Consider the following 46,606-nt stretch of genomic DNA (forward strand, 5'->3'; position numbering starts at 1 on the left):
TGCTGACCAGCTCCGCCAGAACAGGGAGAATCTCCTCCACTGTCACGCTTTTGCCGTCCTGCGGTACAGGCAGGGCGGACACCGCCTCGCTGACCATAGCGCCGATATCTGGCAATTCAGGAGCCTCAGGAACCGGAAGAGATACCACTGCATCGGCCAGCAGCGTGGTAAAGTCAGGTGCCGGAGTATCCTTCAGTGCCATGACCTCCAGTGAGAGCTGTTTAAGCTGCTCTTCCGTTGTTCGCTGATAGTCACTGAGGCTTTTTATGAAAGACTCGCGAAGTTCGCCAAGCGCAAGAGAAAATTCCTCTCCAAGAGCCCTGATAAGGGAAAGTTCACGTTCATTCATTTGGTTAACAATCCTCTCAGCATGGCTTTTGCCGCTGTCAGTTCAGTTTCAGACATAGATTTCCCTTCCGCATCGTCAGGCGTGGTATGGCTGCCGGTACCGGATTTGGCAAACGGATCATCAGAAGCGTCACGCCGCGCCAGTGCCTCAAGACTGAAGTTCTGCTGCTGAAGATACAGCGCATCGCCTCCGGGTAAGGGAGGAAGGTTTTCACTCCGTCGCGCCTCATTTGGCGTCAGGATGGTATTTTTCACACCCTCGCCGAGTGATTTGATACGGCGTTCGCTGTCCATACGCAGCAGCGCATTCACATCAAATTCAGTACCTGAATCCCCCTCAAGCCCGAAAGCCTCATCCAGAAGTAGTTCTATCGACTCAATGAGCGACTGAAGGCACTGCGAGTAATACTGCTGGTCCTGCGCTTCGATATTGTCATGAGTGGGTAATTCACCAATGCCAACCTTATAGGCCGGGACATGAAAGACAGAACAGATGATCTGCGCCGTCATGCTTAACTGCTCAACAGTCTGCGCATCAACGGCTGATACCGTTGTCGGGTTATACTTCGCGCCATTGCTCAGAATGGCGGTCTTACCTGAATTCTCACCGGAATAACCGGAATCCCAGTTATCCTTAATTTTTCTGGCGTTCTCTTCAGTCAGGGTACCAGGCACTTCAATCACACCGCTCGGCTTGCCACCGTTGCGGAAAAAATAGGCCGAGTTCTCCTGAATGTGATGCCCCTGCATCGCCGCCAGACCAGCAGCATAAATGGGAGACAAACCGATGAGCGGATGGAAAAGGCAGTTGAAGCGATCGTGTATCACCTCGCGCGCCGGGACGGTAACTTCCGATTCAATTCCGGTCATATTGTCAGGGTTTATCTGGTAGAAGACAGAACCATCATCCGCCACCAGCGGGGTAACCTTGTTCCAGTCCAGCAGCCTGAGTTCGGTAATTTTCCCTGCGTTATTACGTATTTTTAACGCCACCGTATTTCCGTGGCATAACTTCGAGCTCATCCAGTGCTCAAAGAACTGGATCCGGTTCTGAAAGGCATTTGGCCTTTTGTACAGTGCCGGAATATCCCCTGTTTTTACTTCCTGCATGACCCCTTTTGTGTCACGGCGCATCAGCCGTGGCGTCATCTTGGCGATATCACTCGCAATCAGTGATATGCAGGCGAACACAGCATAATAAGAAAGAACGGTGTCCTGATTAATTTCAAGGTTACGCTGCCATGCCCCGGCGAATGGTTCATGCATAAAGCCGAATAATGGCGACCAGCCTCCGCGGCTGACAGGCTGCTGTAGGGCTTTTTCTTTTCCCTGTTTTCTCCGGAAAGGATTCCACATTAGCCGTTCTCCGCTTTTCGCTTGTTCTTTTTGCCACCAGTACGCGCGCCGGTGAAATATTCAGCCTTGCCAAGCAGCACCAGCACCCTTGCGCACCGATCGTCTACGGATTTTACGTCTCCCGGAACCGAATCATGGGTACGTTGCAGATATCTGATTTTTGCCATGCATTACGGCGGGGTTTCCCCCGCCCTCCTTCCGCCGTTTAGCTGCCCTGGTTGGAGCTGTAGTTCACTCCAGAAATAACCGCCACCGCTGCCGTGCGACGGCGCTTCCAGTTGATCCAGCGCTCAGCACGGATAGCCACGCTGTTGGTCTGGAACATGGAAACCAGCTCAGTTCCGGTTGGGGTGATGCTGTCGCCGGTTGGTTCGCTTTCCATTTCCAGAGAGGCTTCACGCGACATGTCCACCGCCACGCCGCCATCATCAGCCAGATAGATATCCGGTGCGTTAAGCAGCGTCAGGTTGGTGCCCGCGAACTGGGAAACGATAGCTGGAAGTCCCTGGAAGGTGCCGCCAAGCAGGGTCATTTCCGGATACATTTTCTGACCGAGAGCGTTTTTCTTCATGGACAGTGCCAGTGCGTTAGTACTGGACATGATCCATACGCCGCCCGTCGGTTGCAGGTTATTCGAAACGAACTGGGCGAAGGCCGCTTCAGCATCAGCATCCGGGTCACCGGTAGACGGAACGGCCACAATACCGTTGGTTACTGAGGCCGGAGAGACGTTAGCAACTTCAGCTTTCGCCGGGTTGATAAAGTCTGTATCCAGACGGGCAATGACCGCTTCAGCCAGGGCGTTACGCACCAGCGCATCGGCTGCCGGGTTGGAGAAGCGGATCAGTTCATCGGTCAGTACCGCGATAGCCGCCACCTTGGCAAAACTGAACGTGATCGACTCAAAGTCGAATTTGGTCAGCGGTTTGGCCTTGCCCTGCCCCACCCAGTTCGCTGAGCCGCCGGAAGTCTGCGCCGGGATACGGATGTTGAACGGAACCTGACGCAGGGCCGGGATACCACCCTGCCCGAAACGCCCGATAATGGTTTGCGGGCGGAGGAATTCAACAAAATCCAGCGCATATTCCTGATATTCAACCAGCGCACCAGCCCACTGAGGGTCGGTGGTAGTACCGGCGCCCACGGCAGCTTTCAGTACATGATGCAGTTTGGCGTCGTCAGGATACTGTTTGCGGGCGATCTCCAGCGCTTCGGAACGACTGCCGTTAGCGGCGGCCAGCGCCTTCGCAAAGCGGGCAAAGGCAATACCTTTTTCCAGCTTCTGTTCGACGCGGATGATGCCTGGCGCACCAGCCTTAACGGTAGTGACTTCGCCGTTAGCGGCTTTTGCTACCGGTTTAGCGGTCGATGCCATATTGCTTTCCATATCGCGCAGGCGTTTCAGATGCTCATCAACCGCCTTAATTTCGGTAGACGTGTCGTCGTAGCTTTCAGTTTCTTCTGCGTCAAGCGTACGGCCTTCATCAGCAGCTTTACTCATGATGTCGCTCAGTGAGGCTGCCAGCGCTGCACGCTTCGCTTCGAAGCTCTTGATTTGTTCTGCGATATTCATCGAATTCGTTCCTTTTTTGGTATTGGTTGCTGTAGCGCCAGCGGAAATGGATGATTTAACGACGGTTTTCTTATTGCCGGACGCGGCAAGAAACTTGCGATCAATTGATTTAACAGACTGAATGGAGCAATCACCGTTAGCAGGAACAGTTACAGCAGAAAGCTCATACCACTCCCACGAAATAAACCGGATGCCGCCATCGTCAATAAAGCTGTATTCAATGGGCTTAAATCCGATAGAAAGCCCACGGACAAGACCCGTTTTGATAGATGCCCACGCTTCATCAAGCCTGGCGACCAGTTGCGATGGCATATCCGCATCTGGTTTTACCAGCTTTGCTTTAATCTCGATGCCAGTGTCGGTGACATTTGCTTCTGTAACCTGGCCTATTGGCTCGTCATGCCAGTGTTGCCACAGCAGAGGTAACGGAAGAGTAAATTTCACACCGGCAGGGTCTACAATATCGCCATAGCGATCAGGTTCAGGGGTACTGGCGATGCCGGTAATCTCCCGAGAGTCCTCATTGACCGCCTTTACCTGCATCAGGCTATAGGCGCGATTATTCATTTGCTGTCCTCCAGAAACGAAAAAACCCGCCTGTGCGGGTCATTAACTGACGTGTTTGTTATACGAAAAATACCTGGTAATCTTTTTTGGTAGGTTCAGGGTTAAGGGCCATAAGGGAAACAGCGTTGAACAGCGCCATCAGGGGATCAATCTTGCCCTTGCCACTGGCCTGCTTGGTGATCAGAATGGCGTTGCCTTTCGGCTCAACTCTGGCATTACCGACACACCACGCCATCATCGGCTGACCACCATGTATCAATACGCCCTCGGCAAGCTTTCTCTCGGTGGTTTTAATCGCGCCGCCAAGTCGCCAGCCCTGGCTGACACCGACTACCGCATCAGCGGGAATTCCCGCCTCAATAAGTGCATCGAGTATCTGTCCGACCCCGGAAGGGTCAATGCCGATCTTGTCGAGCAACTCCGCTGCATGGATTCGGCTGACGTATTCGGCCACCTCTTCCGTATCCTGTCCGACGCACTTCACGATGGTCAGGTCACCGGCTCTCACGAAGTCGTGAAATCGGGACTCCTCACTTTTACGCCGGCGAACCGCTATCTCATGTGCCCATGCATGACACCAGCAGAGCCATTCTCGTGTTGCAGCGTCACGCCCGACCGCAGAAACACCCAGCAGATCATCAAGGCCGCCGCCGTCTATCCCAACGGTGATCACCTCTGATCGCCGTAGTAAGTCTTCAAAGCTGACACGCTGTGCCTGTTGCTCCCAGAAATCGACGCCCGCCCAGCGATCGGTGCGCAGGTTTAGCCCAATTTCAATATTGAGGTGCTTGGCCAGAAACTGCTGCAATGTGCCATCGGTTTTTGCCTGGTTTTTGCGAAGCTGGTCTGCTATCCATTCAGCACTGACCGAGAGCCCGATATTCGGATTAGTAATGTAGAAATTATCCGGATCGAGATAGGCCTTTCTTTCAACCATGCTTTGTGGGAACTCATAGAGAATTCCCAGCGTTTTGGGATCGTTGATTTTTCCGTCGCGTACAGAGCGCCAGTAATCAAGGCGTTCTTTGAATACGCCAGCAGGCGGCTCATCGCTTTGAGTGGTGAGGTAGATAACCCACCCTTCATTACGGGATACTTGTCCGCCCGTCGCCTCCATAAACATCGCTTCGGCATTGGCGCGTTTGCCAAAAAGCCAGAGTTCGTCGACAAGAATCCGGCCGGACTTTTTACCGGACACCGTATCAGTATCAGCGGCCACGACTTTCAGTGTGTTACGCGTCACCCGGTGCGTGATAGTGCGGATATGATCCTGTATCTGGAACATGTCGGTGAGTTCATCATCAGCGCGTATCATCCCGGCAGCAGGCTTAAAGCTGTTGTCGGCAACCTCTTTAGTCGGTGCCAGAATCAGGTGTTCTTCATCCTCTCGCCAGCACAGGATAAGTGCGGTCAGCATAATGCCCGCCGCGATTGTCGATTTGGTGTTCTTCTTCGATATCAGCAGCCCATATTCGCGAATCAGCTGGTTTCCTGTCTCAGCGTCATAACCACCGAAGATGACCTTGACGAAATCGAACACCCATTCTTCAGAACATTCTCCGAATGTGGGCTTGCCCGGCAGGTCAGAAACCCGCAGCTCCCGGAAGATACGCAGCGCCTGCGCCGCTTGATCAGGAAAAATGGGCGGCGGAATGATGGATTCACCGGCGACCAGGCGCGCTTCCCAGTCCGTACAGGCTGTAGACCACTGCGCCATACATCACCCCTTATTATTATTCACAACCAGTTTTGGCGGAGCCATTGAACCGAACTTACTGGCACCAGCGGCCGCTTTTGCCGCAGCATGGCGCGCATCTTTTTTCCCTGTTTCCCCCTTTTTGGGATGGATATAGGGAAGCATGGCCTTCGCCGCATCCTTTCTGACGTCAATTTCTTCGGTTGAATCGTTCATTACCGCCATAAGAAATTCGAGCGGATCATCAAAAGTCCCGGCAACAGGTGGGGCCTCTGGCGGTGTTACCGGAGCCCTGTTTTTTTCAGGGTTGTCTACCGCTGGGATGTAAACATTTTGACGGTACGTCGGTACGTCGTCTGTTTCGATGACTTCCTTTTTTTTACGTCCAATAAACGCGATGACCTCCGGGTCTTTTGCAAGCTGCGACCCCTTGGACCGTGCGGATTTCTCAGAATATCCCGCCTTTATTGCCGCATCCTTTTGAGACATACCGGACATCAGCGCGACGGCGAATTTTCGCTTTTGCGCTGTTAACATGTTTATACCCTCCAGAGGTGAATTTTTTCTGTGCGTGAGAGGGGGCGCGGTGTCCGGGGCGAAGGGGGTAAGCTCTCAACCCTCCCCCCCATCCCCTTACCTGTTCCTGGGTGGCGGTAAGACTTCGCCGGTCTCACCTTCAGGTTTCACTGGCTGGTATCCTCCACCTGGGAGCCTGCTATCAGTTTTCTTCGGCGTTCCATATCGGTTCCGCATCTCCCTGCAATGCATCCATGTAGGCTGCGCGCCTTGGCTCAGCTCAATCAGAAGAAGTGCCAGACCGACAATGAAGATCAATACCAACCACCCCATATTCGCCTCATATAATAGTTATTGAATCGTTGTCATTAGTGGCCACAGCATGCTTCATTGCTTCCTCATCAGGCTGTCCCGTCGAGGCTTCACGAGCTGACTTACCCGAGTGGCAATCGATGCAAAGCGTCCACAGATTGGACTCATCGTTATCACCGCCAAACTGTAACGCCACACGGTGATCCAGTTCGCTGTCATGCAGGCCAACGATGCGACTGCACATACAGCAGTGACCACCATCACGGACATAAATTCGGCGCTTCAGACCCACCCTGGCGCTACCACTAATGCGCCGGCTCTCACCATAGGCAGGCTTAATTCGTCGGGTGTCGATGGCTTTTAATCGTGGCTGTAATGTCTTTAGCCTGGACATGTAACCTCCATGCCTGGTGGATTATATGTATGGGAAGGATCAACATCTCAATACAGGAAACACAGCCAGTCGCCATGCGCGGCGGCGCTCTGTTCTGGGTATTAAGTCAGGGTGGCGCTCTACCGGTTCGCCGTCTGCGTGATCAACCAGCGAATAGCACGGGTAGATCACCTCGCCGCCATATGCATCACCAACGGCATAATCAGCAGGCTTACTGTTGTCCCACCGCTCCAGTACACGCTTAATATGATGCTGTGGAACGCTATAGCAGACGCCGTGAATCAGTCGCGGCAACGTGATGTAATTGGTACGCGTCTTGTCGGCCGCTATCAACCGTTCTGCTACCTGCATCTGGTACTGAGGTGGGCGGCCAGTTCCCAGATAAAAGCTCACCAGTGAATCGGGGAAGCGATCTAACCATCCAGTAATCAGAGCCACAAGGTCCGGTACGGGTAGCGCGTCATCCTCAATGATTACCACCCTACAATCCTGCTTTGAAGCCCATTCAAGCGCCCGCCGATGATTCCATGCTGCCCCATGATTGCATGGGTCGATCATCGCATGGGCTGCAGGTCCTATGTGGTATGCCAGCGCTCTCGCCTGTTGCTCTCTGGAATGATGCGCAACCACCACAAACTTCACTTGTGTTTCCACCATGCACCTTCCTTACCGACGCCCTCGGTTTTGAATACAGTGTGAACCAGAGGGCCGGTGATCAGCCTGTCAGCGAATGACTGCGCGACAATGCCGAACGCCAGCATGTCACCCACCGCGGCGCCAGCATGCTCTTTCTTCCAGAAACGATAACTCTCGATCCGGTAGTAAAGACGGATGATGCCGTGAGCGAACGCCATTACATCGGCACGAGTACCACCCAGCAGGCCCGCGTTAATCATCACATCGTTGCGATACGCCTCAATGAACTCCTGATAAATACGCTCCGGATGATTCTGTTTAGCCCAGGCGTCGGCGTAGGTCTTCGGTTCTGAACCGACATAAACCCTTCCTGGCTGCATTTCACCCCACGGCTCGCGTAGCATCTCGACATCGGTGCCATCGGTACACCAGACGAACCGGTATTCTGGATGATCGCGCAGGTGCTGCCAGATGTGCAGCCAGCGCCGAAAATAGACGTTCATTGCGACATCAGGAACTGTCACTAGTAGAGCGCCACCGGGAGCGGAGGTTAGCTGGTCGGCCAGCACTATGGCATCAGCACCCCGGATTGATTTAGCCCAGGTGGTCAGCGCCGTCGGGTCAGGCTGCATTCTGCTACCGCGCTGCGGGTCAGGCTGGCTGGTAAGTAATGTTGTTATTACCACGTCGCGCTGCTGCCGGTATTCAACGTAACCGGTAAATCCAGTATCGCGCCGTTCGTTGTGGATCTTAACGTTACGTTCCACCAGCGCCTGACGGTCTGGCCTCGGTACCGAACGCTCTACGGCCTCGTGCTCATCGAGAGAATGAATCAGCTTTTCTGAACCGACGACGTCAGCGTAAGCCCACGTCGTCAGGCCAGCGTTATGAATTCGCAGGGCGAGGTCACTGTGTTCGTACATGCCACGACCATAAATCGGATCGAATCCGCCCACCTTCTCAATGGCGCTGCGGTGGTAATAGAGCATCACGCCGCGCTGCCCGGTGTACGCCACATGCTGATCGTCACGGTAAAGCACCGAAAGGTCGTTCAGCTTATTGCGTCCAGCCAGATCCAGAAACTGGTAAGCCAGGTGCGGCTCAGGTGATTCGATGTAGGGAAGATGCCAGTTATCAGCGATGGGCCAAGCATCATCATCCCATAAAAAAAAATGCTCGCACCTGGCATCCATTAGGGCTGACAGACTGGCGTTCTTCGAAGCAACAATGCCGAGTGATGTTTCGTGGCGAAGCAACTGCACTCCGTCAGGCACTGCCGCTGCAGGTTTTGAACCATCATCGATAACAACCACCAACGCGCCGGCTGGCAGGTGCTTCAGGTGCTGTTCGAGTGCACGTTTTAAAACTTCGGAGCGCTGATGTGTCGAAATGGCAATACCGATCCGCGATGAAATTGCGCAGGCGGGTGCATACGAGACACCATTAATAGTGACCTGCATTTGATTTTCCTTTTAGGCGTGAGTCTGTCGCACGGCAAAGCCGCCAAAAGTTAACGGATTACCCAAGCTCACTACTGAAATACACTCTTTGATGTGCGCGTGCGATGCGCAATAAAAAGCCCCGCTTATAGCGAGGCTCAAAGTTATGCACATGACACTAGCAATCAAATTGGGATGGGTTTAAATCGTTGGATGGCGTCTTCCACGTCAGGCATCAAAGGCTCACGCCCATGGTGACCAACCAGATACATCTCGCCATTGTCTGAGATGTACTCATTAATAATGAAGACAACTTCACCAAGAGGAAAGGTTTTGTCTGGGGTGTAACGGATTTCACGACGACCATCTTCAATTTCATATACCTCGCCATTACGTCCTTCACCAAATAGCATTACATCCTGCATAAATATCCCCACATGTAGAAAATCTATCCAGACATTATCACAGGCACTCAGTGAATGCCTGCGGTGCGGATTAACACAGCCTTGTTCAAACTAAGTGAAACCATTTCCATATCTCCAGTAATGAATCTTTTATAGAGTCGCAATCTTTACGACTAACTAATGGAAAGGCCTATTGGGCCCTACAACAGGATGGCTGCAACTCGTGGTCATCTCCGATAGCTAATTTCAAGGATATAAAAAATGATTGATCCAACTTTAATTGCTTTACTTATTGCTCTAGCCCCCTTTGCCTCCCCAGTAATTGACTTGCTTATGGAGTGGGCCAGACTGGAGCTAAAAGAGCGATATACCCGTAAAAAACTCAAGTAATAGTTACCCCAAGCACCTTAAGTTTTTTTCTCTTCTGGTCAATCCTACTATCAAGCACAGCCACTGCATGTGGGCACATGGCATCAAGAAAGGCTTTATCCTGATAGGTGGACTGGATTGTCACACCAAGCCAGGCACCACTTTCCAGCATGCCTTTCTGCCGCTGTAGCTCTCTCATCTCGTTATTTAGGTAATACGCTTCACCTAGGTTCTCTACGTTCATTGTGCCGCCTTATAGTTATTTGACTGTCTCACCGAGTCGTAAATGCGTTCACACGTCATCCCGGCGGCATAGCGTTCGTCAGCGATTGCAGCATATCGTTTAGCTTCTGCTGCAATATCTCCGAGCATGTTGGCGAGCATTCCGGCGCTGACGTCGGTTGTTTTGCTTCTGACGGTAGCGGCAAGATCTGCGGTGTGCTTTGCAGCGTCCAGGCGGGCGGCAAGCTTTGTTGCTTCGGTGCGCAGCTGGCTAACAGTAGCAGACAGACCAGCAGCAGTGGCAGCTGATTTAGCGGCTTGTGCTTGTGCATCTTTTACAGCCTCATCACGGGCAATAATGCGCCCTTGTTCAATCATGCGGGCTGCGGTATGCGCGTTCGCTGTTTGCGATGATTCCGCGCTGTCACGTTCCGCCCACTTTTTTTCCCACCCGCGACTGCTCCATACACTGCCGGCGATGAATGCGACGACCACCAGCAGCGAAATAACAATGAACTGATAGCGTAGACTCACTGGTCTATCCCCCAGCACGCCAGCGCGCTTTCCTGGTCCCGTCTTTCTACCTGCCCATAGCAGCCATTTTTCTGGCCTTTGGTCAGGCGACAATCTCGACCACCATCTTTAATCCACCAGCGGATCGCTTCACAGGCGCCTTCACGGTCGCCAGTATTTATTCGCTTATAAAACGTAGACGGGAAACATTTTCCGGGGCCGATGTTATATGGGCAGAAAGAAGCGATACCCGCTTTCTGCGGTTCGGTCAGTGGTACTTTGATATTTCGCTCAACCCACGCCAGCGCCTTGTCGCGTTCAATGGCGTTTACCAGGGCGCATTTCTCAGCTGACAGCTTCATGCCCTGAACTACCGGCCTGCCATCAACCATTGTGGCACCACGACAAATCGTCCAGAGTCCGCCGCCGTCGCGATACGCCTGCTCGCTATTCCCCTCTTTCTCATCCAGAAACTGATCGAGAATAACGGGCGCGGAAGCCCCGGCAAGAATCAAACTAACGACCGCTGCGCTCAGTTTATTCTTCAGCTTTGGTGACATTGCCATTAAGCCGGTCCTCCCTTTCCTTTTGCCTGTAGTACCAGTTCACTGCACAGGTAATAACGGTGCATGCGATACCGACAATAATTGCCCAGTCGCTCAGGCTTAACCCTGCAATTCTGTCGGCCAACATCCAGGACACCTCTTTTGCTGTTTTAGCGGTTTCGGCATATGCCTTCGCTGATACACCGCAGCCGGCAAGCGTGGTTCCTGATCCATATGAAAGTCTGCTGTAAATGGTGCTCATTCTGGTCATAGCCCTACCTCCGACTTTTCGGATGGCATTGTGTGTGATTAAAGGGTCAGGCTTCACGGGCTGGATGTATCAACAAAGCGCGTTGCGGATGACTTCAGTGAGCCTGAAAAGAGGTGAAGCGACGAAAATCATTTTAAGCAGAGTGATATTCATCTAATAATTGCACGTTCAAACAGAGTAACCTGTTAAATTCGCTAGAAATTGAGGAAAGATAATGATCGTCAATCAGTTAAAAACTCTACATAAGAACATGCTCACACAGGGTATTACACGAACTCAGTTTCAATATATGCATAATCATTTAACATTTGATGTACTGTTCATTGCAGAGGAAAATTTCGAGTTGCTATTTGGTGCTGTTGGGCATAACTGTAGCTTTTTTGTCAAAGTTCAAAAAGGCTATGATCTGGTACCAATAATTAGACCAGAGTCAGCCTTTTTATGCCTGATAAAATTACTTAAGCTGACGTCGGATCCTACCAATCGTTTTAGTGCTAAAGCATTTTTCCAAGACTTCGCTTTGAAGATCCCTGAAACAGTCAAAGCACGAAATAGCACACTACCATCTTCCCTTACCCCAGAGATTGATGAGGCAGACAAAGTCGTATTTCTTGGATGGCGTAATAATGGAGAGAGTGGCGGCCACGTAACAGAACCTAATCTACGAAAGACTCTCAATGCTTTCGGAAAGGACATCCATGAGTTCTGTAAGATAAGAAACATCAGTAGTCGATGGTCGCCAAAAAAAGACAAATAAAACATCATTGCAAGAAGTCGCGCCCATCCAAAAATGGGGAGCTTTTCAGTCACTCAGGGCCATCCCATCATCACAGACCGAAAAGCTTTAACTGGAGCGGGCAGCAGGAATCGAACCTGCTCATCAGCTTGGAAGGGTGAGGTAATAGCCATTATACGATGCCCGCATGGTTCGCCACCGAGGGCTCGAACCTCGCACCGTCAACTTAGATGGTTGATGCTCTATCCCGATGAGCTAGTGACGGCTGGTGGACCTTGCTGGACTTGAACCAGCGACCCGGCGATGTAGGACACGACAAAATACGCCAGCCGGCGCGCTGCACTCAGGTCCGCGGCGGTTGCAATGTAAAATACAGCTCCGGCAAATGCGCCAAACACCACGCCGTAATCGGTTCCGGACAGAAATCCATAGACACTGGCACCCGTCAGGACACCACCAGCCAGCCCAGTACCGGAAATCGGATCGGACATTTAGCCCCCTCTTAATTGCTGTGAGTCCTCTCAGGAATGAGGGGAAATAGGCTCAGCTTCACGGGCTGGATTTATCAACAAAGCACGTAGCGGATGATTCCCGTGAGCCTGAAATGAAAAAGGCCACCATGCGGCAGCCTCAAAGTAAGTAGGATTGTTTACATAGGTGGGGTGAGAGGACCTTCTAACACCTCTGCTTCACCGTTATGGCATATGTCATCGTCTCTGGTCAGATGCCAGACACCTGTGATTGTTTTACCCGTTTCCAGATCATCAACAATGTCGTTCGTGTAATACGCCACCTGAACAACACCGATATGCTGAATCCAGTAATACCCTTCCTTCATACATTCCTCCGCGATACTAAGCAGGTAGTATAGAGCGGAGCAGATTATGCAGCGTTGCAAGAAACCACAACTCATTGTTTGCTATCCACGGGGCTAGTTCTGGTCATAGCCTCTTCAGATGGCATTATCAGGTGCGATGTAATAACTCTACTGATGAGCCTCTTTATAGTGCGATTGCACTTCCGGAGTGCATCTAACGTCACAAGCCCATCATAACAAATTGATTTTATTCACCTCTAGAATGGTTCATTTATTGCATAAGGAACATAACAAAATGGAACCAGAGGGATGAAAGATGACAAATACATTTTTTTACCACGTACAATACTGGGGTTATCTTGCAGTTCTAGTATTACTGTATCAGGTAATATTCAATTGAATGAAACTCATGAGCCTAAAATGAAACAGGCTCGTTCGGATGAGCGAGTCTGAGATTAGAAATTTAGCATTATAAGAAATGAGTGTGGTGCCGGGTGCCTCCCGGTGAGACTGCCCCGGACAGCATGCCTCGCGTGCATATTGCGTCAAAGGGATATTGACTTTACCGGACGCCCCGCCGCACAGGGGGATTCACCACTAAAATAACATACCTTCGGCTCATCCCTGCGTCAAAACAATCGACATAACATTCATGTAATTACCCATGAAGAATATCTGCGGGTGTACAATAAGGAACCGATTAAAAAGAACAACAAGGAGGTAAAATGCGCCATCAGATAGTTATGTCATCTAAAATAAAATCCATAGGTTATTATCCTTCAGAAAAAAATTCTGGAGATTGCATTTACTAATTCTGGAACTTATCAGTACATTGGAGTTTCAGCCAAAATTTACAATACCTTTTTAGAGGCTAAATCCAAGGGGCGTTTCTTTGATGGTGTTATCAAAGATAAATACCTTTGCAGAAAAATTGGGTAAGTCAGGGTAAATATACCGTATTAGGTGTTGTTTTAATTTTCGACACCTGGCTCCAGAGATGATAAAGCCCGCGAAATGGCATGCTTTTATCTTTTCTAAGGTTAGACCGACGATGTGACAGGGGTACTTTGCCGTAGCAAGTTCGCGAATACCCCTGTCGTATCGCCGGAAAGCAAAAACCCCGCGCTGGCGGGGTTCTCGTTATATTCAAATTGTTCGCTTTTCGTCGCTGCCATCGTGGCGCAGCTCTGCCAAGCATGAATGGATTATCTGATTTTCTGGCCCGTTTTCAACACCATTACCAAAAAATAGCACTAATAGCTAAAATTGATTTCAGTTAGTCTATTCAGATAACAGTTTGCGCGCTTCCAGAAAGACCTTTGCTCTAAATATTTCCAGACACCAACGCACGCGCTTTCTCGCCTCCCCATCAGTTAACCATGGCGCAATCACCTGCAGTTCCCGGGTTATGTCTGAGATTTTTTTTCGGGTGGTGTAATACTGAAGACCAACAACATAAACCGGATCATTTATATCCAGCGCCCGCAGCACGCATTGCTCAACAAAATCGACATCATCATTATGCAGGGCTTCATCAATTACGCTGGCAGGTGACTGGGGCCAGAGAATGCTATGTGCCCTGTTCATTGCCTGCTGTCCACGGAAACCCTCTTCACGAGCCTGATTCAATGCTGTGGTGAAGCGCTCCAGTGCCTTTTCTGACCAGTTCCGTCCCTTAAGCACATTCCAGCACGCATGGCCTCGCGGCATACGGGGGGCAGTTTTTCCTCCCACACCCTCACCCCATGTAGTGAGCAGGGATTTAATCCATCCGGACTGGATCCCCGTCAGGAGAATGCATTTACCCAGCCAGCTTTTACGCGGCGCAGCTGCTGCTTTTTCAAATGCTGACTGCTGTAGTCTGCGTTGGCGTGGCGTCATGCTTTTAGCTCCTCAATAATTATTCTCCCGGTTTCTCCCCATAATTTTGATACCCGTGCATCCCATATATGAGCATCATTTTCGTAAATGGCGTCCATCAGGGCTTTCATCATATTGTCAAAATCAGGTTTAGCCTGGTGTGGTTTACCGTTGAACTCAGCCCGTTTCTTTTTGCTCCAGCTCGCTGGCATCGGAAGGATGAAGGTGACATGCGAGCCACTCTCCGGCAGCTCAACACCCAGCAGACGAACTTCATCACAGAAAGCACGGTAACGCAGAACCTCTGGGCGTTTTTTCCATTTATCAGCGCGGGTCATTCTGGGCTTACCAACAGGCGTGATTTTATAATCAGGCATGAGTCGATTCCCCCAGTTCGTAGAGAACCTGCACGAGCAATTCGGTTTCAGTACCGAATTTATTTTCCCAGGACTGCCGCCCGGCATGAATGGCCACTCCATGACCGCCGGTACGATGATGGGTATGACAGAGAGGAATTACGTGAAAATTATCTGCACGAACAGACATCCCGGTACCGGAGCTACAATGATGGATTTCAGCGGGAGTGTCTCCAAGTCCTTCATTGCGGCAGACAATACAATTCAAATCGGCAACGCGGGATAAGTGGAGTTTTTCAGCTTTATTCTTTGATCTGCTCATGCTGCACCGCCAGCACGAACAAAGACACCGCTCACGAAAGAACGGTGTGATTGGGGTAATTCAGTTTTATGCGCCATCGCGTTTTCCCGGTTGGCGCAGTGTTACTCAGCAGGCTGTTCAGACCCGTGTTTGAGTATAACCCAACTTATCCTGCATCTGAAACAGGAAGACCAGCTTTCTTTCTGGCCTCTTCCAGTGCCCGCAAAGACGTAACAAATTCATCTTTACGTAAAGCGAATCCCCTCACCACACTCCCCTTCGCGAAATAAATCAGAACCGGGCCAGTGTGCTCCGGCAACCCTGGGATTAAATCATCCGGAATTTGCATGAGATGCCCCTTGTAAAGATTCCCACACCTGAATCAACCTGAATTACCTGGCAATAATCATGCGAGGCGATGCGGAAACTCGATTTAAAAAATGGCAGCAGGAGCTACCAGCTAAGGGGGTGTTAGTTAACAAACCACTCGTCTGCACTTTCCCAGGTATCCTGGAGGATTGATTCAATTTTCTTTTTATCGTCCCTGTCACCGCCAAAAACACTTAACCCATCCGATCCGGCACAGCGGATTGTAAGCCTGCAATTGTCATAGTGATTATTCAGGCGCTTAAGCAATTCTTTCTCCAATGCTGGTACCGCGCCTTTAGGAAGTTCTTTCATGCGATCAATGGTTAATTCAACTTTCATAATGGCCTCCATTGCACATACTGTGTTTTTATACAGTATACCTATGCACGAAAATGATCAACGGTTTAAGAGCACAAATTGTTAACTTTCAGTCAGTAGTAAAAAAAGAAAACCCGCCGTAGCGGTTTGAATTAGCACTGTTTTATTCTTTCTGCGGCACAATCCCGTAAGATTCGCCCTCACTAACGCCTCATCAATGATCAACTGTGTGACCATGAGGTAAAGTGTTAACCAACTTTCATTCGCCTTTTTCAATCAGCAAAGGGCTGGTTAGTGCCATAAGCGGAAGGTGACAGTTTAAGCTTTTGTTAACGGCTCAAAGTCGGGCATTAGCCTCTGGCAGGATAGAAAAGACCTGAAGTGTCATTTCACCCGGTAGGGATTTCGACATTGCAGACACCGTCAAGCGGTCATAATCTCAAACTAGATTGCAGCACCCTGCCTGTCAGGCAATTTCGACGTTGAGGACAAGATATCAATCAGGGCACCTGTATTAGCCGTGAGATCTCCCTTGCGCCATATCAGTTCCGTTGTTATTTGACTGTTTTCTGAATCAAAGGGATGGACTGTGATGAGTTCCTGTGTCGGAAACGTATCGAGGATTGGTGTTGGTATCACTCCCGCCCCCATTCCAGAACTGACTCCCCCCAGAATGGCATGGTAGGAGGACATTTCTGCCAGCCGGTAAGGTCTGATCCCAGCCTCTCTGAACCAGGTTGTTAGCCGGTCGCGATAGGAGCAACCGTCACTGAATACCAGCAACGTTGTGTGAGCTAAATCGGCAGCAGAACGTATCTGCGGGAAATTTGCTGCGGCGATAATAACCAGTTCTTCCTTGTAAACAACCATGCGTTCCAGTCTGTCATTAGCCGGCGCGTCGGCAATGAAGGCTGCATCAAGTTCGTGGCTAAGCACTGCATCGAGCAGTGTGCGGCTTATCCCGGTAACCAGCTCCACCTTTACTGATTGATGTTGCTGGTAAAGGCGCGCCAGCGGCTCAGGCAACCTTGTTGCGGCCATACTGTCGAGCGCACCCAGTCGGAACCGACCGCCAGGCACCGGCTTTACCATCTGCTGTTCTGCTAAGGTAACCAGCTCGATAATCTTCAATGCATTGTTATAAAGCACCTGGCCTTCATTTGTCGGAAGAAACCTACGACCAGACCTTACAAACAATGTGGTTCCGAGCTGGCTCTCCAGGTTCTGAACGCGAGTGGTTATTGCGGAGGGGACTCGGCAGAGCAAATTTGCTGCTGCAGTAATAGTACCTGTTTCTACCAGTGCAATGATGGTTCGGAAGTCAGCTATATCCATACTTTCACCATAATTGAAAATTGGATTCTATTTTATTCAATTGAAATGAATCTACATGTTTTTTAATTTATTTACTCCATTTAAACAGCTACCAGCCTCCCAGCTAGTCTCAAGCGCTTGTTGATCATCGCAAAATGGTCACGTTTGATTAATACGGGAGCTATTGAGGGTAAAATGAAGAAACTTGGATTAATCGGCGGCACCGGACCAGAATCAACATTGCTCTACTATCGCAAATTTGTTTATGAAGCTAACAAAAGAATTGGCGATACATTCTTCCCGTCTCTAACTATTGAAAGTATCAACGTATATGACGTCCTGACCATGTGTGGACGGAAAGATTATGAAGCGCTGACGAAGTATCTGGCCAAGGCTGTCGGGAATCTGGTGGCAGCCGGGGCTGAAGTCGTCGCCTTGACCGGTAACACACCACACATCGTCTTTAATGAACTCCAGTCGTGTACAACAGTTCCTCTTGTCAGCATTATCGAGTCCACTTGTGCAGAAGTTCAGACTCAGGGTCTGAAAAAAGTAGGTCTCGTGGGAACACGATTTACAATGGAGGCTGACTTCTTCAAACGGCCTTTCACTGAAGCAGGCATCCAGGTGGTCGTCCCGCATGCTGACGAGGTTGATTACATCGCAGAAAAAATCCACGATGAACTCGAAAGAGGCATTATTAAGTCACAGACGCGAGACACGTTTACCGCGATCATTGAGCGGATGTATCAGGATGAAGGCATTGAGGCCATCATTCTGGGATGCACAGAGCTTCCCCTTTTGTTCGCGGGTACAGAGTTACCTGTTAAAGCACTGGACACGGTTGATATTCATATTGAGGCGTTGTTTAAAGCTCTTCAGTAGTGTTTTACATCAATTTTCGGAAAGAACCGGGGGCGAACTGCCCCCTTTGTTTAACACGCTACGATTTAAGTAATGCCTTCATAAAAATTCGAACTTCCGCTGTCCGCTCACAGCGGACCTGACAACCAGTAGATTGGTCCGTTCTGTGCCAGGAGCGGACGTTGATAGTGTGAAGAGAGAATTTCCGCTATGCACTTATTTCTGAAATCTGGCTGCTGCTTTTAAAGTAGCTTGCAGTCTCTTTTCAATTAATGGTGCAGCCTGTTCTTTTACTTTTTTTAACTGCTCTTCAGAAGCTGTGCGGGGGGAGCCACATGTGAAGGGAGGCGCGGGGTCATATTCCATATGCAGCTGAATATTCTGAGCGATATCACTTCCATACATTTCTGACACGACGTTGAGAGCAAAATCTATACCTGAAGTCACGCCTGCGCCGGTTATACGGTTGCGGTCACGAACTACGCGTTCATTTATCGGTTCCGCACCTAATAATGCGAGCTGCTCTAGAGATGCCCAGTGTGTTGTTGCTTTATAACCCTCCAGAAGCCCTGCCGCGCCCAGAACAAGCGACCCAGTACAGACCGAAGTCACCAACTTTGCTTGTTTACTTTGAGTGCGGATAAATGAGAGGACTTCTTCGTCATCCATCAGATTTATTTGACCAGGCCCACCAGGCACACAAATTACATCCAGTTCGGGGCATGTTTCGAATGTGGTTGTGGGCTGTATAGCCATACCACGCTCAGAAACAACCAGATCCAAGCTTTTCCAGATGAGATGAACTTTTGTGTTTGGCGCTCTTACGAATACTTCATAAGGGCCGGTAAGGTCAAGCTGAGTTAGAGACGGAAAAAGGAGCAGCCCAATTGATGTGCATTCAGAATCAGTCATAAAGAAAACCTTCTTATTTGGAGGAATATAATGACTATTCTCTCATGAAAGGCAACTGCATTGTTTGATGGATAGACGTGCGTTTTTTCAACTAACCCACTTCCCCGCTGATTAACACGCAGCAAGTTAGCTATGTCAATGGCGATCTAATTGTGAACATCCGCTCTTCGCTCACAGCGGACCTGACAACCAGTAGATTGCTCCGTTCTGTGCCAGAAGCGGACCTTATGGATGCTGTCATATGAAATACGCTTGTAACCTGACTCCAGACTCACTGATTGTCTCAACGCCAGACAATGTGTGATTGTCCCTACCAAAAGAAGTGGGAGAACATACTACCTGCTAATGTTTGCACACAGAATGCCGTTTTATTTTGCAATGCCCCAATTTCAGGTGGCAAGGATCCGTTTCGGAATGCAAAAGGAAAAATTAATGCACATTAAAATGGGTAATTCTCAAAATCCAATTACGACCTATACCTCCGCCTCATCAACGACGGGGCAAAAAACTGAATCATCGACAACCGCTAAATCGACATCGTTAACTTCCGCCACGCAGACCACCTTTTCAAGCCTGGCGAGCCTGCTCAGCGATGCGGCAACCCGGGCAGAAATACGTGATGCATCCAGCAGTCGCAGCCAGTTGCAAAGCATGGCTGAGTCGCTGTTAACGGTGATTGATGGCCCGGTTTATACCCAGAATAAGGCGAAACACGATCAGGAAATCCCTGATACGCAAAGCACTGAACTTCTGCAACTGGCGAGCAAAGCGACAGATTTTCTCAACGGCAAAACCACCAATCCGTTTGCAGGCATGCAGCGCGAACAGCTCGCGCTGATTGCCTATGATGATGGCAGTGCATTTACCGTCAATGAGCGACGCGCGGCCTTACAAGAGATCGGCAGTCAGGAAGATAAATGGACGCAACAATTTATCAGTAGTGCGCAAAAAGAGATCAGCGCTTCCGGCAGCTACAAAAAATCTTATAGTGCGCTGCTGAGTCACTATCGTGAGCTGCCGGCTATTGAACAAGCGCAATACTCTGAAGGTCTGGAACAACAACTGGTAAGCAAGGTGGCTAAATCCACAAGTGACAGTACCGGCGAAAATACGGTCTTTACCGACGCCTTGCTGACGTTGCAAAAACAGCAAATTTCCTCCATGCGGATGCAAATCTCCTCCCTGAGCCTGTTTTCGCTGGCTGCGAATAAACGTTAATCACCACGGCCAGGACGGCGCGCTGAAGGACCGTGTCAGTTTGTCCAGAGCCAGCGCAGGTTTATTGCCGTTATACTATCTGTTAAAGCTAAGTTCAGATGTCCGCATTGTGCCAGAAGCGGACGTTAATGCTCTGAATGAATACCGGAGCTGCTCAGCTCAGTATCAGGATGTGATAAAGGAGCCAGTATCATTTTGGCAACCGATATGGCGGATGAAATAGTCAGTTCCAGTATTCGTATTTCGCTGTTATGACGGCTTTATATTTGTCCACATCCTGTTTACCCGTCTGATCGACTGGGACAATCATGATGTTCATATTGGCGCGTGTGCATTCTCCATGCGAGTTCCACTCCTCGCACGTGGACAGGTTTTTTTCGATGGTGAAATAGGTCTGGGTCTTGCTCAGGGTCAGCTCACGGCCCTCGTTATCATAGGTATACTCTTCTATGGTTGAGGGGGACTGGGTTTTGATCAGGCGATGATTGTCATCATAGCTGTATACAATCGTATTGTTATCTATCGGCAAACTTCCTTTGCTTACCATCCTTGCCAGCAACCCTGATGAATTGAAAACGTAATCTATTTTGCTCACTGTGGTTTTGTCTTTATCTTCTGCTTTTGTGGCCGCGATAGTCGAGCGTGTAACTGCGTGGCTGATTAATCCTTTATTGTTAAGCAGGTACATTCCCTCCAGAGTCTGCTGGTATAGCTGTGTGGTCTTCTTACTGTTGTTATCGACTATGACCCCGTTTGCATCCATCTGGATGCGCCAGCCAAAGTCCGTTCTGTTCAGCTGAATTTCATTGGTAGACGTGAATACTGCTTTCGGGCCTCTTGAGGTTTTGACCTCTTTTACACTGCCGCCAATTAGCTCACCGCACTGACTGAAGTTGCCTTGAACCGATGCACGAAGATACCCATCAGGACTATCAATAGTCATTTCAACCGATTTGGGGATTTCTGTTCTTGTCTGCTGGCTCATGAGAATGAAGTTGTTCAGTTTGTTTTTAGCGATGGCTTCCGCTGTGCATTGTGCTGCATAAGTCTGGAACGTGCAGAGGGATAAGAGAGTAATAAACAGATTTTTATTATTGAAAAGCATTATTTGTTGTCCTCAGGAACCGATCAATTATCTGAATGAACCATTTAGCTTGCCAGGAAAGAGGGCCTTTTCTATGGACAGGTCGAAATCGAGGATCGCCTCATCTGTATGTAGCAGCACAGGAAACTGTGCCTTTAGGCTCAACAATCGGCACGTCGTCCCAACACGGATGAAACAATGCACGATTCCAGTCCGGCCTGAGACGACCACGTTTTTTAAAGCGCTCACTATTACATGCAAGCTTGTTGCGCGTGTGATTCGACTCACTTGTCAATCAATGGCTTCACTGTAATCTGGCGACATGCTTTGTACAAGAACGTCTGCTCCTCGCTCATAGCAGACGTTCAACTCAGTAAGCTTGCCCGCATCTTGCCCACGCGTAAATCAAGAGCCTCACACTTTATCAAGTCTATGAATCCGCCGTTTTGCGAACAGAAAAATAATGCGCTGGCGTACTGCCCATGGTTTTTCTGAACATGGTGATAAATGCGTTAACCGACTCATACCCCAGGTTTGCTGCCACATTTTGTACTGACACCCCACTTGCCAGCTCCCGCAGGGCAATAATCAAGTGCAGTTGCTGACGCCAGCGACCGAAGGTCAGACCGGTTTCACGCAGCATTAAGCGCGCTAACGAGCGTTCGCTGAGTGCCAGTCGCTTTGCCCAGACTTTGAATGTGCTCCGGTCGTCTGGATTGCTGACTAACGCATCGGCCATAGCACGAATTTTAGGGTTCGCAGAGACCGGCAGGCTCAATTTCTGCTGTGGCATGGTCACGAGTTCATCAAGTGTCACTCTGGTTAGCCTGCCAACATGACTCTGTGGTGCGTAATCAACGCCTTCATTCGTTAAACGATCAACTAACTCTTTAATCAGCGGTGAAATGGCCAGCGTGCAGCATTTTTCCGGCAATGCGGCAGTGCCTGGTTCAATAAACAGATAGTTAAGGTGCGCATTCCAGGTCGCTTTGGCGCTATGAGGAACGCCGCCGGGGATCCACACCGCGCAATCGGGTGGCACAATCCAGATATCGTTTTCCGCACGACAAATTACCGCCCCATACAGAGCAATAATCAACTGCCCTTTACGGTGCGAATGAACCGGAACTTCGGCTGCGTAATCGACGAAATCGATATGACGAGCGACTGCCGGGCTCGACGTGCTGTCGGGATCAAACAAGGTATTGGCAAGTCGGGATGTCATGTTATTGGCAACATTTAGGTATTTTTTGACAGAATAGAGTATTTAGTGACGTGTGCAAACCGGGAATAATTCTCGGCATGAATACAATCATCCCCCAACACGTCCCTTTTTGGCACGCGATACGCCGCTGGTCAGGCAGCATAATCACTCCCATGCTACTGAGTGACGCCCATGCCCTGCTCTATTCCCTCAGGAGTTTTGCCGCTGCGATGCTCGCCTATTATATCGCCCTATCGATTGGCCTGGAACGGCCCTCCTGGGCCATCATCACCGTCTATATTGTTTCGCAAACCTCTGTGGGCGCTTCGCTGAGCCGGTGTCTCTATCGCCTGGTCGGCACCGTGGCGGGCGCAGGGGCAACGGTATTGATCGTGCCTACGTTTGTGAATATGCCGATTGTATGCAGCGTGATGCTGACAGGCTGGATAGCCTTCTGCCTCTGGTTATCCCTGCTTGACCGTACTCCCCGCGCCTATGCCTTTGTACTGGCCGGTTACACCGCAAGCCTGATTGGCTTTCCCGCCGTATCCGACCCAGGCTCGGTGTTTAACATTGCTATCATCCGGGTGCAGGAGATAACGATCGGTATCGTCTGCGCCGCGCTGATCCACCGGTACATTCTGCCAAGTCGGATATCAGGCCTGTTTAACAGCAAATTGACGCAGACGCTACACGCGGCACGACAGCATGCTGCCGATACTCTGGCGGGCAAGTCTGATAAGGTTTCAGCCCCCTTGCAACTCGCGCTTGCACTGCAATTCCTGCAGGGCATCAGCCACCACATCCCGTATGATTTTGCCCTTTCAGTTCCGGCCCGACAGGCCAGAAAAGCACTCCATGACAGGCTGGCGCGATTAGCCATCGTGAACGGCGAATTACGCGATCGCTTGCAGGTGATCGCGGATATGCCCGTCGATATACAGACGCTGCTGAATGATGTTCAGGCCTGGCTCACCTGCGACAATGTCGGGAAACACAAAAGCACTGCTGAAGCCCTACAAAAACGTAGCACCCGGTTACTACAGAAGCGTGCGGTGCAATCACTGACCTTTGAGGACGCGCTGGGGGTGAACTTCTTAGGCTACATAGCGGAGTTGATTAGTCTTATTCACCAGTGTGAGCGCCTTTCGCAGGCTATATTTCACGCGGAACCCGAGACCATACGGGCGGAAGATAGCGCGGCGAAAGGATATATTTTTCATCGCGATCCCCTGAGTGCAATCCGGACGGCACTGGGCGCGTTTGCCATCATCCTGAGCGGCTGTCTGATATGGATCGACTCAGCATGGTCAGATGGCGGTACAGCGGTTTCCATTCTTGGGGTTTGTTGCACGCTGTTTGGAAGTTTCGACACGCCTGCACCCCATATTGTGAAATACATTATCGGCTCCTTCTGGGGCGTATTGATAAGTCTCATCTATAGTTTTGCCCTGCTTCCCCAGGTCAGCGATTTTCCCGTACTGGTTGCCGTGCTTGCTCCGGTCTACCTGCTTGCCGGGTCACTCCAGGCACGGCCGCCCACCACGTTTATGGCGATGGGAATAACGTTGACGCTACCTGTATTGTGCGAGTTGGGTGCGCATTACAGCGGCAACTTCGCCGATGCGGCTAACACCGCCATCGCGCTATTTTTCGCGACCGGTTTTGCGGTCTTTAGCATGAGCCTGCTGCAAACCGTGCAAGCCGACGCGGCGATAAACCGCCTGCTGAAACTTTGTAAGCGTGATATCCGCCGGAGCGTGAACGGCGTATTTAAAGGAGATGAAACGCACTGGACCAATCTGATGATTGATCGAGCTGCCTTGCTGCTGCCACGCATACCGCGTAGCAGGCCATCATCCGCTCGGGCACTTGTTCACCTGATGCACTTTCTGCGCATTGGCCTCGGTGTGATGCATCTTCGCCGCTGCGACATGCCCTCAGGCTGTGGCATCAACGCCATCCTTTATGACCTTACTCGCTCTACGGAGACTGAAGCCTTGCGCGAGCGCATTGCGGAGATAACCGTTCAATACTTGCCCGCCACTGATAAACCATCGCGCCAGTTAGTCGACAAACTGGTTGATTTGCACTGCGCGTTACGAACGCAGGACGAGGAATCCACAAATGATAAATGACATCAATATCGGGGGTGTTTTTTTCCCCGGTCTGCTGATGACTGTGCTCATCGCGCTGATCTGTACGCTATCACTCTTATTAATTTTCTCTTTCAGCAGGCTTTACCGACGTTTGCCCTTTCGCCCGTTGATTGATTTTTCGACTTTTATCATTAGTTGTTTCCTGCTTTTGCAGGGCCTGACCACTCTGGAGTTATTTGCATGAAATCTTTACTCTCTTTAATGGGTCGCTATGCACTGACGTTAAGTGCCGTTGCGGTGGCGATACTCGTGGCATTTATTTTCTGGAAACAGTATGCGCAAACACCCTGGACACGCGACGGGCGGGTGCGTGCGGATGTGGTGCAGATTGCACCGGATGTTTCCGGGCCGGTGAGTCGCGTGGCGGTCCGCGATAACCAGTGGGTTAACCGTGGCGATATTCTCTATGCCATCGATCCCCACTGGCTGAAGCTGGCCGTGCTGAGTTCACAGGCTGACGTTGAGGCAAAACGTCATGAGATGCTCATGCGGCAGGATGCGGCAAGGCGACGGGCGCTGATCAAAGGGGTGATATCCAGTGAGGACATCCAGCAAACAGGCAGTGCGGCAAGCATCGCGGCGGCCAATTATCAGGGCGCACTGACCGCGCTGGAACTGGCGCAGCTTAATTTAGCGCATGCCACCGTGAGATCACCGGTGGACGGCTATGTCACACATCTCCGTCTTCGGCCCGGTGACTATGCCACCGCGGGAGAGACAAAAGTCGCCATTGTCGATGCGCACAGTTTCTGGGTGGTGGGCTATTTTGAAGAGACTAAACTGCGTCATATCCGCGTCGGGAAAACCGCGCAGATTTCACTGATGGGTTTTGATTCGCTGCTCATAGGCCATGTGGAGAGTATCGGGCGGGGAATTGGTGACAGCAACGATGAGACCGGCGGACTTGGGCTGCCGGATGTCAATCCCACCTTTAGCTGGGTTCGGCTGGCTCAACGCGTACCGGTGCGCATCCAGTTAGATACCATGCCTGCAGGCATTGAGTTAGTGGCAGGATTATCCGCGAGTGTATCCATTATGCCTTAACAGGTATTAACAGCTCTGACTATCATAGGGTTGGGGTAACGGTGTATGTGTAAATATCCCAGTAACACCGGTCATTCCATGACTTCTGCGGACCTATAATGTTGATTTATTAATGAGCCAGGGAGCAACACGATGGGTAGTAGCCCCATATTTCTATTAAAGAGGTGAAGCTTGACCGTTTTGGTGAAATCGAGGGTGTCCTGTTTGCGAAGGTCCCCATGGTGCCAGAAACGGCCTCTTCAGATCTCTCATATCTGGGGAATCCGTATCAGACTTGAGCTGGAAGGAAAAGTACGCGATTTAGCTCTGTTTAACATGGCTCTGGACAGTAAACTTCGAGGCTGTGATCTGGTTAAGCTAAAAGTTTCTGATGTGGCCTATGGGCACTCTGTTTCGGACAGAGCGACAGTGCTGCAGCAAAAAACGGGAAGCCCCGTTCAGTTTGAACTGACTAAGGGAACCAGAGAGGCTGTAGCAGCGTGGATCAAAATGGCTCATCTACGTAGTAGCGACTATCTGTTCCAGTCCCGCGTCGGTTCCTCACGACATATCTCAACCAGGCAATATAACCGTATCTTTCATGGATGGATTGATAAGCTGGGTCTCGACGAGACTCTGTACAGTACGCATTCTATGCGAAGAACCAAGCCATATCTGATCTATAAAAAAACGAAGAATCTTCGAGTGATCCAGCTACTCTTGGGTCACAAAAAACTCGAAAGTACAGTCCGTTATCTCGGTATTGAAGTGGATGATGCCCTGGAGATATCTGAGTCTATTGAAGTCTAATTTGTGAGGGCTGCAACAGCAGCCCTGTGCCAAGAGCAGACATTGGTGGTATGCAGGCTCATAGGGGAATAAAATACTTATAATATTGTTCAAGGTGGTGCTATTCTTGGCAACTCAAGCCGATATAATACAGATAAGGTGTGCCCTTTTAGGGTTCCATATTAATTAACAGAAAATTAATCAGGGAGGTAAGCTTGAGCGAATCCACTATAATCCTTGCTAAAGAATCAATTTCAGATGGAAGTGAAGTAAACAAAATAAATGAAATAAGACCCCTTGGTAATGAGGAAGTTGAAGTCTATGATACACAAAAAAATATACTTATGGAGTTTGTAAATGACTTTGCTTTAGTAGAATATGTAAGATTGAACTATGAGTCACTAATGGAACTTCTGAATGAAACGATTATAAAAGTAGCCAAAGATCCTTCTTTTATTGGTTCTTATCCCTTCAAAACCTTCCCATTCCTTTTGAATACACGAATACTGAACTATATGATGTCAGTTAAAACTTTACTTGACCATATGGAAACCAGTATTAACAGGCGCTATGGAGAGGATTCAACGGAATTTGTCGAGTTTAAAGCGCTGACGGCAAATGAGTTTGATAGCAAGTTTTCATATAGATTCATGTATAAGCTCAGAAATTTTGTTCAGCATTGTGGAATGCCACCACTTTCGTACACGATATCAAAATCACTTGATGAGACCAGTTGTACTTTAAATGTAGAGTTAATTGTATATTTTATGAGAGATGAATTAATTCGGGGGTTTTCTAAGTGGGGGGCTCTGGTAAAGGCAGACCTGACACAGATGGATGAATCTTTCCCAATACTGCCGATTTTTAATGAGCATATCAATTCTATTTTCAAAGTGTATATTCTATTCAATGAAAAATATCACATAACAAAAGCCTTAAAAGCAAAAGAGTATATAATCAACTTCATTGGAGAGAGGTCGGATTATATTGATGATGAATACATTATCGCAAAACTAAAAAAAACCGAAACAGGTTTGAGTATAAACAAAAAAACCATTCCTACATCAGCGCTTGAGAAAATATCCGATTTTTATAGAATAAAAGAAGATTTATTTTAGCAATGGACATTACTTAGAAAAACCAACACATTTTTTCAGAAAAACCAGCGGATATCACTGGTTGCGTTAACATTGTTCTCGAACTAAGTGTAGCTGTATCCGCTGCCTGAGACTGGGCATCGGCAGGTCACCAGCCCGTTTTCCATTATAGATAGCGTGACCTGCTTCCCCGCTGATTAATACACCTAAATGCCAGTCATGTTGTTGAGGCTGCCAATGTCCGCAATGAGCGAGGTGCGGGCATTGTTGACATGGTAATCGCCGCGGATAATCTCAACCGCCTATGTGGTTACGTTCCATCGCTCTTAAAACCTTCTCTGCCGAATCAAATATATCCATTCTCTGCATATCATGCGGGTATTTGGTATATTCATAACTTTCTATGGCGAGATCCCATGTACTTTTCTTAAATTCACACTGATATAACTGCACTGTCTTTTTCAAAATCAATGCTTCTAATGTACTGTTATTTCTAATTATTTCATCAACCCTCTTGTTGTTTATCCCAATATAGATACCTGTTATTGATTTTAGATCAATTATTTTATCAATTAAAACCGTGCCTTGTTTTTGTAATGCGTCTGTCTTTTTTATTATTCTGATTTCTTCTTCATATTTCCAATGCAGTGATTTAGTAAGCAATAATTTACTAATTATATCAGTGTTATAGATATTTTCTTGACTGATTTTTAGTTTGCTTTTCATCCGATTCTCTAAATAAGCAATTTCACCTTTCGGAGCTGTAATCAGGCATTTTTCTTCATCATCAAATCCTGCTTTCTCAGTGTCGATTGCTACAACAAAGCCCTGATGCTTATCAGCATAATGTGACCACATCAATACGTTGAGTGGATTTTTAGAAAGGCATAAACAGGCAAGATTTTGATTGATCTCATACCTCATAGTTACTGATTCAATTGATTCATCATCAAGTGCATATCCATAACTTTCGAACGGATCATTAAACTCACTGTGAGGGGTGAATTTTATAGAAATGTAGCCATCTTTGAAGAATCGATCTAATGATGCATTGTCTATGTATTTGTACAAAATCATAAAATACTCAGAATTATTTATAGGTGTTATCAGTGTACAGCCTTTCGACAGGGTAGGGGTAAGTATCCCGCTTAACCAGCAAGTGCATACCCTGGATCGCCTAATAGCATAACTTTCAGGGTATGAAAGTCTATACCTCGCTCAAAGTTGCCCCTCAGCTCCACGCCAGGCGAGGAGTAAACGCATCCGTGTAAGTGCACAATTTTCATGTGTCACTAAAGCAGCGTGTTCCCATCAACATTCAGTCAGCTTTATACGACTGCCACTCGCGCCAGACATTCTCAGGATCAATATCGCGGTAGCCACGCTCTCTGATTATATCCTCGGCTGCTTCGGCCGGCAGGCGGATGGCTGTAGCGTCATCGCGGATGGACTCAACCTCATCGCGCGTCAATTCCCGTCCCATGTCCTGTTCTTTATCAATCAGGACTATGATCAACGCAGGGATAAAAACAATCTTCATACTGATAAGCCTCTGAAATATTCGCATGCCACTGTATCACTGACAGTTTTGATATAGTTTGACCTGTTCCCAGTTGATTGATTCACGACATTGTGAGCGAGATCTATGGCGACTCATGTACGAACGTCTGCTGATCGCTCATAGCGGACCAAAATCAAATTCTAAAACGACGTTGCCAAGTGGGAGTCCATAGTGAATGACGGGACGCTCCGGGCAGCGCCATAATAAATCAGCGCCCGCTAGAGGTAGACGTTGTTTCATGGTGCTATGAGCGCTCCTGCCAGACAACCCAAGCAACCGCCGATTCCCATGAAATATATCCGTTGTTGCCATGTTTCGCCCTGCGAAGATCAACTGTATCACCAAACCTTTCAATGATGAATTTTTCAAATTCTATGCGTTCTTCGTCGTCGTTTTTTGAATCCATGTTCTCCCCAGCAGCATCCTACTAATCGCTCTTAATGCATAAAAATAACATATCCGTTAGAGAGTGAAAAACCCGCAATAGCGGGTTTAATTTTGATGGTGAGTGCCATTTTTAGGCAACTATTTCTGACAAACCTTCTTAGACTTGCTGATAGAGCCATCATTACAAACAAACTTTTCACCCGAGCAATGCGATATTCCGCCTTTCTTACCTGAGCATGGCTTGTTTGCTGCCGTTGCTGTCAGTGAGAAAAGTGACACCAATAAAACAACAAGAACTTTCTTCATATCCCTATCCCCATCAGTAAAAGATAGGAGATCGTAGCAGGGATTGATGAAGCAAAAAAGAAAACTCGCCGTAGCAGTTTGAATTAGCAATGTTTTATTAAGCCGCTATTTGTTTCTGCTGACAAAGCTCCGGCAAATTAGCACGCACCAGAGCTTCAGCAAAGAGCGGCGAAACCACTATACCGCAACAGGCTACCGACTAGTCTTTCGCATACTTCACACTACGGAAGTCCTAGTCAATACTATACTGCTCCGATAAACGCTGGAGCAGTACATATAGTTATCAAGCAAAAAAATAAGTTGCACTTTTACTGCCATGCAAAAATGTCATTAAAAAGTGATATTAATTTTACCCCAAAAGGTTCTGCCGGATTCATTAACTGATGTGTTTGCTGAATAACCGAAACTACTGTTTCCAGCAAGATTCAGGTGTTCGCTGTACGTTTTGTCAAACAAGTTATCAACGCCGGCGCTAATTTTAACGTACTTATTAACTTTGTATGCAGCATTCGCCGAAAACACAGCAAAACCAGGACTACTATTAAAATCTTTACCAACGACGTTTCCTTCGTTAATAGCAACACGGTTCTGACTGCTAACAAGACGCAAAAGGCCAGCACTGCTCCAGTCGCCCTGCTCCCAGGTCAGCCCCAGACGGACTTCAAGCGGTGGCGTCTGTGGTAAAGGCTGATGGCTGGATGTATTTTCGCCCCAGGAATAAGCAAGGCTGGCATCCGTTTTCCATGAGTCTGACCATTTATACGCAATACCTGCCTCTCCCCCCATAATGGTTGCATTGACGTTATCAACCTGGCTGATAGATGCATTATCAGGATCATAGCGGAACAGAATAAAATCATTTACACGACCAATATAAGCGGATATCCAAGTGTTTATACGTTCACCGTTGTACTGAGCGCCTATATCAATCTGAGTTGTTTTTTCCGTTTTGAGTTTATCGAAGGCATCACCAGAACCTCCAGGCCCATAAGTCGGCGAAAAAAGCTCCCAGTAGTCGGGGAAACGCTCCGTGTAGCCTATACCTGCATAAAACATAACCGGTATGTCAGCCATATTATGTTCGAAGCGAAGAAAACCGGCCGGTAATGTATCAGTCCGTTTTGCTGAACCCACATCAGTGTAATTATCAACCAGAACGCGATCGAGACGTGCGCCCCCCTTCACCTTGTTCTGCTCTGTTACACTCCAGGTCAGTTCGCTGAAAAGACCGTAATCGTGGAAACGGGCGTCTTTATTCCAGCGATCATCAATTTTATTACGGTGTGTACTAAGTTGTGTATCTGCACCACTGCGAAGCTCAAAATCTGAGAAAAGGAAGGTTCCCATCATTCTTCCACCAACAGTGCGACGGTCAACCTCCATCGCCATTGGCATACTCATATTCATCGAAGAGTCTGAGTCCATTGCTGAGTCCATTGAGGAACCCATAGCATCTCCCATCTCATCACCTGACATCCCCCCCGACATACTACTGCCTGGAGAGCGCAGGGAATAGTTATCCATAATATGATCTGCATAGTTGTAATATACATTCGCCTCAAACTTATCGAATACCTCGCCAATACCGGATTTTTCAAAGCGCATTCCTAAGCTTTCCCTCTTAAACTGCGAACCATCCATACCGCGACCAGCATAGCGTGCTTCACCATCGCCTTTACCTGCAGTAAGCTCGAGAAGTGTGTCTTTGTCTGGTGTCCAGCCTATAGCCATATCGCCATTCCACTTATCCCATCTGGAGGGCACGCGGTCTCCATTTCCATCCTTGTAGTCATCCGAACGTGACTTATTGCCAATGAGGCGAAGATATCCCTCCTCACCGCCCAGACTGACATCAGCATTTTCATCCCAGCGATTGTTTGACGCAGCAAGAAGACTGGCAGTACCCTGCCCCCCCGCCTTTTCAAAGCGTGGTTGTTCACGATCAAAACGGATAGTTCCCGCCGAGTTTCCAGGCCCCCAGAGCACCGTTTGTGGGCCTTTTATCAGAGTTAATACATCAAAGCTTTCAGGAGAAATATAGGAGCTTGGTGCATCCATGCGTGCCGGACAAGCACCAAGCATTTCACCATTATCAGTCAGAATTCTCAGACGAGAGCCAAACATGCCACGAAACACAGGATCACCGTTGGTTCCACCGTTACGTATCTGTGAGAACCCAGGAATAGTTTTCAGATAATCCGAGCCGTCGCTTGCCGGAACTGGCTGACGGGGTATTTTGGGCGAGGTAACAATTTCGAGCGGAGTGGAAACTGGCGCAGTTACAATCATCACAGAATCATTCTCAATCTGAGAATGGTCGTGCTTTTCTTCTGCAAAAGTAGCGTCTGACATCAACGCCAGCAGGACAAGAGAAGCAAGTGGCGTACGTACAAAATAATGGGGTTTCATAAAGTACCTTACTGTTTTTCAGGCGTAACAAAATCTGCCCTTAAAAAATGAGCATGACGTTACTGACTTACTGTTTTGTTGTTTAAAACGAAGACTGAAATACAGCAGGCGGGGCACGAGCACGCTGTGGTGCCCAGGGTTGAAAGAGCGTGACGCAGTTAAGCGGAATTAATGAGAAGCGAAGGACAAAAAGCAGGAGTAACCACAACAAAACTACAAGCGCAAACTGGATAAACGGCAGTTGTACAAGTAGCTGACAATAACCACAGGCAATCTCTTCCATCGGAGACATTGCCTTACCAGACATCATCTGCTGATCCATCAGCGAAGACGGTTCACAGACCGCAGACATCGCCATGTCATGGTGTATCCCTGACATGGTCCCTGGCATAGCATGCGTGATGTGCTGACAACCTGTCCGGTGGGCTATCGTTCTGGAGATGGCCGGTGCAACGAACAGCATGGCGACAGCAATCAGCGCCAGCCATGCGGCTATGTGATTAGTTCGTATGCGCCCTTGCAAAATGTTTCCAGCTATTAATTTATCTGCCGAAAGTGTATCTGATTTAATCTTTGAGTGTCACAAAAAACTGAATAGGAACGATAAGTATTCTTATTATCTGGATGGTGTAGGATTATGTGCTATTGGAGTGGAAGAACAAGAATCACTTTCGAAATATTTGCAATTACATAGCGAATATTGCTGCCATCACGTTGTATTGAAGCTTAATAGCTTAAACATATGCTGACTTCCGCTGGCCTGACGGTTTCAGGAACATCAGCCAGCGGGAGGTTTTCCATCTCGATAACTCTGTTGGTGGCCTATTGCAGTAGCTGACCCATCACTTGTGCTCCTGCTGTTGATCCGCTTTGATGTGCAGCCGTGGTTCTCCGTCTTTCGGCTCCGGCCAATGGCGCGCCATATTCACCGCCAACTTTTCTTCCATCGCCAGGGTAATCTGCTTGTCACTGATACCAGCATGACGTTGCGCATCCCATAAAAGGAATTGCATGTCAGCCCATTCGCTAAGGTCGCCTGGTTCAGCAGCTGCCTCGAGCGCTTCTTTAGAAAGGTGCTTCAGAGGACCAACTGGACCGACATCGCCGAAAGTAGCCTGTGACCATACTGCATGCTCACGGCGTATTTGTTCGCGTTCCTGTACTGGCTGCGCGTGGCGATATAACTTAATTACGCGCCGAGGGTCAGAATTTGGTGAGATGGGGTTAGCTTTAAACAAGTAGCCGCAACCGTCCTTTTCAACGTCACGCAGCTCTTCTTCGTCAGTCCACCCCACTGGCTCGCTATCAGCCTTGCGGCGTTCCTGTAGCTCGTCTATCTCATCCAGCAAATTTAAAACGATGAGCACCCCATACTGTTTTATCAACTTTGCAATCTCACCCGCCGCCGCGTCCATATCCTGCTCGGCTGATGGGCTGTCCTGATTTTCTTCATACCAGGCGCGTGTGGATTGATAGTTTTCTACAGCCTCGTTTAGCGACTTGCGCCATTCAGGTAGTTTGTTAGTTGTCATGGGTTAGTCCGTCCAGTAAGTAAGTTCTTCTGCCAGGCGGTCATCTGCCTCGGTCTGATTAGGGATATCAGCATCGGTTTCTATGCTGGCTCCGGCAAAATCACGAGCGCAGGCTTTGCGGTGTTTACTATTGCCCATGCCCCATTCTGGATTTTTAAGCTCTTTGTTCCATGCCCGCAGCATGAGTTTCATTGGTGACTTTGCCATCTCATTCCCCCTTCAGACCAATGCCAGCGGCGCGGATTGCATTTGCGCATTCATTTCTCATGCTGGATGCACCAGCAGCAAATCCCTCGTACCACTCAGCAGTAGAGCCAAGTACTGGAAGATTAGGTAATCTTACACCTAACGCCGCCAGCTCCCTGCACTTGCTCTCGGCGTTAGCGAGCTGTACTGTCAGTTCTTCGTAGGTTGGTTTCACGCTGATTTCTCCTGATTAGCTTTCTCGACCAGTTCAATCCACTGTGGCGCCAGCTTTTTTTCTGCCTGCACGCGGCTACCGGCTGGACCATCCAAATTCACGCGGTAATGGTCATACGGACATTTCAATCCACCCCATACCCATCCCATATGGTTAGGCTTTAGCGCGTATTCGGGCATATTTCCGCAGGTCGGACAGCGCGGTAACTCAGACTGTTTCATTGCGCCAGCTCCTGCATCAGCGCGCCGTGTTTGCGAATGCTGCGAACGGCTTCACGAAGTTTTTCCAGGTTAGCCAGCTTCGCTTTTGTGCGCCGAATTTCACTTGAGATACCGCGTACCGTTGGGATCAGCAGATCATCAGGACGGCTGACGAAAGCGGGGATTTCCTCAACAATTTCAGTGACAGATTTTTCTGGTACCAGTGGTGTTGATGCTTCCGGTTCCCGTGGTGCAGAGCTTTTGTTTTTCACTGACGCAGTGGCCGGCACCGAATAAACAAACTTGCTGCCTACTTTTTCGCGGATGATCCGCCCTTTTGTTATGTGGTGAGTCAGGATTGGCGCCACACGTTTTGACTCAATACCTGCCAGTGTTGCCAGCTCAAGGGACGTCTGTGGTCCATGTTCCGCCAGTAATGCGATGACGTCGCTGACTGATACACTTGCCGGCGCTTTGCTGACAGAACTGATCGCGTTAGGCTGTGATTTAACTTCCCCTGTGGCAACTTTCCAGTACCCGTTAGCCTGAACAACCTCGTGACGTTCTTCGTGTTCACGCAGCATCCCGATCACCGCCGCCGGCTCAATTTTCATGCGCGCCGCAATTTCACGGGCAGTCGCTTTTTCCATCGCTTTCAGTACGTCTAAAATGGTTTCCATAAAATTCTCCAGGTTAAATTAAGCCAGCCGCTTTACGGCGTTTGTATTCTTCAAGCAGCTGCTGCGCGGGTGTCGGTCCTGCCGGATGGCGCGGCGCCGCAATCTGTTTTCTTACCGGAGGGATCGCCTTGCCATCCTCCAGGTGTTTTTCCCACTTCGCCAGTTGGTCCGCTGCCAGTCTCTCCAGCTCGGGTTGGGTCATTTGTCGCTCAACACCAGTTCGGCGAAGTTCAGTGCAAATCTGGTACAGGACCGGATTACATTTGCGGCCAATGAAATATTCCTCAGTGCTGGCGTAACGGTAAGATTCGTTGCGCCAGTTCCTGTATTCCGCCATAACGTCCGAAACCTTCAGTCCAAGCTTCCCGCCGTCACAGTCAGCCACCAGCGTCACGAACTCAGCCAGGTCAGGTGGCCATGAATTACCCGCCGCACAGCGAGCAACCATCGCGTTACAGACGCTCGTCATCCGGTCGCTGGTCAAATTCCCAATCTGTGCAATCCATAGGTCCGACGGAGCCGATCCGTTTTTGGTTTCCCACCGGCTGGAGTAAATTTCCAGCATGAGAACCCAGAACTTCCACGCTTTCTCCTCGAGCGCGGAGTTGTGCAGCGCGTGCTGCGCGTGCTCGCTGTACAGCTGCGTTTGCTGTGGAGTTTGGATCCAGTCCTGCATGTGAGTTACCTCGCGGTTTAGTGGGTTTGGCCTGTTGCAGGTGGCGCGCAAATTTCTGCTCCCACTGCGACTGGTAAAAAACTTTGTTCTCTGGCTGCCAGTAGGCAATGAAACTGTTCAGCTCGGCTCTGAGGTTCAGTCCATCCGGGATCGTTATGCCCCAGAATCCAACACGCTGGCGAAAGTCAGCCGACGGTTCCCAGTCAATGGTCATTGGGACCTTCCCAAATGACTCTCCGGCGGGAAAATTCATACCAGGCTGTCCAGGGTATTCAGGAACCGGGTTGTTATTAACTGGTTCGACCTCTCCCCCTCGCGTGTTATGTGTGGGGTTTAAGTCTTTAGATTCCTCTGAGGGATTCCGTATCCCGTTTTTGGGATCGTTTGACGGAAAAAACGGGATCGTTTCACCGCTTTCAATGCACCCGTTTTTGGGGTCGTTTGGTTTAACCTTCCCGTTTTTGGGTTTCTTTAAAGTATCCCGTTTTTGGTAATGTTCCCGTTTTTGGGTTCGTTCTGCGTCTTCGATGCTTTCCTCAACGCCCACCAGCTTGTAAACGGGGATTTGCTTTGTGCGTCCGCGGCGCTCTCCGGTATCCTGGATAAAACCGTTTTCCACCAAATGCTGCAGGCTGGCCTGGACGGTTTTTTTATCCAGTTCTGTAGCCTCGGCCAGCGCCGCAATTGATGGGTATGTCGTAAAGTCTGCGCCGCACATGTCCGCCATCCAGGTCAGAACTGACTTGGCAGACGATCGACCCGTTTTAGCTTTCTTAGCCCAGCGCATGGCATCAAGACTCATTGCTGCACCTTCTTAAATTTCAAATCAAACTCTCTGCGGCTGGTCTCGCAGATGTCCTGATAGCCTTCGTATCGGTACATAACCCGAAGATGAGAAACTCTCATTACCGTCACCATGCGTCCGCGTTCGTTGCGGTATTTCATCCCCGGAATCAGTTCAGCGCTGCGATCGACTGTCTCCGCCGGTACTTTGTGCTTCATCGCATTTTTCATGCGGTCTACTAATTCCTGGGCAAGCATGGGAGCCTCCTGTTACGCCGCGCGCGGACCAATATGGTTAAACTGGATGCTGACGCCGGGGATGAGATCGGCCAGTGCCTGAATTGCTTCTGCCGTTTCTTTGCGGATTACCTGCATTGGCTTACCAGTCAGCACTGCACTGGTCGCCTCGATGCACTCGCGGTTAGCAATGGCCACCAGGTTATGTAAGTCATGCTGACCAGCCAGCTCTGCATCCATCGCAGCTTTGATTGCTGGCGCCAGCGCAGCTGCCTGGCCACGATAGTTCGGCGTGTCATTTCGAAATGCCCGCTGGATGATCTGCGTGTTGTTGTGCAGGCGGCGCGCATACTCTGACGGGTCCACGATATCTGCCAGGCTATCCAGCAAATCACCGTAGTGATGCGAGGTAATCAGTGGGACAATCTTTTTCCAGCCCCCTTTCCTGCCATCCTTCATCGCCCACTCTTCCAGCTCGATGGCCAGCAATTTAATCTCGTTGATTTTCATCAATCAGATTCCTTCTTGGTCGTGCAGGTATTCTGTTTACCAAGGCGTTTGGCCTGGCGGTAACGGTCATAAACGTCTTTGTCGTAGATGAGTGCGCCATTTGAGGCATCAGCGAGACGCTGAGCACAGCGCTCGGGAACAAGTTCTTTCCACTGGCTGACAGCGGAAGGGTCGATACCAGCAATAGCCGCAATACGGGAGCGGGTTCCAAAGTGTTTAATTGCTGCGGACTTCAACATTCTTATCTCCAATCCTGAGTTTTCTCAATGATAGTCACGCAAGGAAACTCAGGTCAAGAAATATTAAGATAACTAAATATGAGTGAGATGACGTTAGGCCAAAGAATTCGACAGAGACGCAAGCAGATCGGCTTGAGCCAAAACAAGCTGAGTAAAGCTGCAGGGGTTTCTGATTCCTCAATTTCGCTGTGGGAAAGTGACACTACTGCCCCGCGTGGCGAGAACCTGCACAAGCTAGCAGAAATTCTGCAATGCTCGCCTACATGGATCTTATTCGGTGATGAGGATAAATCTCCTGAACCACCTCTGCCGCCAGGAACTCAATCACAGATGACTGAAGAAGAGCTTGAGTTGTTACAACTTTACCGCTCTCTTCCTGAATCGGAGCAGCAGGCTCAGATTCAAAGCCTTCGGGCGCGCGTGGATAATTTCAATCGGTTATTTAACGAGCTGCTCGAAGCAAGGAAACGCACCAACCAATCGTAGTTCAAGCTGCACTTTGATTTAAAAAATAATTTCTCTTCATTTTCATAATGTTGAGATTCTTTTCGCTTCTTTTCATGAGTTTTCTCAATATTTTTATTGACCAATCACAATGAGAAAACTAAATTAACGTCATCAAGTAACCACACGCAGTGATTACTCAGAATCAAAATGTTCCGCTTACCCTGGCGATACAGGGCCAAAAACAAAAAAAGCGCCCTACTGGACGCTTCGCTCTTTAATAATCTGGACATTCTGATCATAGGTAGCTGAGTTAACCAATATTCAGGCGGTACATGGCTCTCCAGTAACTCTTTGAACAAACTGACAAAGAACAATTTTTCCTTCTTCAATTGAATCAAAAAGTTCTGAATGATAAACGCCATCAGTTCGCTTACGAAAAAGATACTCAAATTCTGGTTTGACGCTTCTAGATGTCAGGCGTTTCAAAGTATCCATATCGCAGCGGAATTTGAATTGCTTGCCAGACCTTTGAAGCATGTGCACACCCGTGGATGTATTACCTTTATTTCGAATAAGTGAAACCATGGTCGATGTGCCTTTGCAATTGAATTGGCTGATGATTGACCATCTGATCAATCTACCTCGGATGTCCAGATTATCGCATTCCTGACAGTTGGGGAATAGCAGGATCCACCGCGCCTGATGTGGTTAAAAGCAGGCCAAAGCAATAACAAGTAGACCCTTGTTCTAGCGGCCCGGTGTTTTCCCGTGTATTTCCGGTCACCGCCAGCTTTTTCAGGGAACAACATGCAAGCGCACTCCTTCACTTACCAGTTATGGGTGACAGGTGTGAAACAGGCGGAGTGCGCTTGCAGATGTGATTAATTGCTGTGTGTGCCGCGTGGTCTTTGCCCATCTCCCACGATGGGCACCTTTTTTACCGGAGGGTTTATGAAAAATTCACAGCCAGTTATACCGGACGGGGATCCTGATGTGGAAAGCTCAGTAAGTAATTTTATTTATCAGTTAAGCGTTCCTGCGTTTCGCGACCGCCTTACAGCTGAACTTGAGGCACTGTACGAACAACAGAAGGCAGCTCTCGATCACACGGAATCTTTACTCAGGATGGTGCGTGCCAATGGTTAAATTTACCAGCGAAGATATTGCCCAGCGTACAGCTGAAGCTGAATATAAAAAAGCTGTGGCTGATATAACCGGCGTTCAAAAATATAAAGATGAGGCGGTGCTGGATATGTGTTTCATCAAAGTAATGACCAAAATAGTTAACGACCAGAGGGTTAATATTAGCGAGTTTTTACGCTGAACTTTTATTTACCCCCTTCAATAACTTCAAACAATTAAGAGAGTTTTTATTTATGCCTTAACTGGCAGGGCTAACTATATCCATCAATGATGGCCCTGTCATAGCCAGCTATGCAGGGAGGGTAAGTGACACTTGAGTGCTGTCCGTATTGTAAAAAATGGAGTTCTGATGATTCCATGTATAAATCAACAAAAAGAATTCATAAGAGAGTAGTGACTGCTTATTTCTGTAGCCTTGAGCATGCTATCTCCTACAAACAAATTCATGAACCACGGCGCTGTAATTTAAGCAGAAGCAATGCACGCCATTCACATAAACATTATTGAGGTTATTATGACAACTGGATTAAAAAAATTTGGCGGTAGATTCGAACCGAAAAAAAGTGCGCTTGAAAAAGACAGTACGCTTCCGGTTTATGTTTCTTTTAAACAAGCGAAAAATAAAACAATTGCAAAGACATTACTGCATGCGGATTTTATACAGTTCGCGCCAGATTATGCCGATGATTATTTTGCACCCAAGGTATGGGAAACAGAGGAAGGAATGTTCTGCACTGTTGAGGGACAGTTCTATACTGACCTCTTTACCGATGACATTATCTGGAACGCTGAAAAAGGTGAACCAGAGCGTGTAATGGTTGAGCCAGAGCTTACAGGCGAAAATGAGCAACTTAATGTTGCCGAGCCAGAAGAAAAAATGAAACCGGTGAAAGAACTGGATGTGCTGGCCCGCGCATACTGCCTCGCGGTGTTTGGCGCCATTGATGAAATCACGCCTTCTCAGTATGGCCAGTTAATCGACATGCTGAATGATGATGAATTTAGCCCTTTACGCGAACAGGCAGAGGGTCTTGCCAAAGAACCCCGCATTCTTGCCATGCTTCCTGAAAAACAGACCGAATGCCTGGCCTGGGTGCGTCAGAGGGCGCGCGACAATGCTAAATGGCCAGACTATAAAAACCTGTTTACCCAATGGGCTGAGACCCCGCCCGATAAACGCGAGCCAGTAAAACTTAAAACTGACGAACCTGAAACCAGTGAAGACACACACACCGAATCAGGCTGTACGCTCGGCGGCGGTAACCCAACCGATCGCGTTCTACCTCATACGCTGGCAACCCTGCGCCGCGAGGTCTGCATAGGTATTCTGGGTATTGCTATGGATTTCGACATCTACGAACTGCCGCATGCCGTTCATGAGCGTGCCAAAAAAATGGAAGAAACCGCAACCGATGAGCGCTTTACTGCATGGTGGAAACAGTTACGTCGCACGCCCGGTATTCTGGATTTTTCCCGCGCAGCAATTATTGCCCTAATTAAATCCTCTCCGGAGGATATCTACCGCGATCCGGTAAAACTGCGCGAATACATCAATAAAAACCTGACTGAGTCAAATCACGCCAATCCGGGTCCACTGATTGTTGATATCGCATGCGGCCGTACATCCGCCCCACTGCCACAAAAAAATAATGAGGTGGTCCTCAATGATCAAACCGAACAGACATTACAGAACGGAACTGAAATACCGGCAGTCTGCCCGTCTCGCGCTGCGGAGCTCAACAGGGAACTGGATGCAGCATTTGCCAATAGCGCCTCAAATGAGGGCGAAAAAACGGAAGTGACCGAACAGGAAGACGGTCGCCCACTTCTGGATGATCATGAAATTGAGATTGCCCACGCACTGAACGACCTGCTTTCGGGACGTACTGACGTTATGGGTAAGGAAGAAGCGGAAGGCGTTGTGGCATGCACCGGTCATATTATCGCTGACGTTCTTCCTCTGCTGATCATCGATATCGCCACCACTGAATTTTGTCTGTCCCCTAATTTCAACGATGACGAAATTCACGATGTCGCAACGACAATTCTTGATGGCTGGTCTGATGATGCTGCCTTGCGTCAGAAAATCGCCCTCGATGCGATCGTGGAATGTCGCCGACCAGAGCCACCAAAACCGATAGTGATAGCTCCAGCAGTTGTCACAGCCAAACCGAAGAAAGAACCAGAATTGCCTGCTTCCTCACCGGGTAGCGACGTCACCAATGGTGAACTGTCTACCACCCTGACCTACCGCCAGCAGCTGACGCTAGCGGCTCTGCAGGGGATGTGCGCTAACCCGGCATATCGAGGTGATTTTGATGAATTGCCACACATGGCAGCTGCGCTGGCCGCTGGGGTTATAAGTGCGGAGGCGGAGCAGTGACAGAGAATTTAACCGGCGATGAAGCGCTGATCCGCTCGCAGCACATCTGTGATGATGGGTGTGACTGGACGGCATGGCATGTATGGAAAATGAGAGAACGCAGACAGATCAGTGAGCATGTTTTTAGTCTGCCACCAGCGCGTCGGCTCGTTATGCCACCAAGCATCAAGCCGAAGAAAAAACGGCGCCAAAAACGTAAGACAAAACCAACTACTGATTTTTGATTATCAATATTCGCCAACCGCAGCATGTACTGTTGTGGCTGGCGGCATCGGAGTTATGTATGTCGCAACTCATTTTCAGCGAAGAGTGGATGGTTGAAGCGCGACTAACAGAAAAGACCGGCTTGTCTGAAAGACAAATTAAAAGTTATCGGTTGAATTTGTGGATCGAAGGCGTGCATTTCAAACATCTGACAGCTCTCGGGGAAACTGACAATTCTAAAGGTCTGCTTTGGTACAACTATCCAAAGATTAACCAATTAGTACAGGAAGCATGATGGACTTTCCAACCGGCGTCGAGCTGCATAATGGAAAAATACGGATCACATTTACCTATCGCGGCAAACGTTGCCGCGAAGTCCTTCGCGGTTGGACGGTGAACAGCAGCAACATCAAAAAAGCTGGAAATTTTCGCGCACTCATCACAAGCGAAATACAGCTCGGTAAGTTCGACTATGCGGAACGCTTCCCGGAATCCAAAGCGCTTAAGAAGTTCATCACAACCAAAAAAATCACCACGTTTAAAGAGTTGAGTGATTTTTTTACAGACACCAAAGCCTTAGAGGTATCTGGTGCAACGCTGCTATCGCTTACTTCGGTCGTAAATACGTTACAGCGTGTAATCGGAGAAAATACCCGTCTGGTAGATATTGAGCATGCCGATATTTTGCATTACCGAAAGGAGTTATTGACCGGTACAATTATTAACCCGGCAATGCCGAATCTGGCCCGGCAAGGCCGCGCGCCCTCAACAGTCAATAAACAGATGGCAGTTTTATCAGAAATGCTTAAGCTCGCAAACCGAAGCCAGTTTATATTGCATGCTCCTTATGAAGGAGTGTCGCGACTCAAGTTATCTAAAAATGATCCCGACCCACTTTTACTTCATGAGTACCAGGCACTGATAGCCGCCCTTCCCCGTAGCCAGGCATTAATCATCATTGTTGCCGTACATACGGGGATGAGGCCGGGCGAGATATGCGCCCTGGCATGGGAAGATATTGATTTGGTAAAAGGTGAAATCCACGTATCCAGAAGTTTGACGAATAAGCGAGTATTTGTACCTCCTAAGACAGATGCCGGAATAAGGACAATAACGTTGCTTAGGCCTGCTCTGGATGCACTGAAGGAACAATACGAAATCACCGGCGCTAATCCGAAGCAAGAAATTCGATTTCACCATCGGGAGATCGGTAAAACTGAGCAGCAATCTCTTCGCTTCGTTTTTTCACCGACAGCATATTCGTCAAAGAAAGGCAGTTACTTTTCCAAGAACTCGATTGCCTATGGCTGGAAGCGAGGTACTAAACTTGCCAATATCCGCGAAAGGAATCCTTATCAGTCACGGCATACCTATGCCTGCTGGACGTTGATGGCCGGAGCGAACCCGTCATTCATAGCGAGTCAGATGGGGCATGAAGATGCGCGAATGGTGTACGAGGTTTACTCCAAGTGGATTGGCGACATGAACCAGGATCAGGTCAACATGCTGAACAATCAGATGCCAACAGCACTGCCCCCAGGACGCCCCCACGGGCGAGGGAGCATGAAAAAAGTTATTTAATTTCATAGCGCTGCTTTCAATCTACATAATCAGCGTTAAACTATTCGTACCATGAATTTAGGGAGAAACAATGATGCGCGTGCTGGTTGTTGAGGATAATGCATTATTACGCCACCACCTTAAGGTTCAGCTACAGGATTTAGGCCACCAGGTGGATGATGCAGAAGATGCAAAGGAAGCAGACTATTTTCTTAATGAACACTTGCCGGATATTGCGATCGTCGATTTAGGACTCCCCGATGAAGACGGACTGTCACTGATCCGCCGCTGGCGCAGTAATGACGTTTCATTGCCCATTCTGGTGTTAACCGCCCGTGAAGGCTGGCAGGACAAAGTGGAAGTGCTCAGTGCCGGTGCAGATGATTACGTCACAAAACCGTTTCACATTGAAGAAGTGGTTGCAAGAATGCAGGCATTGATGCGCCGCAATAGTGGTCTGGCCTCGCAGATAATCTCGCTTCCGCCATTTCAGGTGGACCTTTCTCGCCGCGAACTGTCCGTGAACGATGAAGTGATCAAACTCACGGCGTTCGAATACACCATTATGGAGACGCTGATCCGTAATAGCGGCAAAGTCGTTAGTAAAGATTCGCTTATGTTACAGCTCTACCCGGATGCTGAACTGCGTGAAAGTCACACCATTGATGTCTTAATGGGACGTCTGCGCAAGAAAATTCAGGCGCAATATCCGGACGATGTGATCACCACTGTACGTGGGCAAGGTTATCTTTTTGAACTGCGCTGATGAATAAATTACTGCGTCATTTTTTCCCGTTATCACTGCGGCTGCGCTTTTTGCTGGCAACCGCAGGCGTTGTACTGGTCCTCTCGCTGGCTTACGGCATGGTGGCTTTGGTTGGCTATAGCGTCAGCTTTGATAAAACAACATTTCGTCTGCTACGTGGCGAAAGTAATCTGTTCTATACCCTGGCGAAATGGGAAAACGGCAAAATTAATGTCGAGCTACCTGAAAATCTCGATATGCAAAGCCCTACAATGTCGCTGATTTATAATGAAAACGGTAAGCTGCTCTGGGCCCAACGCGACGTACCCTGGCTGGTACAACGTATTCAACCAGACTGGCTAAAGACAAATGGTTTTCATGAGATTGAAGCCAATGTCGACGCCACCAGCACATTGCTACGCGAGGATCATTCGGCGCAACAGAAGCTAAGAGAAGTCAGAGAAGATGACGATAATGCAGAAATGACCCACTCCGTGGCAGTGAACATCTACCCTGCCACCGCCAGAATGCCACAACTGACCATTGTGGTTGTTGATACCATTCCTATTGAGCTCAAACGCTCATATATGGTCTGGAGCTGGTTTATTTATGTGCTGGTTGCCAATTTACTGTTGGTTATCCCGTTGCTGTGGGTTGCAGCCTGGTGGAGCCTGCGACCTATCGAATCACTGGCGCGCGAAGTCCGTGAGCTTGAAGAGCATCATCGCGAGATGCTTAATCCTGCCACCACGCGTGAACTCACCAGTCTGGTGCGTAACCTCAACCGCTTATTAAAGAGCGAACGTGAGCGCTACGATAAATACCGTACCACGTTAACTGACCTCACCCACAGCCTGAAAACACCGTTGGCCGTATTGCAAAGCACGCTACGCTCGATGCGTAATGAGAAAATGAGCGTGAGCGATGCTGAACCCGTCATGCTGGAGCAAATTAGCCGTATTTCACAGCAAATTGGCTATTATCTGCATCGTGCCAGCATGCGCGGCAGTAGCGCCCTTCTCAGCCGGGAATTGCATCCGGTTGCACCGTTGCTGGATAAACTGACCTCTGCATTAAACAAGGTGTACCAGCGTAAAGGGGTTAACATTAATCTCGACATTTCGCCTGAGACAAGCTTTGTGGGTGAACAGAACGATTTCGTCGAAGTGCTGGGCAACGTCCTGGATAACGCCTGTAAATATTGCCTGGAATTTGTCGAGATCTCAGCGCAATTAACGGAAGATCATCTGCACATTGTGGTAGAAGATGACGGCCCCGGTATTCCACACAGTAAACGTGAAGTGGTGTTCGACCGTGGTCAGCGCGTGGATACCTTACGCCCCGGGCAAGGCGTGGGTTTGGCTGTCGCACGTGAGATCACCGAGCAATATGACGGGCAGATTATCGCTGGCGACAGTCTGCTGGGCGGAGCGCGCATGGAAGTTATTTTCGGCCGCCAACATCCGGGACAAAAAGACGAGTAATCTTTACATGTAATAAATATGTACTGACTTCACGCTTGAGGTTAAGTATCCGTTATAATCGGTTGCAGATACCAGCCTGCGGGATGCTCATTATGGAATACCAACTCACTCTTAACTGGCCCGATTTTCTTGAACGTCACTGGCAAAAACGCCCGGTGGTCTTAAAACGCGGCTTTAACAACTTTATTGATCCACTCTCCCCTGACGAACTGGCTGGGCTGGCAATGGAAAGCGAAGTCGACAGCCGGTTGGTCAGCCACCAGGATGGCAAATGGCAGGTTAGCCACGGTCCTTTCGAAAGCTATGACCATCTTGGTGAAAGCAACTGGTCACTGCTGGTCCAGGCCGTAAACCACTGGCATGAACCAACTGCCGCGCTGATGCGGCCATTCCGTGAATTGCCGGACTGGCGCATTGACGATTTGATGATCTCATTTTCTGTACCCGGCGGTGGTGTTGGCCCGCATCTGGATCAATATGATGTGTTCATCATCCAGGGAACCGGTCGCCGTCGCTGGCGTGTGGGTGAAAAACTGCAGTTGAAGCAGCATTGCCCGCACCCTGACCTGCTCCAGGTTGATCCGTTTGAAGCCATCATTGATGAAGAGCTGGAGCCAGGCGATATTCTGTATATTCCACCTGGATTCCCGCACGAAGGCTACGCGTTAGAAAACGCGATGAATTACTCGGTAGGTTTCCGCGCACCGAATACCCGGGAGCTGATCAGCGGATTTGCTGATTACGTTCTGCAACGCGAACTGGGTAGCACGTACTACAGCGATCCAAATCTACCGCCGCGCGACCATCCAGCAGACGTGCTGCCACAGGAAATGGACAAGCTGCGCGAAATGATGCTGGGGCTCATTAACCAGCCGGAGCATTTTAAACAGTGGTTTGGCGAGTTTATCTCTCAGTCGCGTCATGAACTGGACGTTGCGCCGCCTGAGCCGCCTTATCAGCCTGACGAAATCTATGATGCCCTGAAGCAAGGCGATGTCCTGGTTCGTCTGGGTGGATTGCGTGTACTGCGCATTGGCGATGACGTTTATGTAAATGGTGAGAAAATTGACTCCCCTCACCGTCCGGCGCTGGATGCGCTCGCCAGCCATATTGTTCT

General features: G+C 49.0%; 59 protein-coding genes, 2 tRNA genes and 3 pseudogenes. 20 read left to right on the plus strand and 44 right to left on the minus strand.

Annotation, left to right across the window (positions count from 1 at the left end):
* From FDX03_RS15310 to FDX03_RS15350, 10 genes and pseudogenes are all read right to left on the minus strand, one after another.
* Positions 1 to 349, minus strand: a pseudogene (locus FDX03_RS15310) (phage gp6-like head-tail connector protein); the annotation flags it as partial.
* Positions 346 to 1,704: a phage portal protein gene (locus tag FDX03_RS15315; RefSeq protein WP_137346165.1), complete on the minus strand. Its 1,359-nt coding sequence runs from the start codon at positions 1,702 to 1,704 to the stop codon at positions 346 to 348. The pseudogene FDX03_RS15310 and the gene FDX03_RS15315, both read right to left, overlap by 4 nt.
* Entirely contained in the window at positions 1,704 to 1,871 is a 168-nt protein-coding gene (locus tag FDX03_RS23505) for a hypothetical protein (protein ID WP_170973078.1), read from the minus strand. Before FDX03_RS23505 ends, FDX03_RS15315 begins: the two co-directional genes overlap by 1 nt.
* A gap of 38 nt (positions 1,872 to 1,909) precedes the next feature.
* Complete coding sequence (locus tag FDX03_RS15320) at positions 1,910 to 3,844, minus strand: phage major capsid protein (protein ID WP_137346166.1); 1,935 nt, start codon at positions 3,842 to 3,844, stop codon at positions 1,910 to 1,912.
* Between the two features lie 58 nt (positions 3,845 to 3,902).
* Complete coding sequence (locus FDX03_RS15325; protein WP_137346167.1) at positions 3,903 to 5,561, minus strand: terminase large subunit; 1,659 nt, start codon at positions 5,559 to 5,561, stop codon at positions 3,903 to 3,905.
* 3 nt (positions 5,562 to 5,564) lie between these two features.
* Positions 5,565 to 6,077, minus strand: a complete 513-nt coding sequence (locus FDX03_RS15330; protein WP_137346168.1) for a terminase small subunit — start codon at positions 6,075 to 6,077, stop codon at positions 5,565 to 5,567.
* Between the two features lie 319 nt (positions 6,078 to 6,396).
* Positions 6,397 to 6,762, minus strand: a complete 366-nt coding sequence (locus FDX03_RS15335) for an HNH endonuclease (RefSeq protein ID WP_137346169.1) — start codon at positions 6,760 to 6,762, stop codon at positions 6,397 to 6,399.
* Positions 6,763 to 6,801: 39 nt separating this feature from the next.
* Positions 6,802 to 7,419 (minus strand): hypothetical protein, encoded by a 618-nt coding sequence (locus FDX03_RS15340; protein WP_137346170.1) that lies wholly within the window; start codon positions 7,417 to 7,419, stop codon positions 6,802 to 6,804.
* The gene (locus tag FDX03_RS15345; RefSeq protein ID WP_137346171.1) at positions 7,401 to 8,858 is read right to left on the minus strand and encodes a glycosyltransferase family 2 protein; all 1,458 of its coding nucleotides are present in this window, start codon (positions 8,856 to 8,858) and stop codon (positions 7,401 to 7,403) included. The genes FDX03_RS15340 and FDX03_RS15345 overlap by 19 nt, the downstream gene beginning before the upstream one ends.
* Positions 8,859 to 9,022: 164 nt before the next feature.
* Entirely contained in the window at positions 9,023 to 9,262 is a 240-nt protein-coding gene (locus FDX03_RS15350; RefSeq protein WP_137346172.1) for a hypothetical protein, read from the minus strand.
* A 240-nt stretch (positions 9,263 to 9,502) separates the two neighbouring features.
* Between FDX03_RS15350 and FDX03_RS23840 the strand changes: the two genes are divergently transcribed.
* Positions 9,503 to 9,631 (plus strand): hypothetical protein, encoded by a 129-nt coding sequence (locus tag FDX03_RS23840; RefSeq protein WP_255562039.1) that lies wholly within the window; start codon positions 9,503 to 9,505, stop codon positions 9,629 to 9,631.
* Here the strand turns inward: FDX03_RS23840 and FDX03_RS15355 are convergent.
* The 4 genes from FDX03_RS15355 to FDX03_RS15370 are packed head-to-tail and all read right to left on the minus strand — an operon-like array spanning position 9,624 to position 11,161.
* Positions 9,624 to 9,854: a hypothetical protein gene (locus FDX03_RS15355; RefSeq protein ID WP_137346173.1), complete on the minus strand. Its 231-nt coding sequence runs from the start codon at positions 9,852 to 9,854 to the stop codon at positions 9,624 to 9,626. The genes FDX03_RS23840 and FDX03_RS15355 overlap by 8 nt on opposite strands.
* Positions 9,851 to 10,366, minus strand: coding sequence for a DUF2514 domain-containing protein (locus FDX03_RS15360; protein ID WP_137346174.1), 516 nt, complete (start codon positions 10,364 to 10,366; stop codon positions 9,851 to 9,853). The genes FDX03_RS15355 and FDX03_RS15360 overlap by 4 nt, the downstream gene beginning before the upstream one ends.
* Entirely contained in the window at positions 10,363 to 10,911 is a 549-nt protein-coding gene (locus FDX03_RS15365) for a lysozyme (RefSeq protein WP_137346175.1), read from the minus strand. The genes FDX03_RS15360 and FDX03_RS15365 overlap by 4 nt, the downstream gene beginning before the upstream one ends.
* Positions 10,883 to 11,161, minus strand: coding sequence for a phage holin (locus FDX03_RS15370; protein ID WP_072025529.1), 279 nt, complete (start codon positions 11,159 to 11,161; stop codon positions 10,883 to 10,885). The genes FDX03_RS15365 and FDX03_RS15370 overlap by 29 nt, the downstream gene beginning before the upstream one ends.
* A gap of 214 nt (positions 11,162 to 11,375) precedes the next feature.
* On the opposite strand from FDX03_RS15370, the gene FDX03_RS15375 reads away from it, so the two are divergent.
* On the plus strand, positions 11,376 to 11,918 hold the full coding sequence (locus tag FDX03_RS15375; RefSeq protein WP_137346176.1) for a DUF6037 family protein: 543 nt from the start codon (positions 11,376 to 11,378) through the stop codon (positions 11,916 to 11,918).
* Between the two features lie 92 nt (positions 11,919 to 12,010).
* Here FDX03_RS15375 and FDX03_RS15380 read toward each other — a convergent pair.
* The 4 genes and pseudogenes from FDX03_RS15380 to FDX03_RS15395 form a co-directional block, all read right to left on the minus strand.
* Positions 12,011 to 12,084, minus strand: a tRNA-Gly gene (locus FDX03_RS15380).
* A 1-nt stretch (position 12,085) separates the two neighbouring features.
* Positions 12,086 to 12,162 (minus strand) — tRNA-Arg (locus FDX03_RS15385).
* A gap of 31 nt (positions 12,163 to 12,193) precedes the next feature.
* Positions 12,194 to 12,388, minus strand: a pseudogene (locus FDX03_RS15390) (putative holin); the annotation flags it as partial.
* Between the two features lie 158 nt (positions 12,389 to 12,546).
* The gene (locus tag FDX03_RS15395) at positions 12,547 to 12,735 is read right to left on the minus strand and encodes a hypothetical protein (RefSeq protein ID WP_137346177.1); all 189 of its coding nucleotides are present in this window, start codon (positions 12,733 to 12,735) and stop codon (positions 12,547 to 12,549) included.
* Between the two features lie 704 nt (positions 12,736 to 13,439).
* Here FDX03_RS15395 and FDX03_RS23870 point away from each other — a divergent pair.
* Positions 13,440 to 13,653 (plus strand): annotated as a pseudogene (locus FDX03_RS23870) (KTSC domain-containing protein).
* A gap of 342 nt (positions 13,654 to 13,995) precedes the next feature.
* On the opposite strand, the gene FDX03_RS15405 reads toward FDX03_RS23870, so the two are convergent.
* The 6 genes from FDX03_RS15405 to FDX03_RS15430 form a co-directional block, all read right to left on the minus strand.
* The gene (locus FDX03_RS15405; RefSeq protein WP_137346178.1) at positions 13,996 to 14,595 is read right to left on the minus strand and encodes a hypothetical protein; all 600 of its coding nucleotides are present in this window, start codon (positions 14,593 to 14,595) and stop codon (positions 13,996 to 13,998) included.
* The gene (locus FDX03_RS15410; protein WP_137346179.1) at positions 14,592 to 14,951 is read right to left on the minus strand and encodes a RusA family crossover junction endodeoxyribonuclease; all 360 of its coding nucleotides are present in this window, start codon (positions 14,949 to 14,951) and stop codon (positions 14,592 to 14,594) included. Before FDX03_RS15410 ends, FDX03_RS15405 begins: the two co-directional genes overlap by 4 nt.
* Complete coding sequence (locus FDX03_RS15415; protein WP_137346180.1) at positions 14,944 to 15,252, minus strand: Ref family recombination enhancement nuclease; 309 nt, start codon at positions 15,250 to 15,252, stop codon at positions 14,944 to 14,946. Before FDX03_RS15415 ends, FDX03_RS15410 begins: the two co-directional genes overlap by 8 nt.
* Positions 15,253 to 15,397: 145 nt before the next feature.
* Positions 15,398 to 15,580 (minus strand): hypothetical protein, encoded by a 183-nt coding sequence (locus tag FDX03_RS15420; protein WP_137346181.1) that lies wholly within the window; start codon positions 15,578 to 15,580, stop codon positions 15,398 to 15,400.
* A gap of 122 nt (positions 15,581 to 15,702) precedes the next feature.
* Complete coding sequence (locus tag FDX03_RS15425) at positions 15,703 to 15,939, minus strand: DinI-like family protein (protein ID WP_137346182.1); 237 nt, start codon at positions 15,937 to 15,939, stop codon at positions 15,703 to 15,705.
* Between the two features lie 423 nt (positions 15,940 to 16,362).
* Entirely contained in the window at positions 16,363 to 17,253 is an 891-nt protein-coding gene (locus FDX03_RS15430) for a LysR family transcriptional regulator (protein ID WP_137346183.1), read from the minus strand.
* 174 nt (positions 17,254 to 17,427) lie between these two features.
* On the opposite strand from FDX03_RS15430, the gene FDX03_RS15435 reads away from it, so the two are divergent.
* Entirely contained in the window at positions 17,428 to 18,117 is a 690-nt protein-coding gene (locus tag FDX03_RS15435; RefSeq protein WP_005121038.1) for an amino acid racemase, read from the plus strand.
* A 195-nt stretch (positions 18,118 to 18,312) separates the two neighbouring features.
* On the opposite strand, the gene FDX03_RS15440 is transcribed toward FDX03_RS15435, so the two are convergent.
* Positions 18,313 to 19,008, minus strand: a complete 696-nt coding sequence (locus tag FDX03_RS15440) for a DJ-1/PfpI family protein (RefSeq protein WP_137346184.1) — start codon at positions 19,006 to 19,008, stop codon at positions 18,313 to 18,315.
* Between the two features lie 432 nt (positions 19,009 to 19,440).
* On the opposite strand from FDX03_RS15440, the gene FDX03_RS15445 reads away from it, so the two are divergent.
* Positions 19,441 to 20,226, plus strand: a complete 786-nt coding sequence (locus tag FDX03_RS15445) for a hypothetical protein (protein ID WP_123924672.1) — start codon at positions 19,441 to 19,443, stop codon at positions 20,224 to 20,226.
* A 223-nt stretch (positions 20,227 to 20,449) separates the two neighbouring features.
* Here the strand turns inward: FDX03_RS15445 and FDX03_RS15450 are convergent, their stop codons facing one another.
* Both FDX03_RS15450 and FDX03_RS15455 read right to left on the minus strand, forming a co-directional pair.
* A complete protein-coding gene (locus tag FDX03_RS15450) occupies positions 20,450 to 21,331 on the minus strand; it encodes a hypothetical protein (RefSeq protein ID WP_137346185.1) in 882 nt (293 codons plus the stop codon).
* Positions 21,332 to 21,740: 409 nt separating this feature from the next.
* Positions 21,741 to 22,535, minus strand: coding sequence for a helix-turn-helix transcriptional regulator (locus tag FDX03_RS15455; protein ID WP_121584589.1), 795 nt, complete (start codon positions 22,533 to 22,535; stop codon positions 21,741 to 21,743).
* Positions 22,536 to 22,687: 152 nt separating this feature from the next.
* On the opposite strand from FDX03_RS15455, the gene FDX03_RS15460 reads away from it, so the two are divergent.
* The 5 genes from FDX03_RS15460 to FDX03_RS15480 all read left to right on the plus strand — a co-directional run bounded on the left by FDX03_RS15460 (position 22,688) and on the right by FDX03_RS15480 (position 27,603).
* The gene (locus tag FDX03_RS15460; protein ID WP_249357082.1) at positions 22,688 to 24,652 is read left to right on the plus strand and encodes an FUSC family protein; all 1,965 of its coding nucleotides are present in this window, start codon (positions 22,688 to 22,690) and stop codon (positions 24,650 to 24,652) included.
* A complete protein-coding gene (locus FDX03_RS15465; RefSeq protein ID WP_040233557.1) occupies positions 24,642 to 24,857 on the plus strand; it encodes a DUF1656 domain-containing protein in 216 nt (71 codons plus the stop codon). Before FDX03_RS15460 ends, FDX03_RS15465 begins: the two co-directional genes overlap by 11 nt.
* On the plus strand, positions 24,854 to 25,717 hold the full coding sequence (locus FDX03_RS15470) for an HlyD family secretion protein (protein ID WP_137346187.1): 864 nt from the start codon (positions 24,854 to 24,856) through the stop codon (positions 25,715 to 25,717). Before FDX03_RS15465 ends, FDX03_RS15470 begins: the two co-directional genes overlap by 4 nt.
* A 195-nt stretch (positions 25,718 to 25,912) precedes the next feature.
* Positions 25,913 to 26,506, plus strand: a complete 594-nt coding sequence (locus FDX03_RS15475; protein ID WP_137346284.1) for a site-specific integrase — start codon at positions 25,913 to 25,915, stop codon at positions 26,504 to 26,506.
* Between the two features lie 194 nt (positions 26,507 to 26,700).
* Positions 26,701 to 27,603 (plus strand): hypothetical protein, encoded by a 903-nt coding sequence (locus FDX03_RS15480; RefSeq protein ID WP_137346188.1) that lies wholly within the window; start codon positions 26,701 to 26,703, stop codon positions 27,601 to 27,603.
* A 273-nt stretch (positions 27,604 to 27,876) separates the two neighbouring features.
* On the opposite strand, the gene FDX03_RS15485 is transcribed toward FDX03_RS15480, so the two are convergent.
* The 16 genes from FDX03_RS15485 to FDX03_RS15550 form a co-directional block, all read right to left on the minus strand.
* Positions 27,877 to 28,659 carry a DUF2971 domain-containing protein gene (locus FDX03_RS15485; protein WP_137346189.1) on the minus strand — a complete coding sequence of 261 codons (783 nt, stop codon included), beginning with the start codon at positions 28,657 to 28,659 and terminating at the stop codon, positions 27,877 to 27,879.
* Between the two features lie 241 nt (positions 28,660 to 28,900).
* The gene (locus tag FDX03_RS15490; protein ID WP_137346190.1) at positions 28,901 to 29,122 is read right to left on the minus strand and encodes a hypothetical protein; all 222 of its coding nucleotides are present in this window, start codon (positions 29,120 to 29,122) and stop codon (positions 28,901 to 28,903) included.
* 265 nt (positions 29,123 to 29,387) lie between these two features.
* Complete coding sequence (locus FDX03_RS22745) at positions 29,388 to 29,549, minus strand: hypothetical protein (RefSeq protein WP_170973104.1); 162 nt, start codon at positions 29,547 to 29,549, stop codon at positions 29,388 to 29,390.
* Between the two features lie 119 nt (positions 29,550 to 29,668).
* The gene (locus tag FDX03_RS23510; protein ID WP_071524449.1) at positions 29,669 to 29,836 is read right to left on the minus strand and encodes a hypothetical protein; all 168 of its coding nucleotides are present in this window, start codon (positions 29,834 to 29,836) and stop codon (positions 29,669 to 29,671) included.
* Between the two features lie 330 nt (positions 29,837 to 30,166).
* The gene (locus tag FDX03_RS15495) at positions 30,167 to 32,245 is read right to left on the minus strand and encodes a TonB-dependent copper receptor (protein WP_137346191.1); all 2,079 of its coding nucleotides are present in this window, start codon (positions 32,243 to 32,245) and stop codon (positions 30,167 to 30,169) included.
* 82 nt (positions 32,246 to 32,327) lie between these two features.
* Positions 32,328 to 32,768 carry a DUF2946 domain-containing protein gene (locus FDX03_RS15500; RefSeq protein ID WP_040233551.1) on the minus strand — a complete coding sequence of 147 codons (441 nt, stop codon included), beginning with the start codon at positions 32,766 to 32,768 and terminating at the stop codon, positions 32,328 to 32,330.
* 319 nt (positions 32,769 to 33,087) lie between these two features.
* Positions 33,088 to 33,465, minus strand: coding sequence for a DUF550 domain-containing protein (locus FDX03_RS15505; protein ID WP_245163453.1), 378 nt, complete (start codon positions 33,463 to 33,465; stop codon positions 33,088 to 33,090).
* Positions 33,466 to 33,780: 315 nt separating this feature from the next.
* Entirely contained in the window at positions 33,781 to 33,984 is a 204-nt protein-coding gene (locus FDX03_RS15510; protein ID WP_061068285.1) for a hypothetical protein, read from the minus strand.
* Position 33,985: 1 nt separating this feature from the next.
* Positions 33,986 to 34,198, minus strand: coding sequence for a hypothetical protein (locus FDX03_RS15515; RefSeq protein ID WP_246803275.1), 213 nt, complete (start codon positions 34,196 to 34,198; stop codon positions 33,986 to 33,988).
* A complete protein-coding gene (locus FDX03_RS15520; RefSeq protein ID WP_137346192.1) occupies positions 34,195 to 34,419 on the minus strand; it encodes a hypothetical protein in 225 nt (74 codons plus the stop codon). The genes FDX03_RS15515 and FDX03_RS15520 overlap by 4 nt, the downstream gene beginning before the upstream one ends.
* On the minus strand, positions 34,416 to 35,078 hold the full coding sequence (locus FDX03_RS15525; protein ID WP_137346193.1) for a DUF1627 domain-containing protein: 663 nt from the start codon (positions 35,076 to 35,078) through the stop codon (positions 34,416 to 34,418). Before FDX03_RS15525 ends, FDX03_RS15520 begins: the two co-directional genes overlap by 4 nt.
* A 13-nt stretch (positions 35,079 to 35,091) precedes the next feature.
* Positions 35,092 to 35,547, minus strand: a complete 456-nt coding sequence (locus FDX03_RS15530) for a replication protein P (RefSeq protein WP_137346194.1) — start codon at positions 35,545 to 35,547, stop codon at positions 35,092 to 35,094.
* Positions 35,531 to 36,556 (minus strand): DnaT-like ssDNA-binding domain-containing protein, encoded by a 1,026-nt coding sequence (locus FDX03_RS15535; protein WP_137346195.1) that lies wholly within the window; start codon positions 36,554 to 36,556, stop codon positions 35,531 to 35,533. The genes FDX03_RS15530 and FDX03_RS15535 overlap by 17 nt, the downstream gene beginning before the upstream one ends.
* Positions 36,553 to 36,795, minus strand: coding sequence for a DUF4222 domain-containing protein (locus FDX03_RS15540; protein WP_137346196.1), 243 nt, complete (start codon positions 36,793 to 36,795; stop codon positions 36,553 to 36,555). Before FDX03_RS15540 ends, FDX03_RS15535 begins: the two co-directional genes overlap by 4 nt.
* A 12-nt stretch (positions 36,796 to 36,807) precedes the next feature.
* Positions 36,808 to 37,284, minus strand: coding sequence for a toxin YdaT family protein (locus FDX03_RS15545; protein WP_137346197.1), 477 nt, complete (start codon positions 37,282 to 37,284; stop codon positions 36,808 to 36,810).
* Positions 37,284 to 37,523, minus strand: coding sequence for a Cro/CI family transcriptional regulator (locus tag FDX03_RS15550; RefSeq protein WP_137346198.1), 240 nt, complete (start codon positions 37,521 to 37,523; stop codon positions 37,284 to 37,286). The genes FDX03_RS15545 and FDX03_RS15550 overlap by 1 nt, the downstream gene beginning before the upstream one ends.
* Positions 37,524 to 37,601: 78 nt before the next feature.
* Here FDX03_RS15550 and FDX03_RS15555 point away from each other — a divergent pair, with 78 nt between their 5' ends.
* The gene (locus FDX03_RS15555) at positions 37,602 to 38,009 is read left to right on the plus strand and encodes a helix-turn-helix domain-containing protein (protein ID WP_137346199.1); all 408 of its coding nucleotides are present in this window, start codon (positions 37,602 to 37,604) and stop codon (positions 38,007 to 38,009) included.
* Between the two features lie 282 nt (positions 38,010 to 38,291).
* Here FDX03_RS15555 and FDX03_RS15560 read toward each other — a convergent pair whose 3' ends face one another.
* Positions 38,292 to 38,555 (minus strand): hypothetical protein, encoded by a 264-nt coding sequence (locus FDX03_RS15560; protein ID WP_071891820.1) that lies wholly within the window; start codon positions 38,553 to 38,555, stop codon positions 38,292 to 38,294.
* A gap of 366 nt (positions 38,556 to 38,921) precedes the next feature.
* On the opposite strand from FDX03_RS15560, the gene FDX03_RS15565 reads away from it, so the two are divergent.
* The 9 genes from FDX03_RS15565 to FDX03_RS15605 form a co-directional block, all read left to right on the plus strand.
* A complete protein-coding gene (locus FDX03_RS15565; RefSeq protein ID WP_137346200.1) occupies positions 38,922 to 39,116 on the plus strand; it encodes a hypothetical protein in 195 nt (64 codons plus the stop codon).
* Positions 39,109 to 39,294 carry a hypothetical protein gene (locus FDX03_RS15570; protein ID WP_044711810.1) on the plus strand — a complete coding sequence of 62 codons (186 nt, stop codon included), beginning with the start codon at positions 39,109 to 39,111 and terminating at the stop codon, positions 39,292 to 39,294. The genes FDX03_RS15565 and FDX03_RS15570 overlap by 8 nt, the downstream gene beginning before the upstream one ends.
* Positions 39,295 to 39,837: 543 nt before the next feature.
* Positions 39,838 to 41,496 (plus strand): hypothetical protein, encoded by a 1,659-nt coding sequence (locus FDX03_RS15575; RefSeq protein ID WP_233614709.1) that lies wholly within the window; start codon positions 39,838 to 39,840, stop codon positions 41,494 to 41,496.
* The gene (locus FDX03_RS15580; protein WP_119921999.1) at positions 41,493 to 41,720 is read left to right on the plus strand and encodes a hypothetical protein; all 228 of its coding nucleotides are present in this window, start codon (positions 41,493 to 41,495) and stop codon (positions 41,718 to 41,720) included. Before FDX03_RS15575 ends, FDX03_RS15580 begins: the two co-directional genes overlap by 4 nt.
* 59 nt (positions 41,721 to 41,779) lie before the next feature.
* A complete protein-coding gene (xisR, locus tag FDX03_RS15585) occupies positions 41,780 to 41,995 on the plus strand; it encodes an excisionase family protein (protein WP_003832298.1) in 216 nt (71 codons plus the stop codon).
* Positions 41,995 to 43,281 carry a site-specific integrase gene (locus tag FDX03_RS15590; protein WP_137346286.1) on the plus strand — a complete coding sequence of 429 codons (1,287 nt, stop codon included), beginning with the start codon at positions 41,995 to 41,997 and terminating at the stop codon, positions 43,279 to 43,281. The genes xisR and FDX03_RS15590 overlap by 1 nt, the downstream gene beginning before the upstream one ends.
* A 73-nt stretch (positions 43,282 to 43,354) precedes the next feature.
* Positions 43,355 to 44,026 (plus strand): two-component system response regulator PhoP, encoded by a 672-nt coding sequence (gene phoP / locus FDX03_RS15595; RefSeq protein WP_061068817.1) that lies wholly within the window; start codon positions 43,355 to 43,357, stop codon positions 44,024 to 44,026.
* Positions 44,026 to 45,489: a two-component system sensor histidine kinase PhoQ gene (gene phoQ / locus FDX03_RS15600; protein ID WP_048211949.1), complete on the plus strand. Its 1,464-nt coding sequence runs from the start codon at positions 44,026 to 44,028 to the stop codon at positions 45,487 to 45,489. The genes phoP and phoQ overlap by 1 nt, the downstream gene beginning before the upstream one ends.
* Positions 45,490 to 45,581: 92 nt before the next feature.
* Positions 45,582 to 46,606: cupin domain-containing protein (locus FDX03_RS15605; RefSeq protein ID WP_249357083.1), on the plus strand; the 1,025-nt coding region annotated here is incomplete at its 3' end.

Source organism: Citrobacter sp. wls827, assembly GCF_005280875.1.
In the GTDB taxonomy this organism is placed as follows: domain Bacteria; phylum Pseudomonadota; class Gammaproteobacteria; order Enterobacterales; family Enterobacteriaceae; genus Citrobacter; species Citrobacter youngae.

Coding starts and splice junctions, on each gene's coding strand:
- FDX03_RS15465 (WP_040233557.1), top strand. CDS start 24,642: ATGATAAATGACATCAATATCGGGGGTGTTTTTTTCCCCGGTCTGCTG.
- FDX03_RS15550 (WP_137346198.1), bottom strand. CDS start 37,523: ATGTTGAAGTCCGCAGCAATTAAACACTTTGGAACCCGCTCCCGTATT.
- FDX03_RS15540 (WP_137346196.1), bottom strand. CDS start 36,795: ATGCTTGCCCAGGAATTAGTAGACCGCATGAAAAATGCGATGAAGCAC.
- FDX03_RS15395 (WP_137346177.1), bottom strand. CDS start 12,735: ATGAAGGAAGGGTATTACTGGATTCAGCATATCGGTGTTGTTCAGGTG.
- FDX03_RS15405 (WP_137346178.1), bottom strand. CDS start 14,595: ATGACGCCACGCCAACGCAGACTACAGCAGTCAGCATTTGAAAAAGCA.
- FDX03_RS15470 (WP_137346187.1), top strand. CDS start 24,854: ATGAAATCTTTACTCTCTTTAATGGGTCGCTATGCACTGACGTTAAGT.
- FDX03_RS15440 (WP_137346184.1), bottom strand. CDS start 19,008: ATGACTGATTCTGAATGCACATCAATTGGGCTGCTCCTTTTTCCGTCT.
- FDX03_RS15330 (WP_137346168.1), bottom strand. CDS start 6,077: ATGTTAACAGCGCAAAAGCGAAAATTCGCCGTCGCGCTGATGTCCGGT.
- FDX03_RS15555 (WP_137346199.1), top strand. CDS start 37,602: ATGAGTGAGATGACGTTAGGCCAAAGAATTCGACAGAGACGCAAGCAG.
- FDX03_RS22745 (WP_170973104.1), bottom strand. CDS start 29,549: ATGGATTCAAAAAACGACGACGAAGAACGCATAGAATTTGAAAAATTC.
- FDX03_RS15460 (WP_249357082.1), top strand. CDS start 22,688: ATGCTACTGAGTGACGCCCATGCCCTGCTCTATTCCCTCAGGAGTTTT.
- FDX03_RS15495 (WP_137346191.1), bottom strand. CDS start 32,245: ATGAAACCCCATTATTTTGTACGTACGCCACTTGCTTCTCTTGTCCTG.
- FDX03_RS15570 (WP_044711810.1), top strand. CDS start 39,109: ATGGTTAAATTTACCAGCGAAGATATTGCCCAGCGTACAGCTGAAGCT.
- FDX03_RS15430 (WP_137346183.1), bottom strand. CDS start 17,253: ATGGATATAGCTGACTTCCGAACCATCATTGCACTGGTAGAAACAGGT.
- FDX03_RS15365 (WP_137346175.1), bottom strand. CDS start 10,911: ATGGCAATGTCACCAAAGCTGAAGAATAAACTGAGCGCAGCGGTCGTT.
- phoQ (WP_048211949.1), top strand. CDS start 44,026: ATGAATAAATTACTGCGTCATTTTTTCCCGTTATCACTGCGGCTGCGC.
- FDX03_RS15370 (WP_072025529.1), bottom strand. CDS start 11,161: ATGACCAGAATGAGCACCATTTACAGCAGACTTTCATATGGATCAGGA.
- phoP (WP_061068817.1), top strand. CDS start 43,355: ATGCGCGTGCTGGTTGTTGAGGATAATGCATTATTACGCCACCACCTT.
- FDX03_RS15535 (WP_137346195.1), bottom strand. CDS start 36,556: ATGAGTCTTGATGCCATGCGCTGGGCTAAGAAAGCTAAAACGGGTCGA.
- FDX03_RS15565 (WP_137346200.1), top strand. CDS start 38,922: ATGAAAAATTCACAGCCAGTTATACCGGACGGGGATCCTGATGTGGAA.
- FDX03_RS15415 (WP_137346180.1), bottom strand. CDS start 15,252: ATGAGCAGATCAAAGAATAAAGCTGAAAAACTCCACTTATCCCGCGTT.
- FDX03_RS15350 (WP_137346172.1), bottom strand. CDS start 9,262: ATGCAGGATGTAATGCTATTTGGTGAAGGACGTAATGGCGAGGTATAT.
- FDX03_RS15320 (WP_137346166.1), bottom strand. CDS start 3,844: ATGAATAATCGCGCCTATAGCCTGATGCAGGTAAAGGCGGTCAATGAG.
- FDX03_RS15425 (WP_137346182.1), bottom strand. CDS start 15,939: ATGAAAGTTGAATTAACCATTGATCGCATGAAAGAACTTCCTAAAGGC.
- FDX03_RS15450 (WP_137346185.1), bottom strand. CDS start 21,331: ATGCTTTTCAATAATAAAAATCTGTTTATTACTCTCTTATCCCTCTGC.
- FDX03_RS15375 (WP_137346176.1), top strand. CDS start 11,376: ATGATCGTCAATCAGTTAAAAACTCTACATAAGAACATGCTCACACAG.
- FDX03_RS15490 (WP_137346190.1), bottom strand. CDS start 29,122: ATGAAGATTGTTTTTATCCCTGCGTTGATCATAGTCCTGATTGATAAA.
- FDX03_RS15520 (WP_137346192.1), bottom strand. CDS start 34,419: ATGAAACAGTCTGAGTTACCGCGCTGTCCGACCTGCGGAAATATGCCC.
- FDX03_RS15575 (WP_233614709.1), top strand. CDS start 39,838: ATGTTCTGCACTGTTGAGGGACAGTTCTATACTGACCTCTTTACCGAT.
- FDX03_RS15545 (WP_137346197.1), bottom strand. CDS start 37,284: ATGAAAATCAACGAGATTAAATTGCTGGCCATCGAGCTGGAAGAGTGG.
- FDX03_RS15435 (WP_005121038.1), top strand. CDS start 17,428: ATGAAGAAACTTGGATTAATCGGCGGCACCGGACCAGAATCAACATTG.
- FDX03_RS15315 (WP_137346165.1), bottom strand. CDS start 1,704: ATGTGGAATCCTTTCCGGAGAAAACAGGGAAAAGAAAAAGCCCTACAG.
- FDX03_RS15410 (WP_137346179.1), bottom strand. CDS start 14,951: ATGCCTGATTATAAAATCACGCCTGTTGGTAAGCCCAGAATGACCCGC.
- FDX03_RS15530 (WP_137346194.1), bottom strand. CDS start 35,547: ATGACGAGCGTCTGTAACGCGATGGTTGCTCGCTGTGCGGCGGGTAAT.
- FDX03_RS15510 (WP_061068285.1), bottom strand. CDS start 33,984: ATGGCAAAGTCACCAATGAAACTCATGCTGCGGGCATGGAACAAAGAG.
- FDX03_RS15340 (WP_137346170.1), bottom strand. CDS start 7,419: ATGGTGGAAACACAAGTGAAGTTTGTGGTGGTTGCGCATCATTCCAGA.
- FDX03_RS15455 (WP_121584589.1), bottom strand. CDS start 22,535: ATGACATCCCGACTTGCCAATACCTTGTTTGATCCCGACAGCACGTCG.
- FDX03_RS15485 (WP_137346189.1), bottom strand. CDS start 28,659: ATGATTTTGTACAAATACATAGACAATGCATCATTAGATCGATTCTTC.
- FDX03_RS15445 (WP_123924672.1), top strand. CDS start 19,441: ATGCACATTAAAATGGGTAATTCTCAAAATCCAATTACGACCTATACC.
- FDX03_RS15525 (WP_137346193.1), bottom strand. CDS start 35,078: ATGGAAACCATTTTAGACGTACTGAAAGCGATGGAAAAAGCGACTGCC.
- FDX03_RS23510 (WP_071524449.1), bottom strand. CDS start 29,836: ATGAAGAAAGTTCTTGTTGTTTTATTGGTGTCACTTTTCTCACTGACA.
- FDX03_RS15590 (WP_137346286.1), top strand. CDS start 41,995: ATGGACTTTCCAACCGGCGTCGAGCTGCATAATGGAAAAATACGGATC.
- FDX03_RS15325 (WP_137346167.1), bottom strand. CDS start 5,561: ATGGCGCAGTGGTCTACAGCCTGTACGGACTGGGAAGCGCGCCTGGTC.
- FDX03_RS15335 (WP_137346169.1), bottom strand. CDS start 6,762: ATGTCCAGGCTAAAGACATTACAGCCACGATTAAAAGCCATCGACACC.
- FDX03_RS15560 (WP_071891820.1), bottom strand. CDS start 38,555: ATGGTTTCACTTATTCGAAATAAAGGTAATACATCCACGGGTGTGCAC.
- FDX03_RS23505 (WP_170973078.1), bottom strand. CDS start 1,871: ATGGCAAAAATCAGATATCTGCAACGTACCCATGATTCGGTTCCGGGA.
- FDX03_RS15345 (WP_137346171.1), bottom strand. CDS start 8,858: ATGCAGGTCACTATTAATGGTGTCTCGTATGCACCCGCCTGCGCAATT.
- xisR (WP_003832298.1), top strand. CDS start 41,780: ATGTCGCAACTCATTTTCAGCGAAGAGTGGATGGTTGAAGCGCGACTA.
- FDX03_RS15355 (WP_137346173.1), bottom strand. CDS start 9,854: ATGAACGTAGAGAACCTAGGTGAAGCGTATTACCTAAATAACGAGATG.
- FDX03_RS23840 (WP_255562039.1), top strand. CDS start 9,503: ATGATTGATCCAACTTTAATTGCTTTACTTATTGCTCTAGCCCCCTTT.
- FDX03_RS15420 (WP_137346181.1), bottom strand. CDS start 15,580: ATGCAAATTCCGGATGATTTAATCCCAGGGTTGCCGGAGCACACTGGC.